The 55,692-nt window shown below is 65.8% G+C and carries 55 protein-coding genes, 1 tRNA gene and 2 pseudogenes (1 of these 58 only partly in view); 36 read left to right on the top strand and 22 right to left on the bottom strand.

Going from position 1 to position 55,692, the window contains the following annotated elements:
- Positions 1-73: 73 nt before the first annotated feature.
- Both ACNS88_RS04805 and ACNS88_RS04810 read right to left on the bottom strand, forming a co-directional pair.
- A complete protein-coding gene (locus ACNS88_RS04805; RefSeq protein ID WP_435094449.1) occupies positions 74-1,087 on the bottom strand; it encodes an aldo/keto reductase in 1,014 nt (337 codons plus the stop codon).
- Positions 1,088-1,168: 81 nt separating this feature from the next.
- Complete coding sequence (locus ACNS88_RS04810) at positions 1,169-1,711, bottom strand: CDP-2,3-bis-(O-geranylgeranyl)-sn-glycerol synthase (RefSeq protein ID WP_435094451.1); 543 nt, start codon at positions 1,709-1,711, stop codon at positions 1,169-1,171.
- A 103-nt stretch (positions 1,712-1,814) separates the two neighbouring features.
- On the opposite strand from ACNS88_RS04810, the gene ACNS88_RS04815 reads away from it, so the two are divergent.
- Both ACNS88_RS04815 and ACNS88_RS04820 read left to right on the top strand, forming a co-directional pair.
- A complete protein-coding gene (locus ACNS88_RS04815; RefSeq protein ID WP_435094453.1) occupies positions 1,815-2,654 on the top strand; it encodes a proline dehydrogenase family protein in 840 nt (279 codons plus the stop codon).
- A gap of 95 nt (positions 2,655-2,749) precedes the next feature.
- Positions 2,750-3,460 carry a DUF502 domain-containing protein gene (locus tag ACNS88_RS04820; RefSeq protein ID WP_435094455.1) on the top strand — a complete coding sequence of 237 codons (711 nt, stop codon included), beginning with the start codon at positions 2,750-2,752 and terminating at the stop codon, positions 3,458-3,460.
- 39 nt (positions 3,461-3,499) lie between these two features.
- On the opposite strand, the gene ACNS88_RS04825 is transcribed toward ACNS88_RS04820, so the two are convergent.
- The 4 genes from ACNS88_RS04825 to ACNS88_RS04840 form a co-directional block, all read right to left on the bottom strand.
- The gene (locus tag ACNS88_RS04825) at positions 3,500-4,429 is read right to left on the bottom strand and encodes a branched-chain amino acid transaminase (protein ID WP_435094457.1); all 930 of its coding nucleotides are present in this window, start codon (positions 4,427-4,429) and stop codon (positions 3,500-3,502) included.
- Between the two features lie 329 nt (positions 4,430-4,758).
- Positions 4,759-4,887, bottom strand: a complete 129-nt coding sequence (locus ACNS88_RS04830) for a hypothetical protein (RefSeq protein ID WP_435094459.1) — start codon at positions 4,885-4,887, stop codon at positions 4,759-4,761.
- Entirely contained in the window at positions 4,884-5,570 is a 687-nt protein-coding gene (gene ribB, locus ACNS88_RS04835) for a 3,4-dihydroxy-2-butanone-4-phosphate synthase (RefSeq protein ID WP_435094460.1), read from the bottom strand. The genes ACNS88_RS04830 and ribB overlap by 4 nt, the downstream gene beginning before the upstream one ends.
- On the bottom strand, positions 5,570-6,322 hold the full coding sequence (locus tag ACNS88_RS04840) for a DUF120 domain-containing protein (RefSeq protein ID WP_435094462.1): 753 nt from the start codon (positions 6,320-6,322) through the stop codon (positions 5,570-5,572). Before ACNS88_RS04840 ends, ribB begins: the two co-directional genes overlap by 1 nt.
- 265 nt (positions 6,323-6,587) lie before the next feature.
- On the opposite strand from ACNS88_RS04840, the gene ACNS88_RS04845 reads away from it, so the two are divergent.
- Positions 6,588-6,659, top strand: a tRNA-Ala gene (locus tag ACNS88_RS04845).
- 336 nt (positions 6,660-6,995) lie between these two features.
- On the opposite strand, the pseudogene ACNS88_RS04850 reads toward ACNS88_RS04845, so the two are convergent.
- Together ACNS88_RS04850 and ACNS88_RS04855 are read right to left on the bottom strand one after the other, a co-directional pair.
- Positions 6,996-7,274: pseudogene (locus ACNS88_RS04850) on the bottom strand (IS4 family transposase); the annotation flags it as partial.
- 26 nt (positions 7,275-7,300) lie between these two features.
- A complete protein-coding gene (locus ACNS88_RS04855) occupies positions 7,301-9,319 on the bottom strand; it encodes a COG1361 S-layer family protein (RefSeq protein ID WP_435094464.1) in 2,019 nt (672 codons plus the stop codon).
- A gap of 803 nt (positions 9,320-10,122) precedes the next feature.
- On the opposite strand from ACNS88_RS04855, the gene ACNS88_RS04860 reads away from it, so the two are divergent.
- Together ACNS88_RS04860 and ACNS88_RS04865 are read left to right on the top strand one after the other, a co-directional pair.
- Positions 10,123-11,247 carry a glutamate-cysteine ligase family protein gene (locus ACNS88_RS04860; protein ID WP_435094466.1) on the top strand — a complete coding sequence of 375 codons (1,125 nt, stop codon included), beginning with the start codon at positions 10,123-10,125 and terminating at the stop codon, positions 11,245-11,247.
- A gap of 454 nt (positions 11,248-11,701) precedes the next feature.
- Positions 11,702-11,953, top strand: a pseudogene (locus ACNS88_RS04865) (DUF7386 family protein).
- Between the two features lie 43 nt (positions 11,954-11,996).
- On the opposite strand, the gene ACNS88_RS04870 reads toward ACNS88_RS04865, so the two are convergent.
- The gene (locus ACNS88_RS04870; RefSeq protein ID WP_435094468.1) at positions 11,997-12,446 is read right to left on the bottom strand and encodes a type IV pilin domain-containing protein; all 450 of its coding nucleotides are present in this window, start codon (positions 12,444-12,446) and stop codon (positions 11,997-11,999) included.
- Positions 12,447-12,977: 531 nt separating this feature from the next.
- A complete protein-coding gene (locus tag ACNS88_RS04875; protein WP_435094470.1) occupies positions 12,978-13,430 on the bottom strand; it encodes a type IV pilin domain-containing protein in 453 nt (150 codons plus the stop codon).
- A 270-nt stretch (positions 13,431-13,700) separates the two neighbouring features.
- On the opposite strand from ACNS88_RS04875, the gene ACNS88_RS04880 reads away from it, so the two are divergent.
- Positions 13,701-13,829, top strand: a complete 129-nt coding sequence (locus tag ACNS88_RS04880; RefSeq protein ID WP_435094472.1) for a hypothetical protein — start codon at positions 13,701-13,703, stop codon at positions 13,827-13,829.
- 176 nt (positions 13,830-14,005) lie between these two features.
- On the opposite strand, the gene ACNS88_RS04885 is transcribed toward ACNS88_RS04880, so the two are convergent.
- Both ACNS88_RS04885 and ACNS88_RS04890 read right to left on the bottom strand, forming a co-directional pair.
- Positions 14,006-15,307, bottom strand: coding sequence for a ribonuclease catalytic domain-containing protein (locus tag ACNS88_RS04885; protein ID WP_435094474.1), 1,302 nt, complete (start codon positions 15,305-15,307; stop codon positions 14,006-14,008).
- Positions 15,308-15,381: 74 nt separating this feature from the next.
- Complete coding sequence (locus ACNS88_RS04890) at positions 15,382-15,690, bottom strand: DUF7562 family protein (protein ID WP_435094476.1); 309 nt, start codon at positions 15,688-15,690, stop codon at positions 15,382-15,384.
- A 132-nt stretch (positions 15,691-15,822) separates the two neighbouring features.
- Here ACNS88_RS04890 and ACNS88_RS04895 point away from each other — a divergent pair, with 132 nt between their 5' ends.
- Both ACNS88_RS04895 and ACNS88_RS04900 read left to right on the top strand, forming a co-directional pair.
- Positions 15,823-16,302, top strand: coding sequence for a cation:proton antiporter regulatory subunit (locus ACNS88_RS04895; RefSeq protein WP_435094478.1), 480 nt, complete (start codon positions 15,823-15,825; stop codon positions 16,300-16,302).
- A gap of 78 nt (positions 16,303-16,380) precedes the next feature.
- The gene (locus ACNS88_RS04900) at positions 16,381-17,592 is read left to right on the top strand and encodes a cation:proton antiporter (RefSeq protein ID WP_435094960.1); all 1,212 of its coding nucleotides are present in this window, start codon (positions 16,381-16,383) and stop codon (positions 17,590-17,592) included.
- A gap of 455 nt (positions 17,593-18,047) precedes the next feature.
- On the opposite strand, the gene ACNS88_RS04905 is transcribed toward ACNS88_RS04900, so the two are convergent.
- From ACNS88_RS04905 to ACNS88_RS04915, 3 genes are all read right to left on the bottom strand, one after another.
- A complete protein-coding gene (locus ACNS88_RS04905; RefSeq protein ID WP_435094480.1) occupies positions 18,048-18,494 on the bottom strand; it encodes a DUF302 domain-containing protein in 447 nt (148 codons plus the stop codon).
- Between the two features lie 87 nt (positions 18,495-18,581).
- Positions 18,582-18,878 (bottom strand): DUF5789 family protein, encoded by a 297-nt coding sequence (locus ACNS88_RS04910; RefSeq protein ID WP_435094482.1) that lies wholly within the window; start codon positions 18,876-18,878, stop codon positions 18,582-18,584.
- A gap of 265 nt (positions 18,879-19,143) precedes the next feature.
- On the bottom strand, positions 19,144-20,280 hold the full coding sequence (locus ACNS88_RS04915; RefSeq protein WP_435094484.1) for a M24 family metallopeptidase: 1,137 nt from the start codon (positions 20,278-20,280) through the stop codon (positions 19,144-19,146).
- 96 nt (positions 20,281-20,376) lie between these two features.
- Between ACNS88_RS04915 and ACNS88_RS04920 the strand changes: the two genes are divergently transcribed.
- From ACNS88_RS04920 to ACNS88_RS04930, 3 genes are all read left to right on the top strand, one after another.
- Complete coding sequence (locus ACNS88_RS04920; protein WP_435094486.1) at positions 20,377-20,520, top strand: hypothetical protein; 144 nt, start codon at positions 20,377-20,379, stop codon at positions 20,518-20,520.
- Positions 20,521-20,575: 55 nt separating this feature from the next.
- Entirely contained in the window at positions 20,576-20,803 is a 228-nt protein-coding gene (locus ACNS88_RS04925; protein ID WP_435094488.1) for a DUF7543 family protein, read from the top strand.
- 124 nt (positions 20,804-20,927) lie between these two features.
- A complete protein-coding gene (locus tag ACNS88_RS04930; protein ID WP_435094490.1) occupies positions 20,928-22,241 on the top strand; it encodes an outer membrane protein assembly factor BamB family protein in 1,314 nt (437 codons plus the stop codon).
- A 16-nt stretch (positions 22,242-22,257) separates the two neighbouring features.
- Here the strand turns inward: ACNS88_RS04930 and ACNS88_RS04935 are convergent, their stop codons facing one another.
- Positions 22,258-23,715, bottom strand: a complete 1,458-nt coding sequence (locus ACNS88_RS04935) for a TiaS agmantine-binding domain-containing protein (RefSeq protein ID WP_435094492.1) — start codon at positions 23,713-23,715, stop codon at positions 22,258-22,260.
- A 175-nt stretch (positions 23,716-23,890) separates the two neighbouring features.
- On the opposite strand from ACNS88_RS04935, the gene ACNS88_RS04940 reads away from it, so the two are divergent.
- Positions 23,891-24,862, top strand: a complete 972-nt coding sequence (locus ACNS88_RS04940; protein WP_435094494.1) for a transcriptional regulator — start codon at positions 23,891-23,893, stop codon at positions 24,860-24,862.
- A gap of 78 nt (positions 24,863-24,940) precedes the next feature.
- Here ACNS88_RS04940 and ACNS88_RS04945 read toward each other — a convergent pair whose 3' ends face one another.
- Entirely contained in the window at positions 24,941-26,425 is a 1,485-nt protein-coding gene (locus tag ACNS88_RS04945; protein WP_435094496.1) for a nucleotide-binding protein, read from the bottom strand.
- Between the two features lie 156 nt (positions 26,426-26,581).
- Between ACNS88_RS04945 and ahaH the strand changes: the two genes are divergently transcribed.
- The 8 genes from ahaH to ACNS88_RS04985 all read left to right on the top strand — a co-directional run bounded on the left by ahaH (position 26,582) and on the right by ACNS88_RS04985 (position 34,729).
- Positions 26,582-26,938 carry an ATP synthase archaeal subunit H gene (gene ahaH, locus ACNS88_RS04950; protein ID WP_435094498.1) on the top strand — a complete coding sequence of 119 codons (357 nt, stop codon included), beginning with the start codon at positions 26,582-26,584 and terminating at the stop codon, positions 26,936-26,938.
- Positions 26,939-26,942: 4 nt separating this feature from the next.
- Entirely contained in the window at positions 26,943-29,129 is a 2,187-nt protein-coding gene (locus ACNS88_RS04955) for a V-type ATP synthase subunit I (protein WP_435094961.1), read from the top strand.
- A 179-nt stretch (positions 29,130-29,308) separates the two neighbouring features.
- A complete protein-coding gene (locus ACNS88_RS04960) occupies positions 29,309-29,560 on the top strand; it encodes an ATP synthase subunit C-like protein (RefSeq protein ID WP_004049078.1) in 252 nt (83 codons plus the stop codon).
- Positions 29,561-29,581: 21 nt separating this feature from the next.
- Positions 29,582-30,160, top strand: coding sequence for a V-type ATP synthase subunit E (locus tag ACNS88_RS04965; protein ID WP_435094500.1), 579 nt, complete (start codon positions 29,582-29,584; stop codon positions 30,158-30,160).
- Positions 30,157-31,203, top strand: a complete 1,047-nt coding sequence (locus ACNS88_RS04970; protein WP_435094502.1) for a V-type ATP synthase subunit C — start codon at positions 30,157-30,159, stop codon at positions 31,201-31,203. Before ACNS88_RS04965 ends, ACNS88_RS04970 begins: the two co-directional genes overlap by 4 nt.
- Entirely contained in the window at positions 31,200-31,529 is a 330-nt protein-coding gene (locus tag ACNS88_RS04975; protein WP_435094504.1) for a V-type ATP synthase subunit F, read from the top strand. Before ACNS88_RS04970 ends, ACNS88_RS04975 begins: the two co-directional genes overlap by 4 nt.
- Before the next feature lies 1 nt (position 31,530).
- Positions 31,531-33,309 (top strand): V-type ATP synthase subunit A, encoded by a 1,779-nt coding sequence (locus ACNS88_RS04980; protein ID WP_435094506.1) that lies wholly within the window; start codon positions 31,531-31,533, stop codon positions 33,307-33,309.
- Between the two features lies 1 nt (position 33,310).
- Positions 33,311-34,729, top strand: a complete 1,419-nt coding sequence (locus tag ACNS88_RS04985) for a V-type ATP synthase subunit B (protein ID WP_435094508.1) — start codon at positions 33,311-33,313, stop codon at positions 34,727-34,729.
- A 52-nt stretch (positions 34,730-34,781) separates the two neighbouring features.
- On the opposite strand, the gene ACNS88_RS04990 is transcribed toward ACNS88_RS04985, so the two are convergent.
- The gene (locus tag ACNS88_RS04990; protein ID WP_435094510.1) at positions 34,782-35,975 is read right to left on the bottom strand and encodes a DUF7345 domain-containing protein; all 1,194 of its coding nucleotides are present in this window, start codon (positions 35,973-35,975) and stop codon (positions 34,782-34,784) included.
- Positions 35,976-36,154: 179 nt separating this feature from the next.
- On the opposite strand from ACNS88_RS04990, the gene ACNS88_RS04995 reads away from it, so the two are divergent.
- The 8 genes from ACNS88_RS04995 to ACNS88_RS05030 all read left to right on the top strand — a co-directional run bounded on the left by ACNS88_RS04995 (position 36,155) and on the right by ACNS88_RS05030 (position 44,713).
- A complete protein-coding gene (locus tag ACNS88_RS04995) occupies positions 36,155-38,224 on the top strand; it encodes a DUF7096 domain-containing protein (RefSeq protein ID WP_435094512.1) in 2,070 nt (689 codons plus the stop codon).
- Positions 38,224-38,952: a DUF7345 domain-containing protein gene (locus ACNS88_RS05000; protein ID WP_435094514.1), complete on the top strand. Its 729-nt coding sequence runs from the start codon at positions 38,224-38,226 to the stop codon at positions 38,950-38,952. The genes ACNS88_RS04995 and ACNS88_RS05000 overlap by 1 nt, the downstream gene beginning before the upstream one ends.
- Before the next feature lie 342 nt (positions 38,953-39,294).
- Positions 39,295-40,845: a PAS domain-containing protein gene (locus ACNS88_RS05005; RefSeq protein WP_435094516.1), complete on the top strand. Its 1,551-nt coding sequence runs from the start codon at positions 39,295-39,297 to the stop codon at positions 40,843-40,845.
- 126 nt (positions 40,846-40,971) lie between these two features.
- A complete protein-coding gene (locus tag ACNS88_RS05010; protein WP_435094518.1) occupies positions 40,972-41,721 on the top strand; it encodes a bacteriorhodopsin in 750 nt (249 codons plus the stop codon).
- 196 nt (positions 41,722-41,917) lie between these two features.
- Entirely contained in the window at positions 41,918-42,613 is a 696-nt protein-coding gene (locus ACNS88_RS05015; protein WP_435094520.1) for a V-type ATP synthase subunit D, read from the top strand.
- 454 nt (positions 42,614-43,067) lie between these two features.
- On the top strand, positions 43,068-43,232 hold the full coding sequence (locus tag ACNS88_RS05020; RefSeq protein WP_435094522.1) for a DUF7512 family protein: 165 nt from the start codon (positions 43,068-43,070) through the stop codon (positions 43,230-43,232).
- On the top strand, positions 43,222-44,274 hold the full coding sequence (locus tag ACNS88_RS05025) for a sulfite exporter TauE/SafE family protein (RefSeq protein ID WP_435094524.1): 1,053 nt from the start codon (positions 43,222-43,224) through the stop codon (positions 44,272-44,274). Before ACNS88_RS05020 ends, ACNS88_RS05025 begins: the two co-directional genes overlap by 11 nt.
- A 49-nt stretch (positions 44,275-44,323) precedes the next feature.
- Positions 44,324-44,713 (top strand): DUF6276 family protein, encoded by a 390-nt coding sequence (locus tag ACNS88_RS05030; RefSeq protein WP_435094526.1) that lies wholly within the window; start codon positions 44,324-44,326, stop codon positions 44,711-44,713.
- 51 nt (positions 44,714-44,764) lie between these two features.
- Here ACNS88_RS05030 and ACNS88_RS05035 read toward each other — a convergent pair whose 3' ends face one another.
- On the bottom strand, positions 44,765-45,139 hold the full coding sequence (locus tag ACNS88_RS05035) for a hypothetical protein (protein ID WP_435094528.1): 375 nt from the start codon (positions 45,137-45,139) through the stop codon (positions 44,765-44,767).
- A 117-nt stretch (positions 45,140-45,256) separates the two neighbouring features.
- Between ACNS88_RS05035 and ACNS88_RS05040 the strand changes: the two genes are divergently transcribed.
- From ACNS88_RS05040 to cysS, 4 genes are all read left to right on the top strand, one after another.
- A complete protein-coding gene (locus ACNS88_RS05040; RefSeq protein WP_435094530.1) occupies positions 45,257-46,642 on the top strand; it encodes a cryptochrome/photolyase family protein in 1,386 nt (461 codons plus the stop codon).
- A gap of 76 nt (positions 46,643-46,718) precedes the next feature.
- A complete protein-coding gene (ilvA, locus tag ACNS88_RS05045) occupies positions 46,719-47,978 on the top strand; it encodes a threonine ammonia-lyase (protein WP_435094532.1) in 1,260 nt (419 codons plus the stop codon).
- A 416-nt stretch (positions 47,979-48,394) separates the two neighbouring features.
- Entirely contained in the window at positions 48,395-48,775 is a 381-nt protein-coding gene (locus ACNS88_RS05050; RefSeq protein ID WP_435094534.1) for a MarR family transcriptional regulator, read from the top strand.
- 84 nt (positions 48,776-48,859) lie between these two features.
- Positions 48,860-50,359: a cysteine--tRNA ligase gene (gene cysS, locus ACNS88_RS05055; protein ID WP_435094535.1), complete on the top strand. Its 1,500-nt coding sequence runs from the start codon at positions 48,860-48,862 to the stop codon at positions 50,357-50,359.
- Positions 50,360-50,434: 75 nt separating this feature from the next.
- Here cysS and ACNS88_RS05060 read toward each other — a convergent pair whose 3' ends face one another.
- The 3 genes from ACNS88_RS05060 to ACNS88_RS05070 form a co-directional block, all read right to left on the bottom strand.
- Positions 50,435-50,713: a hypothetical protein gene (locus tag ACNS88_RS05060; RefSeq protein ID WP_435094537.1), complete on the bottom strand. Its 279-nt coding sequence runs from the start codon at positions 50,711-50,713 to the stop codon at positions 50,435-50,437.
- A gap of 140 nt (positions 50,714-50,853) precedes the next feature.
- The gene (gene pheA / locus ACNS88_RS05065; protein ID WP_435094539.1) at positions 50,854-51,660 is read right to left on the bottom strand and encodes a prephenate dehydratase; all 807 of its coding nucleotides are present in this window, start codon (positions 51,658-51,660) and stop codon (positions 50,854-50,856) included.
- 180 nt (positions 51,661-51,840) lie between these two features.
- Positions 51,841-52,176, bottom strand: coding sequence for a hypothetical protein (locus ACNS88_RS05070; RefSeq protein ID WP_435094540.1), 336 nt, complete (start codon positions 52,174-52,176; stop codon positions 51,841-51,843).
- 218 nt (positions 52,177-52,394) lie between these two features.
- Here ACNS88_RS05070 and ACNS88_RS05075 point away from each other — a divergent pair, with 218 nt between their 5' ends.
- The 4 genes in view from ACNS88_RS05075 to ACNS88_RS05090 are tightly spaced (each overlapping or abutting the next) and all read left to right on the top strand, a layout consistent with a single transcriptional unit that may run on beyond the window.
- Complete coding sequence (locus tag ACNS88_RS05075) at positions 52,395-53,528, top strand: ABC transporter substrate-binding protein (protein WP_435094542.1); 1,134 nt, start codon at positions 52,395-52,397, stop codon at positions 53,526-53,528.
- On the top strand, positions 53,525-54,676 hold the full coding sequence (locus tag ACNS88_RS05080; RefSeq protein WP_435094544.1) for an ABC transporter ATP-binding protein: 1,152 nt from the start codon (positions 53,525-53,527) through the stop codon (positions 54,674-54,676). Before ACNS88_RS05075 ends, ACNS88_RS05080 begins: the two co-directional genes overlap by 4 nt.
- On the top strand, positions 54,676-55,611 hold the full coding sequence (locus ACNS88_RS05085) for an ABC transporter permease (protein ID WP_435094546.1): 936 nt from the start codon (positions 54,676-54,678) through the stop codon (positions 55,609-55,611). The genes ACNS88_RS05080 and ACNS88_RS05085 overlap by 1 nt, the downstream gene beginning before the upstream one ends.
- On the top strand, positions 55,604-55,692 hold the beginning of the coding sequence (locus ACNS88_RS05090; protein WP_435094548.1) for an ABC transporter permease. It continues 799 nt past the right edge of the window; 89 of the gene's 888 nt are visible here — the first part of the coding sequence; it begins with the start codon at positions 55,604-55,606; the stop codon falls past the right edge of the window. Before ACNS88_RS05085 ends, ACNS88_RS05090 begins: the two co-directional genes overlap by 8 nt.

The raw sequence follows: 55,692 nt of genomic DNA on the forward strand, positions 1-55,692 counted from the left end.
CGCAAGTTGCCTCCGTGGGTCGGTAGCCGAACCCCCAACGGAGGAATCCTCGCGCTTTAGCGCGGGGAGGATGTCAAAGCCCGTCGTACGGACCGGGCTTCGCGGCGGTGAGCCGGTCGACCTGCTCGTCGGACAGATCGATCCGGGCGGCCGCGAGGTTCTCCGCCAGCTGGTCGGTCGTGCGCGCGCCGACGATCGGGGCGGTGACGCCGTCGCGGCCGGCGAGCCACGCGAGCGCGGTCTGGGCGGGGGTCGCGTCGACCTTGGCGGCGACGGCGTCGAGCTCGTCGTGGAGGTCGAAGTTCACCTCGGTGAGGTACGCCTCCTGGAAGCGGCTCGACTCGGCGGCCTTCGACTCCTCGGGGAGGTCCTCGTCGCGGTCGTACTTCCCGGTCAAAAAGCCCTGTCCGAGCGGGCTCCACGGGGAGACGGCTAGGTTCTGCTGGCGCGCGAACTCCAAGTAGTCGCCCTCGACCTCGCGGTCGACGAGGTTGTAGCGCGGCTGGAGGACGGAGAACGGCTCCCACCCCTCGTTCCGGGCGATCTGGTTAGCGCGGGCGACCTTCCAGGCGTTCGGGCGGAGCGTGGACGCGCCGAGGTAGTGGACCTTCCCGGACTCGACGAGCCCGTTGAGGGTCTTCATCAGCTCGCGGGCCGGCGTCTCGTCGTCCCAGCGATGGATGTAGAGGACGTCGACGTAGTCGGTGTCGAGCCGGTCTAAGAGGGCGTCGACGCGGTGGCGGACGTTCTTGCGGTTCGTCCCGCGGCTGTTCGGGTCGCCGTCGCGGATCTGCCAGTACACCTTCGAGGCGATCGTGTAGCGCTCGCGGTCGCGCTCGCCGAGCCAGTCGCCGATCCAGCGCTCGCAGTCGCCGCCGCCGTACACGTCGGCGGTGTCGATGTAGCGCCCGCCGGCGGCCTCGTAGCCGTCGAGCAGCTCGTGGGCGCGGGTCTCGTCGATCTCCACGTTGCCCGCTTCGGTCACGCGACCGAAGCGCCACGTGCCGAGCTGGAGCTCGCTCGTCCGGAGGCCGGTTCGACCGAGCGGAACCGTCTCGAGGTCGATCTCGTCGAGTTGAGGAGTCATCTGTCGATCGGTTGTGTGCGTCGGCGCAAAAAGCTACAGCAAGCGGATGTCTCGTGTGGACGAGTTACGAGAAATAGGCCCTTACCACGGCTCGTTCTTCAGCCCGAGCGCGTAGGCCCCGACGTTCGTGACGACGTGGAGGATCGGCGTCATCACGAGGACGACGACGAGGACGGAGGGCGTGAACACCGAGAGCGCCCAGTCGGTGTCGACGACGAAGACGGCGGCGAGCGCGACGACGACGAAGTCGAGCTGGTCGAGGCCCGGGAACGCCGCGCCGCGCTCGCGACCCGATCGGCGCTTGAGGAAGGAGGCGCCGATGTCGCCGCACATCGCGCCGAACGCGAGCGCGAACGCGGCCGGGAGCGCGAACGTCGGGAGGTCGACCCCGAGCGCGGCGCTCGCTGGCTCCGCGACGGCGTTGAGCGCGAGCGCGAGGACGACTCCCGCCAGGGTGCCGACCGCGGTGCCGCGCCACGTCTTGCCGTCGCCGAGCAGGCGGGCGCCCCGCCACTCCCGACCGCCGTCGATGGGGCGGCCGCCGCCGGCGATCACCGCGGCGTTGTTCGGCACGTAGGCGGGCAACATCGCCCAGAACGCGGTCGCGACGAGCGAACCGATCATACCCGACCGTCGCCCGTCGAGGGTATATAAATCCCGGATCCGGGTAGCCCCGATACCGCCCGGGGCGACAACAATCAAGTCGCTACCGCTCCGAGTAGGACGTATGATTCCTCCGATCGCGCGGCGGTTCGTCGCGGGCGAGAGCGTCCCGGAAGCCATCGAACACGCCAGAGCGCGCAACGAGGACGGCGTCGCCGTTATCCTGAACCTGCTCGGCGAACACTACGACGACTCCGCCGACGCCCGCGCCGACACCGACGCGTACCTCTCGCTGCTGTCAGACATCGCCGACAGCGGCCTCGACGCCTGCGTCTCGGTGAAACCGTCCCAGATCGGACTCGGCGTGTCCGACGACCTCTTCGAGGAGCACTACCGCGAGATCGTCGCCCGCGCTCACGAGCTGGACGCGTTCGTCTGGTGCGATATGGAGGACGCCGACACGACCGACGCGACGCTCGACGCCTTCGAGTCGATCGCGGCGGAGTACCCGTGGAGCGTCGGGCAGTGCGTCCAGTCGAATCTCAAACGGACCCGTGAGGACCTCGACCGCCTCCGCGACGTGCCCGGGAAGATCCGACTCGTGAAAGGGGCGTACGACGAGCCGGCGTCGATCGCGTATCGGGAGAAGTCGCGAGTCGACAGGGCGTACCGCGAAGACCTGCACTTCCTGTTCGAGGAGCGAGACCGAGGGGTCGCTGTCGGCAGCCACGACCCCGCGATGCTCTCGCTGGCGGACCGACTCGCTCGGGAACACGAGACCGACTACGAGGTCCAGTTGCTGATGGGCGTCCGCGACGACGCCCAGCGCGACCTCGCCGCGCAGGGGGTCCCGGTGGCCCAGTACGCCCCGTACGGGACCAAGTGGCTCTCGTACTTCTACCGGCGGATCCGCGAGCGCAGACAGAACCTGGCGTTCGCGCTGCGGGCGGTGCTCGGACAGTGACCGATTCTTACGGCTCGCACGCGAGCCGAGTGACCGTGTCCGTGCGGTCCTGTAGAAGCCCTCTTAAGGGTCGCCGTCACATACCAACTCGATAGATGTCCACGTGGAAACGCGACTTCGCCAGCGGGCTCATCGTGTTGGCGCCGCTGTTGGTCCTGCTCCTCGTCATCCAGTGGATCTACCGCTATATCGCTTCGATACCGCTGATCGAGGGGCTTCAGCCGGCAGTTATCCCCGGTCCGCTGGAGCCGATCTCCCGCGTCATCATCGCGCTCGCGGTGTTCGCGACCGTCGTCCTCGCGGTCGGCTACTTCATGCGGACGACGCTCGGTCGGCTGGCGGAGTCCGCCGTCGACGGAGCCATAAACCGGATCCCGGCGCTGCGCGTGGTGTACAACGCCTCGAAACTCGCGATCGAAACGGCCGTCTCCGGGACCGACGAGCTCCAGAGCCCGGTCTACATCGAGACGTGGCCGGGGATCCGCATGACGGCGTTCCGGACCGGCAAGAAGACCCGAGACGGGAAGATCGTCTTATTCATGCCGACGGCACCGAACATCACCACCGGCTTCGTCATCGAGGTCGAGCCGGAGCGCGTCGAGGAGACCGGCGAGACCGTCGAGGAGGGGATGACTCGCGTGCTCTCGGCCGGGTTCGCCGAGTCCGCACATCAGGTCCCGGTCGAGGAGGAGTCGCCGCCGGAGGGTACCACCGGTCGACCGGGCGGCGTCGGCGGCGTCCGCACCGACGGGACGCCGGGCGAGTCCGAGCGCCCGTCCACGGACGGGGCCGGTGAGGGCGACTGATCGGGGCGGGGAGAGCAGAGACAGTGACCGAGCCCTCGGTTACACGTAGGTGAACCAGTCGTCGTGGTCGTCTGTCCGGCGCTCCACCAGATCGAAGAAGGCGCTCTGCAGCTCCTCGGTGACCGGGCCGCGGGTGCCGGTGTCGATCTCCGTGTCGTCGACCGACCGGATCGGGGTGACCTCGGCGGCGGAGCCGGTGAAGAACAGCTCGTCGGCAGTGTACAGCTGTCCGCGGGAGATAACCGCCTCATCGTGGACCTCGTAGCCGCGCTCCTCCGCCAGTTCGATGACGGTGTCGCGAGTGATCCCTTGGAGGATCGACTGCGCGGGCCCTGTCGTGTAGATCTCGCCGTCGTTGACCATGAAGATGTTCTCGCCCGGCCCCTCGGCGACGTTCCCTTCCTTGTTTAAGACGATGGCCTCGACGTAGCCGTTCCGGCGGGCCTCCTCGCCCGCGAGCATGGAGTTGACGTAGAGGCCGGTCGTCTTCACGTTCGTCGGCACCTGCGAGGAGGCGTGTTTCCGCCACGAGGAGACCATCACGTCGACGCCCTCCTCTAAGGCCTCCTCGCCGAGGTACGCGCCCCACGGCCACGCCGCGAGGACGAGGTCGGTCGGGCAGTCCTTCGGCGAGACGCCGAGCGAGTCGTACCCGTAGTAGGCGATCGGTCGGACGTACGCGGAGTTGAGGTCCTGCCGGTCGAGGAGTTCGAGGGTCGCCTCGGTGATCTCCTCGCGGGAGTGTTCGATCTCCATGTCGTACATCTTCGCGGAGTCGAACAGCCGGTCGAGGTGTTCGTCCCACCGGAAGATCGCCGGCCCCTGCTCGGTGTCGTAACAGCGGACGCCCTCGAACACGCCGCTTCCGTAGTGGAGCGCGTGTGTCAGCACGTGTGTCGTCGCGTCCTCCCAGTCGAGGTACTCGCCGTTCTTCCAGATCGTGTCGACGTCCATCTCGTCGAATCCCATGATCGAAGGTTGCGGTGATCGGGCTTAAAAGTGTGACATGCGGAGGACGCGACTATTACGGACAAGTCACTGGCCACGTTCCAGTTGATAGCTTATAAACCATCGATCGGAGATCGGCGGTGAACATCTCCAAAGCCCCAGCCGCTCGGTTATAACCGACTGATCGAGGATCAACGGTGAACCACTCCAAAGCCCCAGCCGCGAGGACGGCGCACGCTCGCTGCGCTCCTCGGTCGTTCGCTCCGCTCACTCCCTGCGGTGCTTACGTCGCCTGCGCCGTCCTCGCGACTGCCCCTTTGAGTCCCGCCCCGACCGCACAGCACAGCACCTCACACCTCCCCAGCCTCGTCGCTGGCGCCCTCCGCTTCGCTTCGGGTGCCAGCGACTCCCTCGCACGGGCTCCTCGCGCCCTTATAAGGGCGCTCGGAGGCGTGCGCCACCGCACCGCGTTCGGTCACTTGAGCGCCTCAACGAGCGCTGCGCCCTCGACGTACGGGATTTCGCGCCGGCGGGCGTACGCCTCGGCGTCTGCGGGCGTCAGCGCGGCGCCCGTCTCGTCGTCGAGCATCTCGCAGACCACGGCGGCGGGGGCGGCGTCGACCGCCTCGGCCATCGCGAGCCCGAGTTCCGTGTGGCCGGTCCGGCCGCCGAGCCCGTCGCGAGCGCCCCGCAACACGTGAACGTGGCCGGGCGCGCGGAACTCCGATGCGAAGTCCTCAGGGGCGTACCCCCCGGGGTTGGCGTCGACGGCGGCGGCGGACGCCGCGAGTTCGACGATGGTGCGCGCGCGGTCCTCGTCGGTGATCCCGGTGAACGTCTCGCGGTGGTTCACGGGGAGGGAGAACGAGGAGCGGTCGTCGTACTCGGGGTCGTCGTTGACCGCGGGGTGGTCGAGCGCGTCCGCGAGGAACGGGAGACCGAACGCGTCCGCAACGGGGTCCGCGACAGCGACGCAGATCAGTCCGCCCGCGTCGTTTCGCATGTGGGCGACGGCGGTCTCGTCGACGGTGCCGGCCGGGTAGACGATGTCCGTCTCGCCTTCGCGGTCCGCGAAGTCGTGGACGCAGACCGGGTCGCCAGCACGGAACGCGTCGAGCGCGCGCTCGACGGCGTCAGCCTCGGCGTCGGCGTCGGCGCGCATCAGGCGACCTCCGTCTCCGTCTCCGCCTCGTTGTCGGGCGTGTCCGCTCGGCTCGTGGCCGCTACACGGACCTCGACCGCGTCGCCGTCGTCGAGGGCGAGCGCGTCGCGGAGCCGATCGGGGGCGATCAGTTCGAGCTGATCGTCGTCGTGATGGGTTCGGTCCGGGACGATCGCGTGGACCTCCTCGTAGCGATCGCCGCCGGCGACGAGCGTGACGCCGTAACACGAGGCCGCGCCGTAGGTGCGGTCCTCGCCCTCCCACGCGTCGATCGGGACCGCGTCAATGCCCGCCATCTCGCCGCGCCGGCGGACGCTCTCCTCCGAGAGGTCGACGTTGAGCGTGCCCGGGAACGGCTCGTAGCCCAGGCGTGTTCGGAACTGCTCGGCGTAGCCGGACAGGGTGATGTAGTGGCGTCCCTCGCCCATTCCGCCGGTGACCGCCCCGCAGAGCATGAGCTCCACGTCGGTCTCGAACAGGCGGCGGTAGTCGGCGTACTCGGCGCGGAGCGCCGCCTCGCCCGCGTCGGTGACGCGAACCCACTGGCCGTCGCCGACCACGTCGCGCTCGATGTACCCCGCCGATTCGAGGGTTTGGAGCCGCCGGGAGGCGGTCTGCGTCGAGGCGTCGAGCCGGTCGCCGAGATCCGCACACGGCACCTTCGTCTCGGTCAGGCCGCCGACGAGCCCGACGTGTTTCAGGGCCGCGATCGCGGCCGGGTCGGGGTCCGCCGTCGACGTCGCTTCTGCCATGTTCGTATCTGAGTCGCCCGCACGCAAAAGAGTAACGGATGTGAGATAGATCTCAGAAACGTTACTTGGGTTTGAAGTGGAGTCTGTCGATCGGAGGCCCTTGCACTTGCAAAAACTACGAGGGCCCCGATACCTAACCCCGTCGGTATCGGCGGTCATCGTTGCGAGCTGTGGTGCCATCAGACCAACGCGCGAGTGAGAACGACCCGCGTGCAGGTCGTCGAAAGGTAAGGTACAAATACGAACGGCGATTGGTTCCGGGTGCGGGCTCGTAGATCAGCGGCAGATCGCTTCCTTCGCAAGGAAGAGGCCCGGGGTTCAAATCCCCGCGAGTCCACTTCTTCACTCACTTCGTTCGTTCAGTCGTTCCCTCGCTTGGTCCCGTTCGCTCTGCTCACGGGACCCCCGCGAGTCCATAATTCTGCGCCGCGAGCAAATCGCGAGCGGCGCAACACTGCAACGAGTGGGGATTTGAACCCTGCCAGTCGCGCACAGCGAGCGATGCGAGGTGTGAGCGGAGCGAACATCTCGACGAGCGGGCACGTCTGGTTCCTTTTTAAAGCCCCCGCGAGTCCACTCCTTTCACTCCGTTCGAGTCGTTCCCTCCGTGGTCCCGTTCGCTCCGTCGCCGGCACGTTGACCGGCTACGATAGGCACGGCCATTCGTCTTCAGCTAGGCCTCACACCTGGGTTGCGTAGCGGTAGCAAGCGTTTCTTGTAAGATTGGTCGTTGCTTGTGGATCGTCTGTACGTCTTCGATCGACCGCTTCAACAGTGGCAGTAGTGAGTAGCCAGGATACTCACGGAGTTCGTGGAGAACGAGCTGGGCGTGCGACCGGAAGGTCGCCGCCCAGCGTTCCGGTGGAAACACGATCTCGTCGTCAGCTTGCTCGGTGACCAGATCCAACAGATCACAGCTCACTGACAGCGAAAGCAACGCTGCATACAATACGAAAGCCGAAGCGTCGGTGTCCTGAGTTAGCTATCTTCCTCGAACTGTGCGTCGTAGTCGTTCTGTATCTCGATCGTCGTCTCGCGGCTCACGTCACTGAAATCGTATCCGTATCGGTCGTTGGTAATCTCATCCCGCGTGTGGATATCGGCCGGGTCCGTTCCTTCGGGGAACGGCTGGCGATTGTAAATTGTCTGGACTTCTCCGGCGGTCTCTGTACTGAGGTTCGCGAAGTCGTGGCCGTGCTTCGCCTGTGCGATCTCGTCAAGGGTGAACGCCGGATCGGACGGGAGCTCACCGAACTGTGCGTCGTAGTCGTTCTGTATCTCGATCGTCGTCTCGCGGCTCACGTCGCTGAAGTCGTAGCCGTAGCGATCGTTGGTGATCTCATCTCGGGTGTGGATATCGGACGGATCCGTTCCTTCGGAGAACGGCTGGCGGTTGTAGATTGGCCGGACTTCTCCGGCGGTCTCAGTGCTAAGATTCGCGAAGTTGTGACCGTACTTCGCCTGTGCGATTTCGTCGAGAGCGAACTCCTCGCCTCCATCGCCCGCCTCGGAGTCATCGCCATCGCCCGCGTCGGAAGCTTCCTCAACGGTTAATGAGCCGTTGACGGAGTCGTCTTCCGAGGAAACTTCGTGGGTGTAGGTCCCGGGAGCGAGGTCGCCAGCCGGGACATCCTCAAAGGTGACGGTCACAGAGTCACCACCATCAAGCGCGACATCCGCTTCGGTGTCGCTGTAGACGACCTCACCAGTCGTCTCGTCGGTGACGGTCAATTCGATATCTTGATCGCCGGTCTGGTCGCCGGCGTTGTCGATGTCGGCCGAGACATCGATCGGGTCATCCCCCACTGTTACGGTCGCCTCAGCCGGATCCAGATTCGACAGAACGTACTCCGCCTCCTCGGGTGCATCATTGATAATGATCGGTCCAAAGGTGCCATCATCATCAGACCAAACCTCCATTTCATACTCACCAGCAGAGATACCAGTCGTATCGAACGTGAACGTCACCGTCTCTGAGTCACCCCCGTCAAGCGTTACAGACTTGGTACTTACATCGGTGTCATTGAAAATAAAAGTAATATTTTGGGTTGCTTCTATATCACCCGTATTTTTGATGTGGGCGGTCACCTCGAGATTCTCGCCGGCCTCAACTGGCGAGTTCCACCCGTCAAATTCGACGGCAAAGAACGCCTCGTCAGGTGCTTCGGTCAGCGTTACCGTCTCGGTATCGCGGTCATCATCAGACGCGACTTCCACGTTATAGTCACCAGCAAGAATAAAAGTCGTATCGAATGTGAACGTCACCGACTCTGAGTCACCTCCGTCAAGCGTTACAGACTCGGTACTTTCAGCGGTGCCATCAAAACTGAATGTAACATCTTGGGTGGCTTCTAGACTCCCCGTGTTTTCGATGTCGGCGGTAACGTCGAGATCCTCGCCGGCCTCAACCGGTGAGTTCGTCTCTGTGATCGCCACATCAAATTCGGGTTCCACGATTTGTATCTGACTGTCTCCGTCAATCGCCACGGATCTATCTTTAGGCGCACCCTCTCCACTGATAGTGGAAGCATTTCCACTGATAGTGAAAGTGTCACCAATTTCAGCATCTTCTGGAACAGTCACTTTATATTCCAGCGTGGCTGTATCAGTAGCTTCCCAAGTGGCGAAGAGGTCAATAGTGGAGCCGCTGAGCAGATCGATTGGATCTGGGTTAGCAGCAATGAGTACGACATCTTCGAAATTGGGATCAAATCTTTCGAAAATCGCTGGATCACCTTCTCCATCTAATTCAATCTCAACGCTAACAGTCGTCGATTCTCCGGGAGCAAGTTCGGACTGGTCTATGGTCCGCTCTGCAGTTATTATTTGATCAGCTCCGGCCGCCTGTTCTACTTGTTGGCTTTGTTGAATATCACTTTGTGCTGATATGTCAGCAGGGACAAAACCCATGCTGATGGATGCCAAAATAATTGTCACAGCTAAGCCGATCGCTGAATAACGATTCCTCGAAGTCGTGATGGATAGCTGGTCAAACATTTAATTGCTCATTGTGTGAACTTCGTGTACGCTCGAGCATCGCGGCTCATCCAGATGTATTACTAATATGTTAAAAGATATTTACCGCTTAGTTAGGATCTATTAGCTACTATTCTCTTAATTCCGGTTTTTGATTCGCCTTTAGCGAAGACTCATACCTTGGTTATGTGGCGGTAGCACGTGTCCCTTGTAAGATCGGCCGTTACTTGTGGATCTTTTGTGCACCCTCGATCAGCCGCTCCAGCAGCGGCGGTGGCAAGTAGCCGAGGAGTTCACCGAGTGCATCGAAGATGAGCTAAGCAGCGACCAGTAGTGGGTAGGGCACGTTATGAAGGTGGCATCTGATACGTGAGTATGTCCGGAGATCGCGGCGAGGTCTCGACTGCGATGAGCGACGTCCACGCGACTACGCCCGCGCTCACGGCGACGACGATCGGGCTCGCCGCTGCCCGGTGTGCGATTCGTGGATTCGGGGCTACAGGGGTTCGGCCGCCGGGCTCGACGTGTCGGTTCCCGACCCGGGGAGCAGTCCAGCGTGCTCCCTAAACGGCCGGACAGCGGGTGCGTTCACGAGTTACTTCTCGCTTAATCGTGGAACCGCACGCGGCAGGACGGTCTCACGAATCGCGTGGGACGGTCAGAGTGCGTATTGTGCACAGCGCCAAACGAGTCGTCAGTCCCGGATATTACCCCGAGTATGCCGATTTGCCACCGCCTACAAGTTGATCGTAGCCGAAACTTTCGGTCGGATACGAGTGTTATAACGAACAGACCGCTCTGCGTAGGGTTTCGGACGGCCAACCATGGAAGAACATACGTCCAACGGATCCGATACGACGCTCACGGAGAAATCCGGAGGACTGCGACGTGGTGTCGAGGTCGAATACTGGGTGGTAGACGAGGAGGGTCGGCTGGCCAACGCGAAACCGCTCGCGGACGGAGCGGAGGGGATCGACCGGGAGTTCATCAAACCGATACTGGAGATCAAAACCAGCCCGTGTGAGTCGACCGATCAGACGCGGGACGAACTCTGCGACAGAATCGCGGGCGTCCTTGACCGTGCCGAAGCCATCGACTTGCGAGTCGTACCGCTTGCGACGCCGATCTGTCCGGAGGAGATTCGGGACGTTCCGAGCGACCGGACGCGGATTCAGGAGGAAATCATCGGCGACAGCTTCGAGTATACCCGCCACTGTGCGGGAACGCACATTCATATCCAGCAGTCACTCGAACGAGAGATAGACCAGCTCAACACCCTCACTGCGCTGGACCCGGCGCTGGCGCTGGTCAACTCGTCGCCGTACTTCGAGGGACAGCCGCTCGCATCAGGCGCCCGGTCGGAGCTGTACCGGTCGATGGCGTACGACGGCGTGCCGAATCAGGGCAATCTGTGGCCGTACTGCGACAGCCTCGACGACTGGGAACGACGGCTCGAGAGCGGATACGACGCGTTCGAAACGGCGGCCAACGCGGTGGGAATCTCCCAAGAGCGCTTGGAGGCGAGTTTCGAGCCCGAGACGTCGCTGTGGACCCCCGTTCAGATACGGAGCGCCTTCGAAACCGTCGAGTGGCGCGCCCCCGATACGGCGCTCCCGAGCCAAGTGATCAACCTGGCGGACGACGTGACATCAATTCTCGAACACCTCGAAAACACCGAGGTTCGGATCGAGGGGACTGAGGGGAGAGTGACGGCCGATACGATCGTGTTACCCGAGTTCGACGCGCTCACGGAGTACGTCCAGGCCGCGATCCGTGACGGGATTCAGTCACCGAAAGTCAGGGGCTACCTCGAACGGATGGGCTTCGACGTGGATTCCTATCGACCGATATCACACGAGATAGAAGGAAAAGAGGAGGTTTCGACCGAAGAAGCCCGACGGATCCGGCTCGAGTACGCCGACCGACTCGAGGACGACGTTCGAACGTGAACCGCCTCGAAGGTAAGCGACCCTGCCAGTCGCGCAGAGCGAACGGTGTGAGCGAGCACGCCTGGCTCTGGTTCAAAATCACTGCGCATCTGTCACACCACCGGATCGAGGAGCCGAATCCCGACCTTCCACTACCGATCGGAGATAGTCGAATATCGTCACTACGCAAGCTCGTGGACTGGGACGGAACGCCGTGTGCGACATCTGATAAGGGCGAAATCAGGATAGATGGGGTTATCGACGCGAAACGGTGGGGTCCGACGCGATTTGTTAACGATCGGCGATCAATGTACTTCAGTCGGCGCGATTGACGCGCGAGTACATAGAGATCAGATGGGCCGCAGGAGACAGTCGAAGCGATCGTGATCGGCTGGTCAGTATCACTTCAACACAGACTGGTTCAGTCATGTCAGAACGACAGGATCACGATCCCGGTATATACGACGTGACATAAATGAGGCGTCAAACCGGTCTCAAAGTTATTGACGAACGCGAGCGGCAGCTTCAAAAAGGCGAGCGAGATTGTGGCGAGCGGTCCCGAGGATGATCCGCCGATGAGCGTAGTCATTGACGCTGCGCTTGTACATCTCATTCAGTCAGAGACGAATGTTCGTGAGGCTCGCGACGAATTAGATCCAGCGACAACCAGCGGTTCAACACAGATGTGGTTGGATTACACTATCGGACTCAGATGCGGAGTAAGTGACATCAAGACGATAATACCGCAAAAGAAAAATCAGTTACCTGTTTTAGCTGGTCGAAATTGTTTCTTCGTAGATTGTGTTTCCACTCGGATCGTGGACCAGACTGATTTCGATAGCAGCGTTGCTACTGTAATCTGTGCCAGTTAGGTCGGTGAATGAGAACGTAGTTCCAGACTGCCACGGATCAGTGGTTGAAACCGCTGTGTCTGTCACAGATCCGACTCTGGTACCATCTACGGTCACTGTGAGGTCGCCCGGGTCAATATCTTGGCCGCCAGTCTTTGCAATGTCGAATGAGACCCCGTCAGCGGATCCTGACGCATTATCCGCACTGAATGATGCTTGCGGCGCGGTGTCGTTTAATTGATCCCCGAGTCCGAGTACGAACGTCCCGATGACAGCCGCTAGGATGACGGTAATTGCGACCATCAGGATAACGCCGATGACTGGACTCACTGCCCTGTCTTCCGCGTTGGATTGATTACTTGGTTTCATGATTTGAACCCAGCGGCCTCCGACGAAACGGCCACCCGTTTCAGTCGGTTAGCTGGTTATTATATGGTAGGTATGCTCTGCATAAGTAGTTACTGCCATAAGTATCAGGTGCGAAAATTAGATGCACAAGTCAATTTCAGTTGACGTGTGCGAAATACTCGCGCAACCCACAGCCGAGGCTTTCGCCCGGACCAACAGCGATCGCGTGTATCCGGATTCTCGACTACTGTCGCGTTCGCGAGTACGCCGCCAAAAACTCGAATCCTGGATGAATCGGTAACGGGTAGAAGCTCGACATCTCCACAGAACGAGTCTGTGTGTGGCTCAAAGAGACCGTCTCTGATTCGGTTCGGGCGATCAACACGGCGATCGATCAGATGGTTTGATCCGAATCACGAAGCCGAGACCACCACTACGCTCGTCCAGCCGCTTGCACACCTGTTTCATCGGACGTAAATAGAAAATCGTTGGCGGCAACAATCTGCGTCCGAGAACTAGAGAAACGTACAGCTAAAGAATGGATATGGGTTTCTAGCTGACTGTTGCCGTCTCCTCGAAGATTACGTTTCCGCTGGGGTCGTGAATGAGTCTGATTTCGACGGTATTACCAGTGTCGTACCCGCTACCAATCTGTTTCACAACTGCTGTGGTTCCACTTTGCCACGTATCTGTAACAGTAGAATTACTCTTGATGGTTCCACTTCTGGTGCCGTCAATGGAAACTGTGATCTGACTGGGATCTAAGTCTTGACCGCCCGTTTTTGTGATACTGACATTCACATCGTCAGTAGCGGTACTGTTCATTGACACATCATCTACCGTGAAACTCGCCTGCGGCGCAGTATCGTTGAGTTGGTCCCCGAGTCCGAGCACGAACGTCCCGATGACGGCGGCCAGAATGACGGTGATCGCGACCATCAGGATGACCCCGATAACGGGACTCACCGCCCGGTCGTCTGTGTCGGATTGGTTGCTTGGTTTCATGATTGAACCCAGCGGTCCACCGAGGAGCGCGATCAGGGATACGATACGTAATCGCCGGCGCCGAGAATCCCCTGCACACGTTCCGATCGGTTGCTGGTTGTATATAAGGAGGTAGACCCCGCATATGTACTTACTGGCACGAATATCAACCCCGAAAATTAGACGGAGAGCCTCTAATCGTTCAATTGACACGACATGTCTTCTCGAGAGCGGAGCGACACCGTCCCACGACCCAGACCGCTTATATACTCTGAGTCAGTGTGACGACGTATGGGCATCTCTGAGGTCCTCGAGGGCAAACACCTCTCGCACCGCCAAATGGGAGCCATCATGGTCGGGTGGATCCTGTTCGTCTCGATCGTCGCCGTCGGGCTGCTGTTGTTCACGGCGTCGTTGTAGGGCGGATCGACGGCCGATCCCGCGAGCGCGAGCGCCCTCGAAATCGACGGAAGATACCGTTCCGAGAGAAGGCGAGCGGCGCAAACGGTGACGGGGAAGCGAGAGAGGGGAAGCGGGAGAGGGAAGCGAGAAACGAGAAGCGAAACCGACGCGCAGAGAGTGAACCCCGCCGCGTGTCAGGCCGTGTGCTTCGCTTCCTCGGGATCCTCGACAATCTCGACGCCGCGGTTGTTGACCGCGTGGGGATCGAGGCCGACCTCCTGGAGGAACTGCTTGTAGAGCCGCTCCGCGGTCTCGCCGTCCTTCTGCTTGTCGCTGGCGTGGTCACAGAGCTCGAGGATGTTCTCCGGCACGTCGTTCTCGTGGACGATCCAGTGGTTGATCGTGTCCGAGAGCCGCCGGATGGGGGAGGTGAAGTGGCCGTAGATGTCGAAGTTGAGCGCGTGGTGGCCGCCGAACGGGTCATTCATGTACTTCGCACGGGGCATCACCTTCAGCACGGCCCGCTGGATCTTGTTGAGCTGGCGCCCGGGCGACTCTTCGAGGGCGGCGTTGACGGCTTTCCGCGGGTCGTCGCCCCACGCGTCGCCGGGGATGGAGACGGAGTCGAGCTCCTGGATCTCCTTTAAGGCCTGGTTCCACTGGTCGGGAGTCGGCTGCGGGTGGACGCGGTACATCGCCTCGACGCCGCGGTCCCACATCAGCGTGTGCGTGACCGCCTTGTTCGCCTTTAGCATCGACTCCTCGATGATGGTGTGCGCGCGGTCACGCCGAGGGTTCAATACGAGCGACCCGTCCTCCTTGCGCTGCTCGTGCATCCGGTCGGCGAGTTCGAACGCGAGCTCGTTCTCCTCGCCGAGTGGCAAGGAGGGGTCTTCGAGCCGGTTCTCACACTCCTTGTAGGTGAGCCGCTCGTCGGAGTTGATGACCGATTTGTAGATGTCGATGTTCTCGAACGAGAGCGTCTCGTCGTCGATCTCCATCTCGACGGTGTGCGCGAGCCGGTCCTCGTTCGGGACGAGTGAGCAGACGGTCTCGGCGAGCACCGGCGGGAGCATATGGATCGTGTAATCGGGCAGATAGACGGTGTTGGCCCGCTGGACCGCTTCCTCCCACATCGCGGTGTCCGGGGTGACGTAGTGGGTCACGTCGGCGATGTGGACCCACAGCCGGTAGGCGCCCTCCTCGCGCTCGATGGAGATGGCGTCGTCGAAGTCCTGCGCGTCGATGGGATCGGTGGTCCACGTCGTCAGCTCGCGGAGGTCTTTTCGCTCGTCGATCTCGTCTTCGATCTCGGCGTACACGTCCTCGGTTCGAGTCTCGGCCTCGCGGAGGACCTCGTTGGGGAACTCGTCGCGAATCTCGAACTCCTCGAACAGCTCCGTCCGCTTCTCGGTGAGGCTGTCGGCCAGCTCCGGTGTAATCGTCACGGGACCCTGATCCTCCGCGGATCCCGGTTTCGGCTCGTCGTCTGACATACGGTGACTAACGCGGGTCCGTTAGAAAGGCCTGTCGGGGCGGAGGGGAGAGACGGCGACAGCGACCGGCCGGGTTATCGATCGCGTTCGGAGCGCTCGGGCGATTCGCCGGCGTCGGCGACGGCGTCGGCGTAGCGGTCGAGGAACTCCTCGCGGGAGAGCCCGTCCGACTCGAACGAGGTGATGAGCGATTCGAGCCCGTCGCGCGGCTGGTGACAGATCTCGTCGTCGCAGTCGGTACAGAGGTACTCGAACTCCTTGTCGCGCCGGTTCCAGCGGTTTCCCTCCTTGTCGTACTCGCGCGCGTCTTCGCGCAACACGGAGTCGCCACACGCGATGCAGATTACCGTCCGCCGGTCCCGGTTTTTCCGGGAGCGCCACATACCTCTCACCTCGGACCCGGCATACTTAGCGTTTGGTGCGCGGCAGACGCTCGTCAGACGGGCCATCGCTCTCGGATCGACCAGCTCGGACCGAACTACAGGACTAATACGGTGGCCTCATTGTTCCCGGGTATGACGATCAGTGAATCCGACCTCCCGGGCGTCGGGAAGAAGTTCGAGATCGAACTCGACGACGGCGAGATGGTCGTCGTCATCCACAACACGGGGAAACGCGAGGTGTTCCGTCGGCCCGACCCGAACGCCGACTCCGAGAGAGTGTTCGAGTTCAGCGACGACCTCGCTCGGACGATCGGGTCGATCATCGAGGGCGCGTACTTCCAGCCGGTCGAGCCCGACACGCAGGAGACGACGCTGCCGGGCGGGATCCTCCTCGAGTGGTACGAGCTTCCCCCGGGCTCCCCCCTCGTCGGAGAGACGCTGGAGAGCGCCGACATCGGGAACCGAACGGGGCTCGCCGTCGTCGCGATCCAGCGCGACGATGGTGTCATCGACAGCCCCGACGCATCCACTACCCTCCGCGAGGGCGACACGCTGATCGGGGTCGGAACGCCGGAGAACTGCGAGGCGTTCGAGGAGATTCTCACCGGATGACCGGCGGATTCGGTGTGTGTCCTCCGACCGACAGCGAGGTGAGCGTCGGTGGCTGACGCCCTCCTCGAACTGGGGGTCATGTTCGCGACGATCGCGGGCGTCGGCGCGCTCGCGAACCGGCTCGGCCAGTCGGTGATCCCCTTCTACATTCTCGCCGGAATGGGACTCAGCGAGTTCGTGCTCGGACGGTTCTCGCTGCCCGTACTCGGGACCGCGTATGTCCCCGAGTCGGAGTTCATCGCGATCGGCGCGGAACTCGGGATCGTCTTCCTCCTGTTTTTCCTTGGATTGGAGTTCAACCTCGATCGGCTGCTCGCCCGACGGCGCCAGATCGGGACCGCCGGGACGATCGATCTGGCGAACTTCGGGGTCGGGTTCGTCCTCGGCTGGGTCGTCTTCGGTGCGTTCCTCCCGGCGTTTCTGATCGCCGGCATCGTGTACATCTCCTCGTCGGCGGTGATCACGAAGTCGCTCATCGACCTCGGCTGGATCGCCAACGACGAGGCGGAGCCGATGCTCGGCACGCTCGTCTACGAGGACCTGTTCATCGCGGTGTACCTCGCGGTCGCGTCCGCGATCGCGCTCGGCGGCGGCGACATTGGGGCCGCAGCCGTCGACATCGGGATCGCGATCGGGTTCATCCTCGGCCTCTTGGCGCTCGTCCAGTTCGGGACGCCCGCGTTCGACCGGCTCGTCGAGACGGACAACCGGGAGTTCATCGCGCTCCGGTCGATCGCGGCCGTGGTGCTGATCGCGGGCGGGGCGCTCGCGCTCGGCGTCAGCGAGGCGGTCGCGGCCTTCTTCGTCGGGATGGCATTCGCATCGACGGAGTACAACCACCAGATCGAGGCGCTGCTCGAACCCGTCCGCGACACGTTCGCCGCGGTGTTCTTCTTCTGGATCGGACTCGTCACCGACCCGCTGCTGTTCCGCGGCGTGGCAGCGCTGATCGCGCTCGCGGTGGTCGTGACGACGCCGACGAAGCTCGTCACCGGCTTCCTCGCCGGGCGCGCGTTCGATCTGAACGCCCGCCGGTCGACCCGCGTCGCGCTCGGGATGACGACCCGCGGGGAGTTCTCGCTGATCATCGCGACGATCGCGGTGACCGCGGGTCAGGCCGGCGCGTTCGACCCGGCGCTCGCGGCGAGGATCAACGCGTTCGCGGTCGGCTACGTGCTTGTGATGGCGATCCTCGGAACGACGCTGATGCAGTACTCGGAGCCGTTCGAATCGTTCGCGACCTCGTGGCTGGATCGAGACGTGGGTGATAGCGGGACTGATCGCTTATAAACCGTCTATGGCGGATCGGCAAGGAATACCCACAAAGCCCCAGTCGTCGGCGGCTTGCCGCCGGCTGCCAGAGGCGCGAAGCGCCTTGCTGCCGCTCTTTTATAAGTAGGTGACAGCGGATCGGCGGTGAACACCGCCAAAGCCCCAGCCGGTGAGGCGGACGCACGCTCGTTGCGCTCCTCAGTCACTCGTTACACTCGCTCCTTGCGGTGCTTACGTCGCCTGCGCCCGCCTCACCGGCTGCCCCTTTGAGTCCCACCCACCCGCACAGCACCGCAACCTCACACCTCCCCAGCCTCGTCGGTCGCCCTCCGCGTCGCTCCGGGCGACCGACTCCCTCGCGCGTGCGACTCGCGCCCGTTGGGCGCTCGCCGGCACGCGCCACCGCGGTAGTTTTTTATAAGCTCCTACCGCCGCTAGCGGATTTATTTATAAACCTCGCCGACGGCGGTCACTTACGCTTCCAGTTCCGCGAACACGCCGTCGACCATCTCGCCGGTGTCGGCGATGATCGCGTCCATCTCTTCGTCGTCGGTCGGGAGCCCGAGAAGTCGGGCGGTCTTCATGATCGAGATGTGGTAGACGACCTGCTCGTTCGGCGATTCCTGACGGATGACCATGTTACAGGGGAATAAGGCGCCGAGCCGGCCGTCGGTCGCGTCGAGCGCGCGGTCAGCCACGGCGGGGTTGCAGGCCCCGAGGACGTAGTAAGGGTCGCGGCCCGCGTCGACCTTCTCGTTGAGCATCTCGGACGGGGAGAACTCGACGGGGATCCCGAAGCCCGCGTCCAGACACACCTCGCGGACGCGTTCGATCGCCGACTCGTGGTCGGTTTCGAGCGTCGTCTGCGTCTCGCCGTACTCCTCGGGGTCGAGTTCGTGCGGATCGAACGGGATCGACATACGACGAATTCGCGTCGGTGGGACAAAAAGGCCGCGACGGGAGAGAAACGAAGCGAATGAGGACAGACTCGAACCGGTCGGAACGGGCTACTCGGTCGCGACCGGGCCGCGCCCGACGACCTCCTCGACCTCGGTCACGAACTCGCTCCGGCTCTCGAACAGGGGAACCTCGGAGTCCGCGAGCACGTCGTCGAGGTCGCGGGCACCGTCCGGCGTCCGGATCGTCGCGTCGCCCTCCTGGGCGCGCAGGTCGCTGCGCTTCGCGGGCCACGTGAGTCGGGACGCGACGCGAGCGACCGGCTCGCCCGCCACGTCCGGCCCCTCGCCCAGTTCGACGGCCGGCTCCTCCGGCTCCTCCGCTTCGGCCTCGTCGGTGTCGCTCATACCCCGCGCTTTCGCTCCGTCGACACTAATGGTTTCGATGCGAATCGGCACGGGGGCGGCGCGAGACCGGCGCGAGCCCCCGACGGAAGTGGTCGCCCGAATCGATTCGGCGTGACGATTATGTGGATTCACGCCAAGTTATGATTGGGATCACACACGACTCCCGCGACCACGTGCCGAACGACGGCGCGACCGGTTCCCCCGTTCCTGCCGTGTTCGGCGCATCTCACCGCCACCGTCTCTGTACAGCCCCTCGATCATCCCCTCACCGCCAGCCGCGATCGGTGTCGTTCAGCCGTTCGCACCCGGCTCCGGTGACGACGACGAGGTCCTCGATCCGGCAGCCGAACCGACCGTCGAGGTAGATCCCCGGCTCCACCGAGAAGACCATCCCAGGCTCCAGCGCCCGGTCGTTGCCGGCCACGACGTACGGCTCCTCGTGGACGTCGAGCCCCACACCGTGGCCAGTGCGATGGAAGAACGCGTCGCCGTACCCGGCGTCCTCGATGACCTCGCGGGCGGCCCGGTCGACCGCCTCGGCGGCGACACCCGGTTCGACCGCCTCAACCGCCGCGGCCTGCGCCTCGCGGACGACCTCGTGGACGCGCTGGTACTCGGCCGGCGGCTCGCCGTCGAAGACGAGCGTCCGCGTCTGGTCCGAGGGGTACCCGTCGACCCGCGTGCCGAAGTCGAGCACGACCGGCTCGCCGGAGCGGATCTGGCGATCGCCACAGCCGTGGTGCGGCTTCGCCCCGTTCGGCCCCGACCCGACGATCGTCTCGAAGGAGACGCCCTCACCGCCGTGGGCGGCCAGCCGGTCGGCGATCCAGTCGGCGAGATCGCGTTCGGTCATTCCGACGGCGTCAGCGCCGAGAGCACGGAGGTCCCAGACCGTCTCGTCGGCGGCCATGGCGGCCGCGCGCATCGCGTCCAGTTCGGCCTCGTCCTTTCGCACCCGCAGGTCGGCGAGCGCCTCGCTCGCGAGGCCCCACTCGGTGCCGGGCGCGGCGGCCCGGAGGTCCTGCGTGAACGTCGCCCACATCGTGTCGTCGACGAGGATGCGCCCCCCGCGGAGCCCGAGGTCGCCGAGCAGGTCCCGGACGGCGGCGGTCGGGTCGTCGCCGTCGACCCACGTTCGCACCGCGTCGACGGTGGTCTCCTCCCGGACCTGCGTCTCGTAGAGGGCGGGGACGAGGAGGGTCGGCTCGGCTGGGGCGGCCTCGTCTGTGGGATGGTCACCGGCCGGCACGGCGAGCAGGAGGTGTCGCTCGCCCGGTTCCTCGTCGAAGCCGGTGAGATACTGGAGGTTCCGGCTGGGGAAGCAGACGAGCCCGTCGGCCCCGACCTCCCGGAGCCGCGCCGCCGCGCGCTCGCGTCGTTCCGCGTGGACGTCTTCGGTCACGGTCGCACTCTGACCGGCGGTCGTTTATAAGTAGGGGCCCGTTGAGCGGACGGCAAGCGCCGCATAACGATATGGGAAGCACTCGCACGAGGTGGTATGAGCATTCAGACGGAGTCGACGTTCGACTGTCCCGAGTGCGACGTGACCGCCCCCTCGGCGTCAGTGCCGTACGACACTCTCGGCTACGCGGTCTGTCCGGTCTGTTCGCACACGACGGCACCGTCGAGCGGCGACGCTTGATCGGTCCGGCGGCGCGAACCGCGTCGTTTTAGCCGTCCCGCCCACCCTCTCCGGTATGCCCTGGTCAGTGGGACGCGAAGACGACGTAATCTCCGAGTGGGAGCGCTCCGACGGCTACGCGACGGTCCGGATCCGCGAGCGCGGCGACGGCGGGTTCGTCGCCCGCCTCGACGTGATGGAACAGGCCGACGACGAGTCGGCCTACGAGCGCGAGCGGTTCGGAGACCGCGAGACCGCACTCGACCGCGCGGCGGCGTGGCGCGAAGAGCGCGATATCGACTGATCCGCGACGCTGGCCGGCTCAAACCCGTATCGGTCGGAGCCGATGCCTCGCGTCGTGGTCCGGCGTCTCGCGGGGGTCCCGCCGACGAGGGTGGCTTTTTACTCTCGGTGGGGAATGAACCGTTATGACCGAACGAACGCGTCGCGACTGGCTCCGCGCCCTCGGCGCCGCGAGCACCGCGGGCGCAGCGGGGCTCTCCGGATGCTCCGCCTTCGACTCAGGGGATCCGTCAGCAGACGGCACGCCGGGGAACGGGGGTTCAGACGACGGGAGCGACCGGCCGATTGAAGGGACCGAGGACGGGCTGGCGACGCAGTTCCGACAGGGACTCCGGAACACCGGCTACGTCGACGCGACGATACCCGAGGCCGTCGAGACCGCGTGGGAAGTGCCGGCCAACCGCGGCGACCACTCGGCTTCGAAGGGGAGCCCGATCGAGGCGCCGAACGGGGCGATCGTGCTCGCCGACGACACCGGTCGGGTGCAGTCGATCGCGCCGGACGGGTCGATAAACTGGGCGACCTCGATCAGCGACGACGACCGCGGCAGCCACGGCACCCCGGCGATCGCGGACGGGAGCCTGTACGTCGGCACCTACGACGGCGTGGTCTCGTCGGTGGCGCTCGACGACGGCGAGATCCTCTGGCAGACCGACGCCGGCGACGCGGCCGCCGCCAGCCCGACCTACTTCGACGGGAAGCTCTACGTCGCCATCGAGCACGCGACCCCGAGCGGGAGCGTCGTCAAGATGGACGCGGAGAGCGGCGAGATCGAGTGGCGGGACGGGCGGCCGACCAACCATCCGCACTCGACGGTCGCGATCGACCGCGAGCACGGGCGCCTCATCTTCGGCTCCAACGACGGCCACTGCTACGCGTGGTCGTTCCCGGAGCTGGAACGCGAGTGGGCCTACGACACCGGCGGCGACGTGAAGCTCCCGCTCGCGATCAGCGAGGGAATCGCGGTCGTCCCCTCGTGGGCGGGGACCGTCACGGGGCTCGACGTCGAGGACGGCTCCGTGGTGTGGGAGTTCGAGACCGACGGCGGCGAGACGTCGAAGGGCGGTCCCGACCCGTCGGAGACGGGCGGCGTCATGTGCGCGCCTGCGGTCCACGACGGGGAGGTGTACGTCGGGAGCCACGACAGCAACGCCTACGCGATCGACCTCCGGACCGGCGAGAAGCTGTGGTCGACCGCGACGGGCGGCTGGATCACCGGGAGCGCGGTCGCCACGAACGATCACGTGCTCGTCGGCTCCTACGACGCGACGCTGTATGCGCTCGACCGCGACGACGGCTCGGTCACCTGGACCGCCGAGGGCCGCGGCGACGTGACCAGCGCGCCGTTCGTGACCGACGACGGGATTTACTACGCGGAGCGTGCCCCGCAGGACTCCGACGAGGCGGGGATGTGCTACAAGCTGGTCGCGAGCGAGTAGTGGCGAGTGGCGAGGCTCACCGCTCCGGGTGAATCGGCCCGTCGAACCCCCCACGGATCAACGGCTTCGCGACGTGTCGGCGCGCGCTCGGCGGAACCTCGTACCACCCGGGCTCCAGCTCTCGATCGATCGGCTCCTCGACTTTCCCGGGCGCGTCGGTACCGCAGTCGCGACAGCGGTACCCCTGGCCCCGTCCCGCCGAGGACATCGACCGCCCGCAGTCCGAGCAGGTCGGTACGGCGGGCTCCGTCTCAATGAGGTCGCGCACGGCGAACTTCTCCAGTTTCAGCGTCTCCGTCGCCGGATTGCTGTCGGCTCCGGCGTCTCCGCTGTCGCCCTCGGTGTCTCCGCTGTCGACTTTGGCGTCCCGGACCTCGTGCTCGCCGCAGACCGTCACCCGGTCGCCGGGACGGAGGGCGCGCACGTGGTCGCGGAACCGGCCGGTCGGTTTGAACGCGAGACACCGGAGGCGGGAGTCGTCTCGCCCGTCTGCGGGCGCCGCCACGTCGACGTGGACGTGTCCGCCGCGTTTCGTCTCCGGTTCGCTCGCGACGACGCCGGCGACGCGGTAGCCCGCGCCGTCGCGGAGGTCGCCGATCGCACCGGACGCGAGGTGCGCGTCGGTCCCCTGATTCGTCAGGAACGTCGCCGTGCGCTCGACCGGTTCGGAGGTGATCGTCTCGGCGACCTCGCGACACGCGTCGCCGTCGTCGCCGCGGATCCCGTGGAGGATCGGGCCGGGGGCGTTCGGGACGCAGACCGCCTTGCCGGTTTCGCGGTCGACCGTGTCCCAGACGGTTGGATAGCCGCGGTCGGCGGCCGCAAAGACGCTCTCGATGTCGATATCGCGAGGCGTGCCGCAGCGGTCGAGCTCGCGGTAGGTGATACGCTCGACGGTCCAGTCGTCGAACGCGGCTGGGGCGCCGACCGCCGCGAGCGCGCCGATCCGGCCGCGTCCCGCCACGGCCTCTGTGTCCGTTTCGCCGCCGGACCCGAACGCCGCGTGGCGGAAGCCGTGCTCGTCGGCGAGGTCAAGCGCCTCGTCGAGGGAGAGGCGGTGTCGGAGCGCGCGGCGGGCAAAGTCGGCCACGTCCGCCGGGATCGGCGCAGCGCTCGTGGATGGGGGGTCGGTCGGGCTCGGACCGGAGGCGACGCCGACTGCGCCGACGTCGTCCACGTCGATGTCGGCGACGACGACGCCGGGCGAGGTCCGGGGGTCGTCGGCCGCCGCGAACTCCTCGACGGTCTCCGCGGCGAGGTCGAACGCCGCCTCGGTGTCGACGCCGGAGACGTGGAGCGCGACCGCGGCGTTGCCCCGCGTCTTGTGTTTCACCGCGGGGTTGAGTCGAACGAGAAGGCGGCGGCGAACGCGGCCGCCGGCCGCGTCGAGCCGCTCTGCCAGTCGCGCGCCGACGTACGTCGTGCACATCCCGCGCTCGCGGGAGTCGGTGTCGTCGACGGCGACGATGGGCATACGCGCCCTTTCGCGCTCCCGAACAAACCGGTTTCGGGGCGCGGACGGAGGCGGCGCCCGTCACGACGTATATAACTGCATCGGCACCGCAATCGGGGAAATCGCAGGCGGGCGGGGGTTTCGAGCGTCTGCGACTGACACAACGCATATATGCGGTGAGCCGCTATCATCGGGCATGTCCCGGACTGCGCTGATCGAGAACGTCACCGCGATGCTGGAGGACGCGGGCTTCCTCGTGAGCGACCGGTGTGCGGTCCGGCCCAAGAGCTTCGACGTGGCGGCCCGGCGCGGCGAGGACCTCGTCCTCCTGAAGATTCTCGGGAACGTCGATGCCCTCGACGCGGAGACCGGCGCGGAGATGCGCCGACTGGGCGAGTACCTGCACGCGACGCCGATGGTGATCGGGGTCCGGACCCGCGACGAGGAGCTGAAGCCGGGTGTGGTCTACTTCCGGCATGGCGTTCCGGTTATCAACCCCGACACGGGATACGACCTGTTCGTCGAGGGGATGCCGCCGCTCATCTACGCGGCCCCCGGCGGGCTCTACGTGAGCCTCAACGGCGACCTCCTCGCCGACGAGCGCGAGGAGCGCGGCTGGTCGCTCGGCCGGCTCGCAACCGAACTCGGCGTCTCCCGGCGTACCGTCTCGAAGTACGAGGACGGGATGAACGCCTCTATCGAGGTGGCGATCCAGCTGGAAGAGCTGTTCAACGAGCCGTTCTCCAGCCCGGTCGACGTGCTCGACGGGGCCGGCGAGGTCCGCGACGCCGATCCCACGCCCTCGGCGCCCGAGTCCGACCCCGACGACGCACACGTCCTCCACGTCCTCACGAACGCGGGGTTCACGGTCCACCCGACCGCTCGGGCGCCTTTTAAGGCCGTCTCCGAGGACGAGGGGAGTTCCGTCCCACGGGTACTCACCGGCCACTCGACGTTTACCCCGGCCGCGGAGAAGCGTGCGCGAATCATGTCCTCGATCGGCGAAGTGGCACAGACCCGCTCCGTCTACTTCACAGAGGACAACGAGAAGCGCGAGTCGGTCGACGGCACCGCCCTCGTCTCCTGTGAGGAGCTCGCCGACATCTCCGACCCCGAGGATATCCGCGAGCTCATTCGCGACCGGGCAAAGGCGCCGTCGGAAGCGTAACTGGGCCTCGTCCGCACGTTCGTGTCGACCGCGTCGACGTTCTCTCCTACACCGCCGCCGTAGAGGGCGCAGCGACCGCTACCGGCCGAGGAGTCGGCTGAAGAAGCCGCCTTTGTCCTCGTCGTCCTCATCGTCTTCATCGCCTTCATCGTCGCCTTCCTCCTCTGAGAGGGCGGTGTTCATAGTCCCCGTGTCGTCGTCACGGAACGGGACGCTGCCGGCGAGTTCGTCGTCCGGATCGGACTCCGTCCGCTCGCTCGGCGTCGGTTCCGGTTCCGACGCGGGTTCCGATTCGGACGGGTCGTCCGGTGACGGCTCCACAGGACTCTCAGCGTCTGCCACCTCGTCCCCGGCGGTTGGGTCGTCCCCGGCGGTCGGGTCGTCCCCGGCGGTCGGGTCGTCCTCGTCGTCGAACTGCTCCGAGCCGAGGTCATCTTCGATCATCGCTTCGAGGTCGTCGCCGTCGACGTGGTCCTCGCCGACCGTCTCCGTCTCACCGTCGACGGGGCCGGCGTCGGCGTCGACCTCGGTGTCGGCTGCGCTCTCCGAGTCTTCGCCCGCCGCGTCGTTCTCAGCGGAGTTCGCGGGTTCAGCCTCCCCGATGTCCTGGACGGGCGACTCCGCGGCGACAATGATATCCTCCTCGTCGGCCGGCTCGCTGAGGCCGGCCCGCTCGGAGTCAGCGACAATGATGTCCCCCTCGTTCCGCGCGTCCGCCTCGTCGTCCGATTCGTCGGTCTCGTCCGGTTGTTCGGTGCCCCCTTCGGAGCCGTCTTCCGCCTCCCCGTCGCTCGTCTCTCCGTCGTCAGCCGCGGCTGTGTCGCTCCCGACTGCGAGCCCGGAACCGTCGATCGCCGCGCCGGTCAGCGCCCGTGTCAGATCGCGGTACGCACGGGTCGCCGGCGCGTCCGGGGCGAAGACCGGAAGCGGTTTGGCCGACTCCGCCGCGCGCACCACCGCGTCGTCTTCCGGGATCCGTCCGATCACCGGCGTGTCGAGCAGCTCTTCGACCGCGTCGATCGGGCCGTCGTCCGCGGCGGTCGCGGGATCGAGGCGGGTGATCGCGGCACCCGCGACAGAGCCGCCGAGCCGCTCGGTCAGCTGTCGGGTCTTCTCCGTGTCACCGAGGGCGCTCCGCTCCGCCGTGGAGACGAGGAGCGTCTCGTCCGCGAGCCCGAGCGGGAGCGTGGAGTCGTGGGAGAGCCCTGCGCCGGCGTCGACGAACACGTAGTCAGCGTCGTCAAAGGCGTCGACGACCGCCCGGAGCTCAGAGGGGTCGGCCGCCGCGTACGCGTCGAGGTCCGCCGCACCCGGGACGACGCGGAGACCGGCCGGACCGGCGTGAACCGCGTCGGTGGGGTCGGCCGCCCCCGCGAGGACGTCGTGTAGGGTGATCCCGCCGGGGGCCACGCCCACGGCCGCCGCGAGGTTCGCCATGCCGAGGTCGGCGTCGATCGCGACGACATCGGCGCCCGAATCGGCCAAGAGCGTCGCGACCGCCGCGGTCGTGGTGGTCTTTCCGACCCCACCTTTCGCCGACGCGACCGCATACACCGTTGCCATACGGTGAGGGTCCGGGGACTAGTACTTAAATGTAGGCGGCGACAGGGCGACCGCGACGGCGTTTCGCCGCAATCGCTCACCCGAATCAGCGGAACTGCCCGCGTACTTTCGCAAACACCTTATACGTCGCTTCTAGAGTTTCAGGCGATTAGTAGCATGGCGAGACCAGAGGTGCTCAACTCGATCAAGCAGGCCGAACGGGATGCGGACGAGATCATCGCGGAGGCGGAATCGGACGCCGACGAGCGCCTCGCCGAGGCTCGACAACGTGCGGAGGAAATCCGCGCGGAGGCCGAGGAAGAGGCGAACTCCGAGGCTGACGACCGGCTGGCGGCGGCCCGCGAAGAGGTCGAGGAACGCCGTGAGGAGATCCTCGACTCGGGTCGTGCCGACCGCGACGAGCTCGAACGCGAGGCCCGCGACCGCGTGGACTCGGCCGTCGACTACGCCGTCGAACGGTTCGAAGAAGCGGTGAACCAACAGGCCGAGGAGGCGGTGGATGCTCAGGCCTGAGCGGATGAGCAAGGTGTCGGTGACGGGCTCGAAGCGCGTCATCGACGACGTGATCGAGGCGACGTACGAGCACCACTCCCTGCACGTCACCGACTACGACGAGCGCTACGAGGGCTTCGCGCCCGGCGAGTCGCTCGACGGCGCGGAGACCGTCAACGAGAAGCTCGTCACCGTACGCTCGCTCGAAAGCATCCTCGACGTCGAGGACGGCGAGGCCGACGGGGGGCGCGCGCTCGACGACGAGGAACTCGAAACAGAGCTGTTCGACGTGCGCGACCGCGTCAACGAGCTCAACGACCAGCGCGACGATCTCATCGGGGAGATCCGCGACCGACAAGAGGAGATCGACCGAATGGAGCCGTTCGCGGATCTTGGCATCGAGCTCGACCTGCTGGGCGGCTACGACTCGCTCGAAGTCGTCGTCGGCGAGGCGAAGCCGGACGCGGTCGAGGCGGCGCTCGCCGACGCGGACGGGATCGACGCGTTCCAGGTGTTCGCCGGGAGCGGCGTCATCGCGATCTTCGGACGCCCCGCCGACGGGGCCGACGAGGGCGTCCTACAGGACTCGCTCGTCGGCGTCGACATCGCGCTGCTCGAAGTGCCGGACGCGGAGGCGAGCCCGAGCGAATACGTCGCGGGGCTGGAACGCGAACGCGAGGAGCTCCGGGCCGATCTTGAAGCTATCGAGACCGAGCTCGCGGCGGTGAAAGAGGAGGCGGCCAGCTTCCTGCTGCGCGCCGAAGAGCAGCTCACAATCGAGGCAGAGAAGAAGCAAGCGCCGCTCTCCTTCGCGACCACCGAGAACGCGTTTATCGCCGAGGGGTGGGTTCCGACCGAGACGTTCCCCAACCTGGAGGCGGCCATCGCCGACGCGGTCGGCGACCACGCCGAAGTCGAGGAGCTCGAGCGCGCGTCGTTCACGCCCGACGGCGACCACCACACGGAGGCGGTCGCGGACGGCGGCGCCGCGGACGACACCGATCGCGAGGCGGCCACGGACGGCGGTCACGCGGGCCACGGCAGCGACGACCCGCCGGTCGTCCAGAGCAACGGAAACGCGGCCGGTCCCTTCGAAGTGCTCGTGCAGGGCTTCGGGCGGCCGAAGTACTCGGAGTTCGATCCGACGCTCTTAGTCTTCCTCACGTTCCCGCTCATGTTCGGCTTCATGATCGGCGACATAGGATACGGCGTGTTGTACGCCGCCATCGGCTACTTCCTGTACAGCAACTACGAGGGGACGTTCCGCGAGCTCGGCGCCGTCGCGCTGTGGGCCGGCGGCTTCACGATCCTGTTCGGGGTCTACTTCGGGCTCGACGTGTTCGGCTACCACGCCTACCAGCTGCTGCCGGGTGAGGTTCACTGGCCCGTCGGCGGGAAGGGCCTCTCGCCGGCCGACATCGACTGGGCGCTGTCGTTCCTCGTCGCCAGCGTGCTGTTCGGACTCGTCCACCTGAACGTGGGGCACATCCTCTCGTTCGTGAGCAACTACCAGCAGCACGACCTGAAACACGCGATGTACGAGGGCGGCTCGTGGCTGCTGATCCTCAACGGCGCGTGGATCTGGATCTTCAGCCAGCAGCTCCCCGGTCCGAAGCCGGACTTCCTGTTCGAGTCGTTCTCGATCCTCACGTTCGGGGCGGTATCGTTCGCCGGCTTCCCGGTCGCGGTCGGGTACGCCGCCATCGTGGCCATCGTGCTCGGAATCGTCCTGCTCGCGATCGGTGAGCCGCCGGAGCTCGCCGAGGTGCTCGCACCGATTGTCAACGTCATCTCGTACGCCCGGATCATGGCCGTCCTGCTCGCGAAGGGCGGGATGGCACTCGCCGTGAATCTGCTGGCGTTCGGGGCGTACATCGACGAGGGGGGCGACGGGAGCTTCCACTTCATCTTCTCCGCCGACTACCTCGAATACGTCCAGAACCACCCCGGTGACTACGAGCTCGTCTTTGCCGGGATCACGACCGCGTTCGACCCGGCCTCGATCGGCGCGGTCGGCGTCCTGGCGCTCGTCGGCGGGATCGTCGTCGCGATCGTCGGACACATCGTCGTCCTCGCGCTCGGGGTCACCTCTGCCGGCATTCAGGCGGTGCGTCTCGAGTACGTGGAGTTCTTCGGGAACTTCTATCACGGCGGCGGCGACAGCTACCTGCCGTTCGGCTACGACCGTCAGTACACCGCCGAGGACGACTGACGGTCGCGGTCCGCTCCGGGACTAACCTCGCGGACAGCACACATAATCAAAGATCAGCGTCGTGAGACGTATTTCTCTCCCGTGTCAGGGGCGCGCTATTCGGTCGTTTTGGGAAGCTTTATGACCACTGTGGCGGCAACTAGCAACTGTTCGGAGACGAGCAACCGCAACTACTACCAATGCTTGAAGCTACCAACGAACTCGGGAACGTCGCACTGCAGGCCGGTGGAACGCTGACTGACGCCAACGCCGCGGCAGCACTCGCTGTCGGGCTGGCAGCGCTCGGCGCGGGCTATGCCGAGCGGGGGATCGGTTCCGCGGCCGTCGGCGCGATGGCCGAGGACGACGATCTGTTCGTCAACGGGCTCATTCTGACGGTCCTCCCTGAGACAATCGTCATTCTCGCACTCGTCGTCGTCTTCATCGTCTGAGCGGCACTCCCTTTCACACCAATGAGTTTGGACACTGTCGTTGAGGACGTTCGAGACGAAGCACACGCGCGTGCAGACGAGATCCGTGAGGCGGCGGAGTCCGAGGCGGACGAGATCGTCGCCGAGGCGGAGGCCGACGCCGAGCGCATCCGCGAAGAGCGGCTCGCCGAGGTCGATCGACAGATCGATCAGGAACGCGAGCAGACGCTCTCCTCGGCCAAGCTCGAGGCCAAACAGGAGCGGCTCGGCGCCCGTCGCGACGTCTTAGAAGACGTCTACGACGATGTCGAAGCCACCATCGACGGGCTTGACGGCGACCGGCGCCGCGAGCTGACCGAGACCTTACTCGACGCGGCTCTCGCGGAGTTCGACGACGACGCGGACGTCGCCGTCTACACCCGCGCCGAGGACGTCGAGCTCGTCGAGGAGCTCGTCGATGGCCGCAACGCCGAGGTCGACGGCGAAGTCGACTGCTTCGGCGGCGTCGTCGCGGAGAGCGACACCTCTCGCGTTCGCGTGAACAACACGTTCGACTCGATCCTGGAGTCCGTCTGGGACGACGAGTTGAAGAACATCTCGGAGCAGCTGTTCGACCAATGAGCGCCGCCGGGAGCTCGAACCCAGAGTACGTCGTCGCGCGGGTTCGTGCCCGCCGCGGCAGCCTCTACGGCGACGAGGAGTACCGGAAGCTGACCCGGATGGGCCCGGCGGAGATCGCTCGGTTCATGGAGGAATCGAGCTACGGCGCGGATATCAACGCCCTTGGCAGTCGCCACGGCGGCGTGGACCTGATCGAGTACGCGTTGAACCGGAATCTGGCCGGACAGTTCGACGACATCCTCGACTGGAGCGAGGGGTCACTGTACGACCTCATCGCCCGATATCTCCGCAAGTTCGACGCCTGGAACGTGAAGACGGTCATCCGCGGCGTCTACACGGACGCGGACCAGTCGGCCATCGAAGTCGACCTGATTCGCGCCGGCGAGTTCGACGACCGACTGATCCGGCGGCTGCTCGAGGCCGACTCCATCGACGCGGTCGTCGAGGTGCTCGAAGACACCATCTACGGGGACCCGCTGCGGGAGGCGTACACGGAGTACGAGGAGACGGATACACTCGTGCCGCTGGAGAACGCCGTCGACCGCGCGTTCTACGATCGGCTCCTGTCGGGACTCGGGAACGACGAGCCGACCCGTCAGTACGAGGCGTTCCTCAGGGCGGAGGTCGACTTCCGGAACGCAACGAACGCCCTCCGGCTCGCCCGGTCGGGCGCGGATATCGACCCGGCGGCGTACTTCATCGAGGGCGGCGAGCTGTTCACCCGCGGGTCGCTCGCGCGGCTCGCGCGGAACCTCGACGAGCTCGTGGAGTACATCGGTGACAGCCAGTACGGCGAGGAGCTGGGGCCTGCACTCCGCGAGCTCGAGGAGGCGGACAGCCTCATCGCGTTCGAGCACGCGACCGACGCCGCCCTGCTGGCGTACGGCGACCGGCTCGGCACGGTCCACCCGGTGTCGATCACACCGATCATCTCCTACATCCTCGCGAAGGAGCGCGAGGTGGAGAACATCCGGGCGATCGCCCGCGGCAAGGAGGCCGGTCTGTCGGCCGACGAGATCGAATCGGAGCTGGTGATAACATGAGCCAGGAGATCGCCGTCGTCGGGAGCCCGGAGTTCACGACTGGATTCCGGCTCGCCGGCGTGCGGAAGTTCGAGAACGTACCGGACGACGAGAAGGACGAGCGGCTCGACGACGCCGTCGAACGGACCCTCGACGACGAGGGAACCGGCATCATCGTGATGCACACCGACGACCTCGACCACCTCTCGCGGGGGACCCGCGAGGCGGTGGAGGGGAGCATCGAGCCCGTGCTCGTGACGCTCGGCGGGTCCGGCGCCGGCAGCGGCGGGCTGCGCGACCAGATCAAACGAGCCATCGGGATCGACCTGATGGAGGAGGACGACTAATATGAGTAAAGCAGAATCCACGGAGACCACCCCAACCGAAGACGGTGTTATCCAAAGCGTGAGCGGTCCGGTCGTGAGCGCCCGCGACCTCGACGCCCGCATGAACGACGTCGTCTACGTCGGCGACGAAGGCCTCATGGGGGAAGTGATCGAGATCGAAGGCGACATCACGACCATTCAGGTGTACGAGGAAACCTCCGGGGTCAGCCCCGGCGAACCCGTCGAGAACACGGGCGAGCCGCTGTCGGTCGACCTTGGTCCGGGCATGCTGGACTCCATCTACGATGGCGTCCAGCGTCCCCTGGACGTGCTGGAGGGCAAGATGGGCAGTCCGTACCTCGACCGCGGGGTCGACGCGCCCGGCATCGACCTCGAGCAGGAGTGGGAGTTTGAACCCACGGTCGAGGTCGGCGACGAGGTCGGCCGCGGCGATATTGTCGGCGTCGTCGAGGAGACGGTCACCATCGACCACAAGGTGATGGTACCGCCGGACGCCCTCGAGGAGGACGAGACCACCGAGGTCACCGCCATCGAGGCGGGCTCGTTCGACGTCACCGAGACGGTGGCCGAGCTCGCCAACGGGACGGACGTCTCGATGCACCAGGAGTGGCCCGTCCGCGAGGCGCGGCCCTCTGAGAACAAGAAGACCCCCCGGACGCCGCTGGTGTCCGGTCAGCGCATCCTCGACGGACTGTTCCCCATCGCGAAGGGCGGGACGGCCGCGATCCCGGGCCCGTTCGGCTCCGGGAAGACGGTCACCCAGCACCAGCTCGCGAAGTACGCCGACGCGGACATCATCATCTACGTTGGCTGCGGCGAGCGCGGCAACGAGATGACCGAGGTCATCGAGGACTTCCCAGAGCTCGAGGACCCGGCCAACGGCAACCCGCTGATGGCCCGGACCTCGCTCATCGCGAACACCTCGAATATGCCCGTCGCGGCGCGTGAGTCCTGTATCTACACGGGGATCACGATCGCGGAGTTCTACCGCGACATGGGGTACGACGTGGCGCTGATGGCCGACTCCACCTCGCGGTGGGCGGAAGCCATGCGCGAGATCTCCTCCCGGCTGGAGGAGATGCCCGGCGAGGAGGGGTACCCCGCGTACCTCGCCGCCCGGCTCGCGCAGTTCTACGAGCGCGCCGGCTACTTCGAGAACGTCAACGGGACGGAGGGGTCCGTCTCGGCGATCGGCGCGGTGTCGCCGCCCGGCGGCGACTTCTCCGAGCCGGTCACCCAGAACACGCTTCGTATCGTGAAGACGTTCTGGGCGCTCGACGCGGACCTGGCGGAGCGCCGCCACTTCCCGTCGATCAACTGGAACGAGTCGTACTCGCTGTACAAAGATCAGCTCGACCCCTGGTTCGAAGACGAGGTCGCCGACGACTGGGCGACGAAGCGTCAGTGGGCGGTCGACGTACTCGACGAGGAGACCGAGCTGCAGGAGATCGTCCAGCTCGTCGGGAAGGACGCGCTGCCCGACGACCAGCAGCTCACCCTCGAGATCGCCCGGTACCTGCGCGAGGCGTACCTCCAGCAGAACGCGTTCCACCCGGTGGACACGTTCTGTCCGCCGGAGAAGACGTACCTCATGCTGACGACGATCGAGACGTTCAGCGACGAGGCGTTCGACGCCCTCGAAGCGGGCGTCCCCGTCGAGGAACTCGTCGACACCGAGGCCGCTCCCCAGATCAACCGGATCGGCGTCCAGGAGGAGTACGAGGAGTACATCGAGGAGCTCAAAGCGGAGATCACCGAAGAAATCCGGAGCCTCTACTAACATGAAAGAGTATCAGACTATCACCGAGATCAGCGGCCCCCTCGTGTACGCCGAGGTCGACGAGGCGATCGGCTACGACGAGATCGTCGAGATCGAGACGGCACAGGGGGAGACGCTGCGCGGACAAGTACTCGAATCCTCGGAGGGCGTCGTCGCCATCCAGGTGTTCGAGGGCACCTCCGGTATCGACCAGAACGCGTCCGTCCGCTTCCTGGGCGAGACGATGAAGATGCCCGTCACCGAGGACCTCCTCGGCCGGGTCCTCGACGGCTCCGGCCGCCCGATCGACGACGGCCCGGAGATCGTCCCCGACGAGCGACAGGATATCGTCGGCGCGGCGATCAACCCGTACTCCCGGGAGTATCCGGAGGAGTTCATCGAGACGGGCGTCTCCGCCATCGACGGAATGAACACGCTCGTTCGCGGCCAGAAGCTCCCGATCTTCTCCAGCTCTGGCCAGCCGCACAGCGAGCTGGCGATGCAGATCGCCCGGCAGGCCAGCGTGCCCGAAGAGGAGGAGAGCGGCGAGGACAGCTCCGAGTTCGCCGTCATCTTCGGCGCGATGGGGATCACGGCCGAGGAGGCCAACGAGTTCATGGAGGACTTCGAGCGTACCGGTGCACTGGAGCGCTCCGTCGTCTTCATGAACCTCGCGGACGACCCCGCCGTCGAGCGGACGGTCACCCCGCGGATGGTGCTCACGACGGCCGAGTACCTCGCCTTCGAGAAGGATTACCACGTCCTCGTCATCCTGACGGATATGACCAACTACTGCGAGGCGCTCCGCGAGATCGGGGCGGCCCGCGAGGAGGTCCCGGGTCGACGCGGGTACCCGGGGTACATGTACACCGACCTGGCGCAGCTGTACGAGCGCGCCGGGCGGATTCAGGGCCGTGACGGCTCGGTGACGCAGATCCCGATCCTCACGATGCCGGGCGACGACGACACGCACCCGATCCCGGACCTGACCGGGTACATCACGGAGGGGCAGATCTACGTCGACCCAGACCTGAACAGTCAGGGGCTCGAGCCCCCGATCAACGTGCTCCCCAGCCTGTCGCGGCTGATGGACGACGGGATCGGCGAGGGGCTCACCCGCGAGGACCACGCCGACGTGAAAGACCAGATGTTCGCGGCGTACGCGGAGGGCGAAGACCTGCGCGACCTCGTGAACATCGTCGGTCGCGAGGCGCTTTCGGAGCTCGACAACAAGTACCTCGACTTCGCGGACGCCTTCGAGTCGGAGTTCGTTGACCAGGGCTTCGACCAGAACCGCGACATCGAGGAGACGCTAGAGATCGGCTGGGACCTGCTCTCGATGCTCCCGAAGGACGCCCTCAACCGGGTCGACGAGGAGTTCATCGAGGAGTACTACCGCGAGGACGACTCCGAGCGCGAAGTCGTCGAAGCGGCCGACTGACGCGTTCCTTCTTTCCACTCTTTCGCCCTCGAACAGCGGCTGCGCCGGATGCTCACTCTCCGTCGCCGTCGTTCTCGACCAGATCGATTACGTTCTCCCGACCGATCCGAAGCTTCTCGACCTCGTCGTCGTCGGCCATTCGCGAGAGCACGCGCGACGTCTTCGATTTCGACCAGCCGAGCGCGTCGACCACGTCGGACTGTTTCATCCGTCCGCCCTCCTCACGGAGCGCGCGCTCGACGCGGTCTTCGTCCGTGAGCAGCGTCGGGTCCGGGTCGCTTGAGTCAGCCGATTCCTCAGACGCGAGCGCTCGCTCCTCGGTGGGCGCCGGCGTTCTGTCGCCGGATCCCTCCGATACGGTAGCGACCTGCTCGTCCTCGGCGCTCTGCTTCGCGGCGACACCGCCCTGTCTCGAGGGGCTCGCTGCGGGAGAATCGCTGTCGTCGCCGAGCGCGAGACGACCGGTCCGGACGGCGAACGCGACGACAAATACACCGGCGAGGAGGAGGCCGACGAGTGCGACGGCGGAGATCGGGGCGTCGGCTCCACTGCTGTCTCTGCCCGCGTTACCGCCCTCGTCGCCGACACCCGTCGCGGGCGCGGCGCGGACGCTCGGCCGGCCGTCGGCGAAGTCTTCACGCCCCCGCCACTCGACGACGCCGTCGTCGATCTGATCCGGGGTCGGCGAGGCGTCGGCGATCGCGTAGCCGTCGGGGGCCGAGATCGCCAGCGCGTCGTCGTCGCCGATGAAGAAGCCGCCGTCGAACACGTCGCCGACGACGACCGCGTCGCCGTCGACGGCCGCGAAGCCGGTCCACGTGAAACGGAAACTGACGACGCCCCACCGACGCGGCACCTCCTGTATCGACGTGTCGGCCTCGAAGTCGATTGCGCGCATCTCGCGGTCCGCCGAGTCGTTGGCGGCCGCGACGACGCCGGTCATCCGGTCGGCGAACGGGTCGAGGTAGCGACTCGTGTTCGCTCGGAACTGCGCTTGAAACCGCTCGTACTCGGTGACCGCCGACTCGTTTTCGAGCCGCGTCCGGAGGGTGATCTCCCACGTCCCCGAGCCGTCGGCGGCGAGGTCGATCCGCGTGATCGTGTTGTCCGGCTCCGGCTGGTCGTCGGTCTGTGGAACCCCCGTCGTCTGTGCGCCAGCGGGCGCGGCAAACGCGACGGCGGCGACACAGCAGGCGGCGACGAGGAGGGCGGCGATCGATCGGACCGTCCGATCGCGTCGTCTCATTAAATCGGGGTTGTTCGGCTCGCGGGTTAAACCTACAGATCGTCGTGTGACGCCAATCGCGAAATCCGTTGCAACTCGGTGCAACGGTCGCTCGCGCGGTGCAATCCGGCGAAACAGAGCGCAACGAGCCGCCACGGTCGACCCGGTATATGTGGTGGGCGCTCGTCAGACCATCCGTGATGAAAGGGACACAACTATTGACCGTTCTCGTGGCGCTGGGGCTCGTTCTGGGCTCCGTGCCGGGCGGGGCGCTCGCGAGCGCCACCGGCGCCGAGGACGCGACGGCTATCGACGCACCCGACGCGCCGATCGAGGGTATCGACGACTCGGCCGCCACGGCACAGACGGACGACGGAAACACCAGCGAGGACGGGCCCGCTGGCGACGACGAGAACGCCAGCGAAGATGACGGAAACACCTCGCGGGCGACCGTCGGCCAGCAGCTCGCGACGGTGATCGCTGTCACCGACGACGAGGTCTCGAGCGACGTCGAGTCGTCGTCGCTCGACGCGGCGCTCGAGGGCGCCAATGAGTCCGAGCGCGCGGCGGTCCTCGCGGACCGCGCCGCTGCGCTCCGTGACCGCGCCGACGAGATCGTCACGGACGGGCGCGAGGCGCGCGTCGCCTACGAGGACGGCGAGATCACTCGCGGCGAGTTCGCACAGCGGCTCGCGGTGCTCGCCGGCCAGGCCCGCACGGTCGATCGGGGCTTCGAGCGAGCCGACGAACACGCGGACGAGGTCTCCGCGCTCGAACTTCGCGCGGCGGGCTACGACCGGCGCGCCAACGCGGAGGCGCGCCAGCGACTCACTCGCGTGACGGGTACCGGAGCGAGCGCGCTGCTCGCGCAGTACACCGGTGAGAACGCCGGTGAGTTCTCCCTCGAAGTCGACGGCGGCGTCTCCATCGAGGTCAAAAGCGACGACGGCGAGCGCTCGCGTGAGTTCGAGCGCGATCAGCCCGGTAACGGCACCTTCGAGGTGAGCCAGAGCGACGCGCTCGCGGCCGCCACGGAGCAGCTGTCGACCGACGACGGCGAGTGGACGCTTCGGTCCGCCGACCGCGACGGGGACGACGGCTACTACGAGTTCGAGTTCGCCTTCTTCGGTCCGGAGACGACCGGCGAAGCCGAGGTGAGCGTCGACGGCCAGACCGGCGAGGTGTTCGAGTTCGAAGAGGAACTCGAACCGCGCGAGGCCGACAACGACGGCGACGATGCCGACGAGGAGACACCCCTATCGGTCTCGATCGTCAACGGGACGGCAGAGCCGGGTGCGACGGTGACGCTCCGTGTGACCGCCGCCAGCGAACCCGTCGAGGGCGCGACCGTCGAACTGGACGACCAAGGCGCCGGGACGACCGACGCGGACGGACAGATCACGGTGACGCTGCCCGACGACGACGAGGTCGATATCGAGGTCGACGACGGCGACCGCGAGGGCGAGCTGGAGTTCACGCTCCGGTCGGACTCCGGGGAGGACGAGGCGGACGCGGAGATCCGCGATAGGCTCTCCGTGGACGGAACCGTCGAGAACGGAACGGTCACCGTCTCGGTCACCTACGACGGCGAGGGTCTCGACGGCGTCTCCGTCTACGTCGACGGCGACCGGGTCGGAACGACCGGCGCGGACGGGAGCCTCTCGTTCGACGCGCCCAGCGTCGAGGACGAACTGGGAGTGACGCTCGTGAAGGGCGCGTTCGAGGCCGAACTCGAGTTCGAGGTCGCCGCGGACGGGACGCTCGTGCTCGGAGACGTCGATATCGACGAGCGTGACGCGGACGATCGCGACGGCGACGAGGACGACCGCGACGAAGGTGAACACGACGAGGACGACCGAGACGAGGATGACCGAGACGAAGGTGAACGCGACGAGGATGACCGAGATAGCGATCGCGATGCGGACGAGCTCTCGGTCGCCGTCGTCTCTGGCGAGCCCACACCCGGCGCGACGGTGACAATCGAAGTGACCGACGCCGACGGTGACGCCGTCGAGGGTGCGACCGTCGAGGTCGAAGGCGAGGTTAGCGGAACGACCGACGCGAACGGGCAGATCGCAGTGACGCTCCCGACTGATACCGATGAGGTCGGGATCGACGTCGAAGACGATGACCGCGAGGGGGAACTCGATCTCGAGTTCGACACAGGTGATGACACAGACGACGCAGAGGCTAGCGATGCTGACGAGGACGGTGACGACGCTGACGGCGACAGTGACGACGCTGACGACGACACGGAGGACGACGAGTGATGCGGTCCCGTAGCCGCGTCGTCGCCACAGTTGCGGCCGTCGCGGCGTTCGCGTTGGTCGGCGTGCTCCTCGCACCGGGGGCCGCCGCGCTCGACGGTCCGGGGGCGGAGCCCGCGGCCGAAGAGGGTTCGGCGTTCGTCGTCGCGCTCGAACCCGACGGCGACGCGACGGTCTCGCTCGTGTTGACCTACGACCTCGCTGACGCCGACGACGAGGCCGCGTTCGAGGACCTGCGCGAGCGTCCGGAGAACGTCACCGCCAGATTCGACGACCGCATCGCCCGGATCGCCGATCGGACGGCGACGCAGGTCGACCGCGAGATGTCCGTCTCCGACGTTCGCACCGAGATCGAGTCCGGAGACGGCACCGGAGTCGTCCGTCTCTCGGCGACGTGGACGAACCTCGCCGTAGTCGACGGTGATCGGCTCGTCGTGAGCGAGCCGTTCGCCAGCGAGTTCCGACCTGACCGCCCGTTCGTCCTCGTCGCTCCTGACGGGTACGCCCTCGCTGACACGACGGTCGAGGCAGACGCGACGACCGCCTCCGACGGCAGCGACGCGTCGACTGCTGAGTGGGCCGCTGGCACGGATCTATCTGGGTTCTCGGCCGCGTTCGCTCCGAGCGACGCCGCCGGCGTCACCGACGGCTCGCTGCCGACGCCGCTGGTCCCGACGCTGGCGCTGCTCGTCGCCGGACTGCTCGGCTACGCCGGCTGGCGACGGGCGTAGCGGGAGCGAACTGCACCGAGCCACACCGACCTGCACCGAACAATCGCCACGGGTCCCACCGGGTCGCGACCCCGCCGTCGCCCCCACCGGGCCCGAAAGAGCGATCGCCATCCCGAATCCGGCCGTCGGGAGCGCTCGCTCGTCGCTGTCAGAGGCACGCGACCCTCCACACCCTCCTGTTCGGTGGACCATGGACGTTTTGTTCGTTCGGCACCAGGACTTCGTATGACACGACCGGGGTTCGCGAGGCTCGATCCGAGGTCTGAGCGGTCGATACGCGCGTCTGGTTCAGCGACGTCGGCGAGTACTGACGCCGTCGACGAGGCGCTGAAGACCCGCACCATGGACCAGGCGCCGGTCGGGATCACTATCGCGGACGCGACGAAGTCGGACATGCCGCTGATATACGTGAACGCGGCGTTCGAGCGGATGACCGGGTACTCGCCTTCGTACGCGGTCGGTCGTAACTGCCGGTTCCTTCAGGGTGAGGCGACCCAAGAGAATCCGGTGGATCAGATGCGCACCGCCATAGAGAACGGCGAGCCCACGACGGTCGAGATCCGCAACTACCGGCGGAGCGGCGAGCTGTTCTGGAACGAGGTGACGCTCGCACCGCTGCGAGACGAGTCGGGTGAGGTCGTGTACTACGTCGGCTTTCAACAGGATGTCACCCGCCGCAAGCAGGCCGAGCAGGCCGCTGCACACCGGACTGAACGGGTCGAATACGAGCGGACTGCACAGACCCGTCTCCTGGAGCGATTGGACGGCGTCGTCGCCGACGTCACCGAAGCCGTGGCGCTGGCATCGTCACGAGAGGAGCTTCGACGGAACGTCGTCCAGAGCATCGCAGACACGTACACCGGCGCGTGGATCGGGACGTACGACCCGGCGAACGAGACGGTCGAACCGCAAGCGGTAGCGGGGGACGTCGGACCGGACGGCGGAGCGACCACCGTGGAGACCGCGACCGATAGCGCTCAATCGGCGAACCCCGTCGTCGCGGCGGCGATCGACGATCGAGAGGTGCATATCGAACCGATCGATGCAGACAAGTCGACAGAGGCGGCCGCGGTCGCCGGCGTGCCGCTCTACTTCGGCGAGGCGACCTACGGGGTCATCGCCGTCTACGCGCAGACCGAGGAGTTCCAGCGGCACGAACGCGACGTGCTGACGGCGCTCGGCCGGACCGTTGCGATCAGCATCAACGCGCTTGAGAGCCAGCGGACGCTCCGGGGGGACGGCGTCGTCGAGTTCGAGCTGGTGCTCGGCGATCATCCGCTGGGGTCGTTCGCCGAGGCGCTGTCCTGTTCGCTCCGGCATACCGGCACCGTTGGCGACCGCGACGAGCAGTCGTTGCTGTTCGAACTCGACGGTGCGACGGACATCGACACCGAGGACGTCTCCGCGGTCGCCGAGACGGCGGGCGTCACGGTCCACGCGATGTTCGCCGCGGACACAGACGTACCGGTGGTCGAACTGTCCGTCGACGCGACACCGCTGGAGGACTTGCTCAGAGAGTACAGCGGCGAACTGTCCAACTGGGCGGTCGAGAAGGGCGCCGCGATCGCGACGATCGAGGTGGGTCGAGAGGCCTTAGCACGCTCGCTCGCGGCCGACGCCATGGAGAAGCTACCGAGTACGGACCTCCGCAGCTATCGCCGGCGGGAACAGACGCACCGGACTCAGCGCGGGTTCGTTGCCGATATCGAGTCGCAACTGACGGAGCGGCAACGCGCCGCGCTGATCCGCGCGCACACGAGCGGGTACTTCGAGTGGCCACACGGGACGAGCGGAGACGAAATCGCCGAGTCGATGGGAGTCACCCGATCGACGTTCCACCAGCACCTGCGAGCGGCACAGCGGAAGATCGTCGCAGCGATCCTCGAACGCTAGTCGGTACCGGTCGACGGCGGCCCGTTCCCTTCGAAGAGCGGTTCGCGTGTGACCGACTCGCGTCGCGCATCCACACTAGTTGGGTACGTCGTTTAGTATTAACCTTCCATTATAGATAACTGCGTCATGATGGCACAACCCGGCAGCGAAGGGATCTGGCTCTGGATAGGGACGTTAGGTATGCTTCTTGGGATGCTGTATTTCATCGCTAGGGGGTGGGGAGAGACCGATAGGCGGCGTCAGGAGTTCTACATCGTGACGATCTTCATCACCGCCATCGCGTTCGTCAACTACCTCGCGATGGCGCTCGGGTTCGGGCTTACCACGGTAACGATCGCCGGCGAAGAGATTCCGATCTACTGGGCACGGTACACCGATTGGCTGTTCACGACGCCGCTTCTGCTCCTCGACCTCGGTCTGCTCGTTGGAGCGAACCGGAACGAGCTCGCCTCGCTGGTCGGGCTCGACGTGCTGATGATCGGTACCGGAGCGATCGCGACGCTGTCGACGAGCGCGGCCGTGCTCTCCACGGACGGAACGCGGCTGGTCTGGTGGGGCGTCTCCACTGGCTTCCTGCTCGTCCTCCTGTACATGCTGTACGGCTCACTCGACGACAAGGCGTCTCAGCTGTCCGGTTCCGCCGCGTCGACGTTTAGCACCCTCCGGACGCTAGTCGTGGTCATATGGCTGGTCTACCCGGTCTGGTGGATCCTCGGGACCGAAGGGCTCCGGATCCTCTCGCTCAACATCGAGACGGCGGGATTCATGGTGCTCGATCTGACCGCAAAGGTCGGATTCGGGTTCATCCTGCTGTCGAGCCGTGAAGTCCTCGACGCCGCTGGCTCAGCGGTGAGCGAGGCTGGAACCGCAGACTGACTCGGGCAATCGAACGCGGTCGACGGGTCTCAAAAATCGACCCGCGTAGCTGCTCCCCGCTTCCATCGGAGCCCTCCCGGTTGCGTACTCTCTTTTTTCGTGTCGAAGGGTGACAAACCCGAGAGCGACGACCGCCGAAATCCGTCGGCGAACAATAAAAGATTAACAGGCTCGGTTCGTTACACTCTTCCAATAGATGGCCAAGGACGTCAAACCGACACGCAAGAACCTGATGGCGATCGAGGACCGCATCGAGCTCTCCGAGCGCGGTCACGACACGCTCGAGCAGAAGCGTGACGGCCTCATCATGGAGTTCATGGATATCCTCGATCAGGCGCAGGACGTCCGCTCAGACGTGTCCGAGACCTACGAGACGGCCCAGCGCAAGATCGACATGGCTCGCGCGATGGAAGGCGACGTCGCCGTCCGTGGCGCGGCCGCGGCGCTGAAAGAGCATCCCGAGATCACGACCCAGTCGAAGAACATCATGGGCGTCGTAGTCCCGCAGATCGAGTCCTCGAAGGTGAGAAAGAGCCTCGACGAGCGAGGGTACGGGCTGCTCGGCTCCTCCGCACGGATCGACGAGGCCGCGGACGCGTACGAGGCGCTGTTGGAGAAGGTCATTCTCGCCGCCGAGGTGGAGACGGCGATGAAGAAGATGCTCACGGAGATCGAGACCACGAAGCGCCGGGTGAACGCCCTCGAGTTCACGCTCCTCCCGACCCTGTACGAGAATCAGGAGTATATCGAGCAGAAGCTCGAAGAGCAGGAGCGTGAGGAGATCTTCCGTATGAAGAAGATCAAAGCCAAAAAAGAGGAGGAAGAGGCAGAAGAGGAGGCAGCCGCCGAGGCCGAGGCCGCAGCGGTCGAAGACCCCGAACCAGCCGACTGAGGCGGTCGTTGCATTCCGTACCGTGCAGTCGCTCCGTAGTGCTGTCCGGTCGCTTTTCGTCTCCGGTTCTCCGTTATCGCCGCGTCGCACGTTCAGCGCGTGAACTGTCGCTGTCGGATCGGAAGTCGCCGAGACGGACGGCAGTAATAATGTGTAAAAAGTCCATTGCTACTGAGTAGTAACGTGTTCCAATCGGCAGTCGATACTGGTGAAGCAGTGACACACGAGAGGTTGTTCGCGTTTGCAGGCCGCGCTTTCAGCGCGATTCACAACGCCACAACCGGGCCATCTGTCGAAAACCATCTCATAAGTTATCCATGGTCGGCGAGGGGTTACAGAGATATAGAATTGTATATTTTATACACAACTGTTTTACCCGTGAGCGGGATACGGTATAGTGAGCAGAAATGTGCGAAACACAAACAGCCATTTTCGGTAATCGGAGGAGAGAGTGATGTCTGGACTCGAAATCCCCACGTGGGACCCGGAGACGGCGATGTTAATCGGGGCGATCCTACTGGAGGCGGTCCTGCTTTACGTCGGATACGGGGGGCTTGAGCGGCTCGTCGGCCCACGCCTCATGAAGTTGCTCGTCGGAGGGACAACCGATGCTCAGTAGCCTTACGGGAATCCTCGACAGCTCGCCGGAGATGCTGGCGCTTTTCGTCGGGTTCGGGCTGGTCGTCGGCCTGCTCTTCGGCTTCTTCGGCATGGGTGGCTCCTTTCTCGTGACACCCGCGCTGTTGATGTTGGGGTACCCGGCCTCCGTCGCAGTCGGCAGTGGGATGGCGTTCGTCTTCGGGACAGCAGTGATTGCGACGCTGAAGCACCACGATCTCGGACAGGTCGATTACAAGCTCGGGGCGATCATGATCGCGGGGACGACCGTCGGGATCGAGGTCGGCCGGGCAAGCGTGTTCTACTTGGAGGCGCTCGGGCTCGCCGGCGGGATCATCAGCGTGGTCTACGTGTTCCTGCTCGGCGGAATCGGACTGATGATCACACGGGAGGCACTGGCGAACGACGACGGCGGCGGCATCGATCACGACGCCGCCACCGACAAGGACCTGAGTGAGTACGAAATCCCCAACATCGCCAAGCGGATTCAGGAGACCGTCCGGATTCCGCCGATGGTCACGCTCCGCGGTGACATCCGCGTCTCGCTGTGGGTGATCACCGCCGTCTCCTTCACGACGGGGATACTCTCTGGATTCCTCGGCGTCGGCGGCGGGTTCATCAGGATGCCAGCGATGATCTACGCGATCGGCGTCCCCACTCCGGTCGCCGTCGGAACCGACCTCTTCGAGATCGTGTTCTCCGGTGGAATCGGCAGCTACCTGTACGGGCAGAGCGGCGGCGTGGATCTCGGTATCGTCGCCCCGCTTCTGTTCGGGAGCGCGCTCGGCGCCCGCATCGGCTCGGCGGCGACCGCGGTCGTCGACGCGGACAACATCAAGGTGTACTTCGGCGGTATGTTACTCGCCGGCTCCGTCGCGGTCGGCATCGGCGAAATCGGGTCGTACCTCGGGAACGAGAGGTTAGAGCTGGTGGGACTCGTCCTCGTTATCGGCGCTGCGGTCGTCGTGGCCGCGGCGATCGTCTTCACCACGCTTCGGTCGCTCCGTGCGACTCGAGGCCGCGGGTCCCCCGCGGCGGACTGATTCCCGGTCGGCGACCACATTCATACACCTCGCGGTCGTCGTGTCGAACATGCCCTGTCCTCGCTGTGACGCCGAGGTCGTCGCGTTCGCGGTTCCGGCCGCGGTTCGGGACCACGCCCCGGCGGCGGAGACCGCGATCTGCACCCGCTGTCTCCGGACGTTCCCGGCCGTCGAAGCCGACGCGGTCGGAGCGGTCGAGGACGAACCCGATCTCTCGGCGGTCGACCCCGCATTCCCCGGCGGCGAGGCGGGCGTCGCGCTCGCGCTCGCCTGCGGTCACCTCGAGTCGCTCGCGCTCAACCGGGCGTCGATCGAGGCGCTCGTCGAGTACGCGGAGCGATCTGGAGCGGACGCCTTCGCCTTCTTCGAGCGACTCGACGCCCCCGACGCCGCGTTCGACCTCGAACGACGGCGGTCGGCGCTGCTCGACATGGTGTAACGGCGGTCTCGCAGTCTCACGGTCCCACGGTCTCCATCCCGCCTCGCCGCCTCAGGCGTCGTCGTCGATATCGATCCCGTCGGGGTCGTTCCACTCGTCCGTCGCGTCGTTGTCGTCATCGCCGTCGGCCGCCTCGGTCCCGGCCGGACCGAGCCCCTTCTCCCCGCGCCGCCGCTCGTGAACGGCGAGCCCGGCCGTGCGCGCGTCGCTTCCCTGCGCGTAGGGGTCCTCGGACGGGTTGTAGTCGAGTTCGCCGCGCTCGAACACGTACGCGAAGAAGCCGAACAGCGGGACGAAAAAGCAGATGAGCGCCCACTTCCGCCGGTTCATCCCGTGGTTCGGCGCGTCGAGGTAGGCGTATGCAGCGAAGCCGGCGAGCCACGAGAGCGGGACGCCGACGAGGATGACGGCGACGAGCGGTTGCATACTCACGCTTCGGGCTCTTCGGCTTAAACGCACGGGTGGGTTTCGGGACGGGTGTGCGCCGGGCTTCGTCGGCGTCCCGGCCGAAGGACACTATCCCGTCAAGCACGTACCGATCGCATGCAGCTATTCTGGCACCGGCGCGACCCACGCACTCGGGACAACGCTGGACTCGCGGCGGCCGCACGGGCGGGGACCGTCGTCCCCGTCTTCGTCTACGACGCCGACCTGTTCGAGACGATGGGCACGCGCCAGCGGGCCTTCCTCCTCCGACACGTCAAGCGACTGGAGGCGCGCTACCGGGAGCTCGACAGCGACCTCGTCGTCCGCGCGGGCGACCCCGACGAGGTCCTCGTCGATCTCGCCGATGAGCACGGCGCCGAGACCGTGTGTTACAACGAGTACTACCGACCGGCCCGCCGAAACCGGCAGCGGGCCGTCGAGGACGCCTTGGCGGGCGTCGGGGTCGACACGGACGCGCGGACCGACACCGTGTTAGTCGATCCGGGTCGGCTCGAAGAGCGCTACGCGAACCACAGCCAGTTTCACAACGACTGGGAAGCCGTTCCGAAGCGGGGTCCGTATCCGGAGCCCGAACCGGAGGCGTTCGCGGCCGTGCGCGACGGCAAGACGGTCCCGGAACCGGACGCTGACATCGACCTCCCGGCGACGGGATACGAGGGCGCCCGCGAGCGGTTCGACGAGTTCCTCGACTACGGTATCGCGTCGTACAGCGACACCCGCGACGACCTCGAGCGGGCCGTCGAGGCGCCGACGCACGCGGTCTCCCGCATGTCGCCGTACCTCGCGACCGGCGCGATCGGGATCCGAGAGGTGTGGGCCGGCGCGAGCGACGTCTACGACGCCGTGACCGGCGGCGAGCGCCGCAACGTCGACAAGTATCGGGACGAGCTGTCGTGGCGCGAGCAGATGTACCACCTGCTCTACTACAACCCGGACCTGGCCGTCTCGAACTACAAGTCGTTCCCGAACGAGATCGCGTGGCGCGACGACGACGACGACTTCGCGGCGTGGACGCGCGGCGAGACCGGCTACCCGCTCGTCGACGCCGGGATGCGCCAGCTGAACGCGGAGGGGTACATCCACAACCGTCCGCGGCAGGTCGTCGCGAGCTTCCTCGCGAAACACCTCCTGATCGACTGGCGGCGCGGGGCGCGGTACTTCACCAAACAGCTCATCGATCACGACTACGCCTCGAACCACGGCGCGTGGCAGTGGACCGCCTCCACCGGCACCGACTCGGTGGACGTGCGCATCTTCGACCCGGTGAGTCAGATGAGCAAGTACGACGACGGCGCGCACTTCGTGAAAGCGTACGTCCCCGAACTGCGAGACGTGCCCGCGGGCAAGGTCGTCGACTGGCCGACGCTCTCTCACGGCGAGCGCGAGGAACTGGCGCCCGACTATCCGCACCCGATCGTCGACCGGAACGACGGGTACGAGCGCGCTCAGCGCGTCTTTGAGGAGGCGCTCGGGAAGCGGTGAAACCTCTCTGTTCGCTCTGACCTCTCTGACTCCGTGTTCCGAGTCCTTTTCACGTGCTGCGGTGAACACAGTCGTCATGTCCTCCGTCAGTATCACTGATATCGAGGCCGCCGCGGCCCGCCTCGAACCGGCGGCGATCGTCCAGCGGACGCCGGTCGAGCGGAGTCGGTCGCTGAGCGAGCGCTGCGGTGCCGACGTTCACCTCAAGATGGAACACCTCCAGCGCACGGGGTCGTTCAAGACGCGCGGCGCGTACAACGCGATCTCGCTGGCTGTCGAGGACAGAGTCGACTCGGCGAAGCCGCCCGTCGACCGCGTGGTCGCGGCGAGCGCGGGTAACCACGCGCAGGGAGTCGCGCTGGCGGCGGCCGGCGCGGGGATCGACGCGACGATCGTGATGCCGGAGTCGGCGCCGGCGGCGAAGATCGAGGCGACCCGCGGCTACGGGGCCGAGGTCGTGCTCCGCGGGAGCGCGTTCCCAGAGGCGATGGCGCACGCGCAGACGCTGATCGACGAGCCGGGGGTTCACTTCGTCCACGCGTTCGACGACCCGGACGTGGTCGCCGGACAGGGGACGCTCGGGCTGGAGCTGCTCGACCAGCTCCCAACCGTCGACACCGTGCTCGTCCCGGTCGGGGGCGGCGGGCTCGCGGGCGGGGTCGCGACCGCGATCAAGGCGCGATCGCCGGAGACGCGAGTCGTGGGCGTTCAGACCGACGGCGCCTCGACGCTGTCGGAGAGCCTCGCGGCCGGCGAGCGGATTACGCGCGAGGAGCCCGATACCATCGCAGACGGGATCGCGACCGGCGGGATGAGCGAGCTCACCTTCGGGCTCTTACAAGCGCACCTCGACGAGGTGGTCGTTATCAGCGACGACGACGTGGCGGCCGCCATTCTCCTGATCTTGGAGCGCGCCAAGCAGATGATCGAGGGCGCAGGCGCGACCGCGGCGGCCGCCCTTTTAAACGACGACGCTCTCGATGAGCTCGATCTGGCCGGCGAGACGGTGGTCCCGCTGCTCTGTGGCGGCAACATCGACGTGACGACGCTGAAGGAGGTGGTGACTCACGCGTTGGTCGAACGCGATCAGCTGATCGAGTTATCCGTCCGGATCGACGACACGCCCGGAACGATGGGGGAGATCGCCACCCTGATCGGCGCGGAGCGCGCGAACATCCGGACGGTACGCCACGAGCGCAGTCGGCCGGACCTGCCGGTGGGCGACGCCGACCTCGTGTTCGAAGTAGAGACGAACGGCCCGGCCCACGTCGACCGGGTCCTGAAGGCGGTGCGCGAGGCGGGGTACGAGGTGGAGTGGACGACGCAGGAGGCGTAATGGGTTGTGACAACCATTTATAAGTGAACGCGGCGGTGCGGTGGCGCGTGCCGACGAGCGCCTCAGGGCGCGAGTCGCACGCGCGAGGGACGCCGCGAGCGACGTGGGCGACCGTAGGAGCCCCAAGCAAGCGGCGAGGCTGGGGAGGCGTGAGGTGCGGTTGCGGGTGGGTGGGATTCAAAGGGGCAGCCGCGCTCGGCGAAACCCAGCGACGTAAGCACCGCAAGGAGTGAGCATCGCGAGCGACTGAGGAGCGCGCGAGCTGTGGGAGCAGAGCGCGGCTGGGGCTTTGGAGGTGTTCGCCGTACTGCCATCGAACATTCATAACTGATCTAACCACTCGAGTCACAGATCACTATTCGCGGAAATAATGTTCTGTAGAAAAAATTATCAAGGAAAAGCAAAGTATCAAAAATATGGGTAACAGTTCCAAGACGGATCTACAGCGAGACATCCTCCTCACGTGGTGGGAAAATCCGAACGCAACAAACCAGAAAATTGCGGACGCGTGTGATTGTTCTGCGTCGTACGTCAGTCAAATCAAGAATCGATTCGACGATTACAACGAGTTTGAGGCGATGATGGACAGACAGGACGCCGAGTTAGAGCAGATGTTCGGGGAGGGTATCTTCGGAAACGGGGAGACGACACCGGCGGCAGTGAAGCCGGAGGGACCGGGGATCGCAGAGCAATGGGACGAGATTCCGAACAACGTCCCGGGGCTATTGATCAAGATCATGATTGTGATGGTACTTGGGTACGCGACGGTCCAAGTTGGGATGACGCTCTTTCTCTGAATTTAAAAGCGCAAAATCGGATGACGGATGGCCCCTCTGTGCGATCCGACGGTTTAAAACGCTCACCGTAGCAACGACCCGCTAATGAGTCTCGTCGTAACCGACACCCTGGCAGACGAGCGCGTCGAGTTCACGGCCGACGGCGACGTCACGCTGTACGTCTGCGGCCTGACGGTGTCGGACGACCCCCACCTCGGACACGCCCGCCTGTGGTTCCACGCCGACGTCCTCCACCGGTGGCTCGATCACGTCGGCTACGACGTGCGCCACGTCGAGAACGTCACCGACGTCAACGAGAAGATCACGGCCCGGATCGGCGAGCGCGACGGGTGGACCGACGAGCGCGACGTGGCCGAGACGTTCACGGAATCCACCTTCGACGCGATGCGGGGCCTGAATCTCTTGCGCGCCGAGGTGTACCCCCGCGTCACCGAGCACGTCCCGGAGATCCGCGAGCTCGTCGAGACGCTGATCGAGAAGGGCTATGCCTACGAGTCGAACGGCTCCGTCTACTTCGACGTGACCGCGTTCGACGACTACGGGAAGCTCTCGAACCAGGACCCCGACGCGCTCGAAGCGCAGGGCGAACCCGACGAGCGGTCCGAGAAGCGCAACCCGACGGACTTCGCGCTGTGGAAGGCCGACGGCGTGAGCGAGACCGCCGCGCGCGAGCACGCGAAACACGACCACGGCGCCGAGACGCCCGCGGGCGAGACGTGGGAGTCGCCGTGGAGCGAGGGGCGCCCCGGCTGGCACGTCGAGTGTTCGGCGATGTCGACGACGCACCTCGGCGACACCCTCGACATCCACATGGGCGGGCGCGACCTGGTCTTCCCGCACCACGAAAACGAGATCGCGCAGTCGGAGGCCGCCACCGGCGAGACGTTCGCGCGCCACTGGCTCCACGTCGGCCTGCTCGCGATGGAGGGCGAGAAGATGTCCTCCTCGATCGGGAACTTCTGGACCGTCCCGGACGCCCTCGAAAAGCTCGGCGTCAACGTGATCCGGACCTTCTACGCCGGCGCCGCCTACCGCTCCGAGCAGGCGCTCACCGAGGAGACGATCGCCGAGGCCGAGGAGCGCTGGGACCGGCTCTCGCGCACCTACGATCGCGCCGTCGAGGCGCTCGACTCCACCGCGGCCCGCGCGAAGGCCGCGGACGACGACCTCCGCGAGGCCGTCGAGACCGCCCGCGACGAGTTCGCGGCCGCGATGAACGACGACCTCAACCTCCGAGAGGCGACCGCGGCGCTGCTCGATCTCACCGACGCGGTGAATCGACACGTGGACGCGGTCGAGGACGGGAGAGGCGACGCCGCGTCCGCTTACGACTACCGCGCCCTCCGCGACGCCGTCGAGACGTTCGACGATCTCGCCGGCGACGTGTTGGGCCTCCAGTTCGAGTCGACGACCGACGGCGACGTGGACCTGGCCGGCGAGCTGGTCGAGCTGGTGCTGGATGTCAGGGAAGCCGAGCGAGAAGCCGGCAACTACGAGCGCGCCGACGACCTCCGGGACGCGCTCCGCGACGTGGGCGTCGAGATCGAAGACGGACCGGACGGGGCGACCTACCGATTCGAGTAGGACGTCGATTCGCGGGTCACCAACGTGGTCGCTGGCGCGATGACGACCGGTCCCCCACTGCGACCCGGAAGACCATTACCTCGCCGACAAAACCAATCCGGTCCCGAGGACGATGAGTCCGATCGGAAGGAGGACCGCCGGGAGCGGGATACTGCACTCGTTCGTGCCGTCGGGTGTGTACAGCAGGTCCGATCCCTCGACGCCGATGAGGCTGACACCCTGCTGCTGTGCCTCCGGGACGCCGACGTCGGTACAGCCACCGAACAGCATTCCGGGGAAGGTCGCCAGTTCCGCGAGAACGATGCTGATACCGACAACGAGGACGACGCTGCCGAGGAGGGCGATTCGCCTCATACCCGATAGACAATACCGGGGATGCTGTTAATTATTTGGCCGATTCGCGACGAACTGACGGAGAACAGTCAACAAGCCACAGCCGCCGCCGACCTCACCGCATCGTCCCGTCTAGGTATCGCGGGTACCTCGACGAAGCCTTACTCCAACACATGCTCGGTGTCGTACGACCCGAGCACGCGCACCCACCCCTTGTCGGCGATCGTTTCGATGTCCTCGACCGCCTTCGCCATGTGCTCCTCGTAGAGCCCGGCGTCGACGTCGAAGTGGAACAGGTAATCGCCGAGTCGCTCGCCGCTCGGACGCGATTCGATCCGCGAGAGGTTGAGGTTGCGGTCGGCGAACGCCTCGAGCAGTTCCAAGAGGAGGCCGGGGTAGTTCGCGTTCGGGTAGACGATCAAAGTCGTCTTCCCGCCGGCGTCGGACCGATCGGATTCGGGCCCCACGACGAGGAAGCGGGTCGCGTTGGAGGTGCGGTCCTGGATGTCCTCGGCGAGGATTTCGAGGTCGTCGCCGGCGTTGTCCGGGTGTCCGATCCCGGCGACGCGGGCGTCCTCGCGGGCGCGCTCGACCCCGCGGGCGGTGGAGGCGACCGCTTCGAGGCTCACCGACGGGTAGTTGGCCTCCAGCCAGTTGCGACACTGCGCGAGCGCCTGCGAGTGGCTGGCGACGACGTCGAACTCCGGCCCCTGCGCGAGGAGGGCGTGCCGGATCGGGGTGACGACCTCGCGGGTGACCGCCACGTCGTGGTCGGCTAGGGCGTCGAGACTCTCCGTGACCGAGCCCTCGATACTGTTCTCGATGGGGACGACTCCGCGCTCGAACTCGCCGGTCGCGACGGCGTCGACGATGGCGGTGACCGACTCGCGGAACGACACCTCGGCGGCGACGGCCCGCGCCGCACGGTGCGAGTACGTGCCGGCGGGACCGAGCGTGACAGCGTTCATCGCCCCTACCTATCCGACCGCGTTAGAAAAGCGTGCGGGGTCGCACGGATATTGGCTGGAGCGGCGGGCCGGGGAGGGTCGTCGAGCCCGTAGATCTCCGGCGCCGTTCTCCGGCGCAAGGGGAGCGATCGCGGGAGCCGAAGCGACTTTGCAGTCACAGGAGTTGAAAGGTCTCGGGAGTCACGGAAGTCGAAGCGCCCCGACGTACCGGTGCCAGCCGTCGACCGTATCGGCGTACTCGTACGCGTCGGGCGGCTCGATCCCCCACTCGCGGAGCCGCTCGTCGACGCCGTCCACGTACGTCGCGAGGAACGACCCGCGGTCCCGGAGCGTCGGCGGCGTCCGCGCGTGTTCCGTCTCGAACCGACAGCGCGCCGTGCGACCGTCGTCCGGCGGCGCGATCCGAAGCCGGAGGTCAGAGCGGAGCCGCACCCTGACCGGCGGCGGGTCACCGCGAAGGTGGCCCTCGCCGAACGCGTCGAGCGCCGCGAGGGCGTCGTCGGGGACGTGGTTCACGTTCGACAGTGGACCCGCAGGCACCTCACTCGTTCGGCGGAGTCCGCGTCCGCGGCGTTCCACTCGCCGCGGGGCATTCCTGCATGCCAGCATTGTGACGAGTCCGCACTCGATACGAGGAGAAAACGAGGGGAAATTCGATAGCCCATTCTAGCGGGACAGGGCACAATAAGCGCTGAAACACGGTGTTTTTACCCGCGGACCACTTGTGAATGGTAATGCCAGATGAAGGTGTGAATCGATCCAGACATGTTTCCCGTCGTGAGTTTGTCACCGCCGGTGGAGCGGTCGGTGTTGCCGGGTTGGCCGGCTGCGCCGGCGGCGGCGATTCGACACCCGACGGAGCGACCACCGGGGGGATGGAGTCGGACGCTCCGTTCCGCAACAAGACGTTGCGGCTCTCAACGTGGAGCGGGGCGAACGCGACCGTGTTCGAAGAAGAGATCAAGCCGGTCTACGAGGAACGGACGGGCGGCACGCTGGAGATTATTCCGGGGTGGTCGCAGATCCTCGCGAAGATTCGCTCCGCGCCCGCAGACAACCCGCCGTACGACCTCACCGTCGTGGGCGATCGGCAGCACTACATCGGCCTCCAATCGGACCTGTGGGAGCCGGTGGACTACGGTAACTTGGAGAACGGCGACGTGATCAAGCCGGAGCTCCAGCGCGAGGACCCGATCTCCGTGCCGCTCGCGTACGGCGTGATGTGTTACGCCTACGACAACGCGGCCGTCGACTGGCAGCCCGACACGTGGGCCGACCTGACGAGCGAGGCCGAGGACGTGGCGCTGCCGGGCAGCTACTGGACGAACTCGATGCAGATGGCGGCTATCGTCTCCGACGCGCAGCCGTTCGACGACGAGCTGTATTCCACCGAGGGTCACGACGCGATATTCGAGACGCTGAAGAGCATCGACACCGCGAAGTTCTACACCGGGGCCCAAGACATGTGGACGGCTATCGACCAGGGCGTGGCGACGGTGGGCCAGTACTTCTTCGCGTACTCGCTAAAGAAGTCGCAGACGACTGAGTCGACGGACATCGGGCTTCACGTCCCCGATCAGACGACCGGCTACATCGACGACTACCACGTCGTCCGCGGGACCGACCGGAAGGCGATGGCGGAGGACTTCCTCGATTTTATGCTGTCGACAGAGATGCAGTCCACCTTCGCTGAGTCGTTCAACATGGGAGTGGTCAACCCCGACGCGGAGTACCCGGAGGCGACGCGCGAGAACGTCCCGCTGTCGAACGAGGCCCTGAAGGACGTCTCGTTCCTCGAGTGGGCGGACGTCTCGGAGTACGCGAGCGAACTCAACGAGCAGTTCAAGGAACTGAAAGCCAGCGTATGACGACTCCGGTGTTAGAACTCGACGGTGTCACGAAGCGGTTCGGTTCGATGACCGCCGTCGATGACGTGTCACTGTCGGTCGCCGAGGGAGAGCTCGTCTGCTTGCTCGGCCCCTCCGGATGCGGGAAGTCGACGACGCTGCGGAGCGTCGCCGGCTTCGAGACCCCTGACGACGGCGCCGTCCGGATCGAGGGGCGCGACGTGACGGCCACCCCGCCAAACGAACGACCGTGTACGATGGTGTTTCAGAACTGGGCGTTGTTCCCGAACAAGACGGTCCGAGAGAACGTCGCGTTCGGGCTCAAAATGGCCGGCGCGGGTGAGCACGAGCGGCGCGAGCGCGCCGCCGACCTGCTCTCGCTCGTCGAGATGAGCGATCAGGCGGACGCTCGCCCCGGAGAGCTGTCGGGCGGACAGAAACAACGGGTAGCGCTGGCGCGGTCGCTGGCGCCTGACCCCGACCTGCTTCTGCTCGACGAGCCGCTGTCGAACCTCGACCGCAAGCTTCGTGAGGCGATGCAGCTGGAGATAAAGGAGATCCAAGCGACTCTCGGCACGACAATGGTGTACGTCACCCACGACCAAGACGAGGCGTTCACGCTGGCCGACCGCATCGGCGTGATGAACGACGGGCGGTTGGTCCAGACCGGGCCGCCGTCGGACGTGTACACCGACCCGGACGACCGGTTCGTCGAGTCGTTCCTCGGCACGACAAACTTCGTCGAGTGCACCGTTGCGCGCGCCGAGACGCCGCAGCGGAAACCGTCGGCGGACGGCGGCCTCGCCGACGATCGGGTGCCGCTGGAGACGCCGCTCGGATCGTCGCTGGCCGCGCCGGCGAGCGATGACCTCGAACCCGGCGACCGCGTGACCGCCTCGCTTCGACCGGAGCGGCTGTCCGTCAGCGTGGACGCCGACGCCGGCGCGAGCGCCGCCGACAGCCCGGGCGCCTTCGCAGCGCGGGCGGCCGTCGAGAACGTGCTTCACCGCGGATCGACCGTCAGGTACGAGCTCACGGTCGGCGACGTAACCTTGTTCACCGAGCGACGGATGGCCGACCGACTGGATATCGAACCCGGCGACGCGGTGACGGTCTGGTGCGGGAGCCACGACGTGTCGTACTTCGGCCCCGCGGGGGCACGCGTCTGATGAGCCTCGGCGACGCGACCGCCACCGACGGCGGCGTCCGAACCGCACTCCGACGCGCGACCGCCGCCGTCGGCGGGCGCTCGGCCGGGCTGGTCGCACCGCTGTTACTGTTCGACCTCCTGGTATTCGTGGTGCCGTTCGGTTATCTCGTGCGGATCAGCCTCACCGAACAGGCGACGGCTCAGGCGTTCGTCCGGGGGACGTGGTCGCTCGACGGGTATCGGTTTATCGCAGAGTCGGCGACGATCCGTCGGGAGTTCGTGTTCACCCTCGGGTTCGCCGTCGTCGTAACGGCGTTGGCTGTCGGGATCGGCTTAGTGTACGCATACGCGATGTGGCGGGCGGAGGGACCGCTACGGGTGGCTCTCGTCGCCGGCGTGTTGGTGTCGATGTTCACCGCCATCGTCGTAAAGTTGTTCGCGGCCGTCCTCGTGTTTTCGCCGAACGGCGTGATCAACGCCGCGCTCGTCGGCAGCGGGGTGATCGCGGCGCCGCTCATGCTCGTCAACAACGTCCCTGGCGCGGTGCTCGCACAGCTGTACATCGTCGTCCCGTACGCGGTGCTCGCGACCTTTTCGGTGCTCGCGACGGTCGACGAGTCGCTCGTCGAGGCGGCTCGGGACCTGGGCGCGTCGCGACCGCGAGCGTTCCTTGCGGTCGTGTTACCCCACACCGTTCCGGGGCTGCTCGTCGCTGGCGTGATCGCGTTCACGTGGAGCGTCGGGTCGTACGCCGCGCCGTTGCTGCTCGGGTCCGGCTCCGAGCGAACGGTCGGTATCGAGGTCGCGGACCTGCTCTTACAGGAGTTCGACTGGTCGGCGGCCGCCGCGCTGGCAGTCGTCGTGACGGCGACCGTGATCGCCGCGCTGACGCTGGCGTACCTGCTCATGCGTCGCCAGGGCGGCGCGAGCGCGGAGGTGGCCGCGGATGGCTGAATCCGGTGCCGACGCGAGTGCGGAAGACGCCGCCCCGGCGCCGGCGATCGGTGCCGCGTCGGCTCGACCGCTCGCGGCTCG

Source organism: Halorubrum shenae, assembly GCF_051194165.1.
Taxonomy (GTDB): Archaea; Halobacteriota; Halobacteria; order Halobacteriales; family Haloferacaceae; genus Halorubrum.

Bases quoted from the DNA above. Each gene is read 5' to 3' on its own strand.
- ACNS88_RS04805 (WP_435094449.1), bottom strand. From the start codon at position 1,087: ATGACTCCTCAACTCGACGAGATCGACCTCGAGACGGTTCCGCTCGGT.
- ACNS88_RS04810 (WP_435094451.1), bottom strand. From the start codon at position 1,711: ATGATCGGTTCGCTCGTCGCGACCGCGTTCTGGGCGATGTTGCCCGCC.
- ACNS88_RS04815 (WP_435094453.1), top strand. From the start codon at position 1,815: ATGATTCCTCCGATCGCGCGGCGGTTCGTCGCGGGCGAGAGCGTCCCG.
- ACNS88_RS04820 (WP_435094455.1), top strand. From the start codon at position 2,750: ATGTCCACGTGGAAACGCGACTTCGCCAGCGGGCTCATCGTGTTGGCG.
- ACNS88_RS04825 (WP_435094457.1), bottom strand. From the start codon at position 4,429: ATGGGATTCGACGAGATGGACGTCGACACGATCTGGAAGAACGGCGAG.
- ribB (WP_435094460.1), bottom strand. From the start codon at position 5,570: ATGCGCGCCGACGCCGACGCCGAGGCTGACGCCGTCGAGCGCGCGCTC.
- ACNS88_RS04840 (WP_435094462.1), bottom strand. From the start codon at position 6,322: ATGGCAGAAGCGACGTCGACGGCGGACCCCGACCCGGCCGCGATCGCG.
- ACNS88_RS04855 (WP_435094464.1), bottom strand. From the start codon at position 9,319: ATGTTTGACCAGCTATCCATCACGACTTCGAGGAATCGTTATTCAGCG.
- ACNS88_RS04860 (WP_435094466.1), top strand. From the start codon at position 10,123: ATGGAAGAACATACGTCCAACGGATCCGATACGACGCTCACGGAGAAA.
- ACNS88_RS04870 (WP_435094468.1), bottom strand. From the start codon at position 12,446: ATGAAACCAAGTAATCAATCCAACGCGGAAGACAGGGCAGTGAGTCCA.
- ACNS88_RS04875 (WP_435094470.1), bottom strand. From the start codon at position 13,430: ATGAAACCAAGCAACCAATCCGACACAGACGACCGGGCGGTGAGTCCC.
- ACNS88_RS04880 (WP_435094472.1), top strand. From the start codon at position 13,701: ATGGGCATCTCTGAGGTCCTCGAGGGCAAACACCTCTCGCACCGCCAA.
- ACNS88_RS04885 (WP_435094474.1), bottom strand. From the start codon at position 15,307: ATGTCAGACGACGAGCCGAAACCGGGATCCGCGGAGGATCAGGGTCCC.
- ACNS88_RS04890 (WP_435094476.1), bottom strand. From the start codon at position 15,690: ATGTGGCGCTCCCGGAAAAACCGGGACCGGCGGACGGTAATCTGCATC.
- ACNS88_RS04895 (WP_435094478.1), top strand. From the start codon at position 15,823: ATGACGATCAGTGAATCCGACCTCCCGGGCGTCGGGAAGAAGTTCGAG.
- ACNS88_RS04900 (WP_435094960.1), top strand. From the start codon at position 16,381: ATGTTCGCGACGATCGCGGGCGTCGGCGCGCTCGCGAACCGGCTCGGC.
- ACNS88_RS04905 (WP_435094480.1), bottom strand. From the start codon at position 18,494: ATGTCGATCCCGTTCGATCCGCACGAACTCGACCCCGAGGAGTACGGC.
- ACNS88_RS04910 (WP_435094482.1), bottom strand. From the start codon at position 18,878: ATGAGCGACACCGACGAGGCCGAAGCGGAGGAGCCGGAGGAGCCGGCC.
- ACNS88_RS04920 (WP_435094486.1), top strand. From the start codon at position 20,377: ATGAGCATTCAGACGGAGTCGACGTTCGACTGTCCCGAGTGCGACGTG.
- ACNS88_RS04925 (WP_435094488.1), top strand. From the start codon at position 20,576: ATGCCCTGGTCAGTGGGACGCGAAGACGACGTAATCTCCGAGTGGGAG.
- ACNS88_RS04930 (WP_435094490.1), top strand. From the start codon at position 20,928: ATGACCGAACGAACGCGTCGCGACTGGCTCCGCGCCCTCGGCGCCGCG.
- ACNS88_RS04935 (WP_435094492.1), bottom strand. From the start codon at position 23,715: ATGCCCATCGTCGCCGTCGACGACACCGACTCCCGCGAGCGCGGGATG.
- ACNS88_RS04940 (WP_435094494.1), top strand. From the start codon at position 23,891: ATGTCCCGGACTGCGCTGATCGAGAACGTCACCGCGATGCTGGAGGAC.
- ACNS88_RS04945 (WP_435094496.1), bottom strand. From the start codon at position 26,425: ATGGCAACGGTGTATGCGGTCGCGTCGGCGAAAGGTGGGGTCGGAAAG.
- ahaH (WP_435094498.1), top strand. From the start codon at position 26,582: ATGGCGAGACCAGAGGTGCTCAACTCGATCAAGCAGGCCGAACGGGAT.
- ACNS88_RS04955 (WP_435094961.1), top strand. From the start codon at position 26,943: ATGAGCAAGGTGTCGGTGACGGGCTCGAAGCGCGTCATCGACGACGTG.
- ACNS88_RS04960 (WP_004049078.1), top strand. From the start codon at position 29,309: ATGCTTGAAGCTACCAACGAACTCGGGAACGTCGCACTGCAGGCCGGT.
- ACNS88_RS04965 (WP_435094500.1), top strand. From the start codon at position 29,582: ATGAGTTTGGACACTGTCGTTGAGGACGTTCGAGACGAAGCACACGCG.
- ACNS88_RS04970 (WP_435094502.1), top strand. From the start codon at position 30,157: ATGAGCGCCGCCGGGAGCTCGAACCCAGAGTACGTCGTCGCGCGGGTT.
- ACNS88_RS04975 (WP_435094504.1), top strand. From the start codon at position 31,200: ATGAGCCAGGAGATCGCCGTCGTCGGGAGCCCGGAGTTCACGACTGGA.
- ACNS88_RS04980 (WP_435094506.1), top strand. From the start codon at position 31,531: ATGAGTAAAGCAGAATCCACGGAGACCACCCCAACCGAAGACGGTGTT.
- ACNS88_RS04985 (WP_435094508.1), top strand. From the start codon at position 33,311: ATGAAAGAGTATCAGACTATCACCGAGATCAGCGGCCCCCTCGTGTAC.
- ACNS88_RS04990 (WP_435094510.1), bottom strand. From the start codon at position 35,975: ATGAGACGACGCGATCGGACGGTCCGATCGATCGCCGCCCTCCTCGTC.
- ACNS88_RS04995 (WP_435094512.1), top strand. From the start codon at position 36,155: ATGAAAGGGACACAACTATTGACCGTTCTCGTGGCGCTGGGGCTCGTT.
- ACNS88_RS05000 (WP_435094514.1), top strand. From the start codon at position 38,224: ATGCGGTCCCGTAGCCGCGTCGTCGCCACAGTTGCGGCCGTCGCGGCG.
- ACNS88_RS05005 (WP_435094516.1), top strand. From the start codon at position 39,295: ATGGACCAGGCGCCGGTCGGGATCACTATCGCGGACGCGACGAAGTCG.
- ACNS88_RS05010 (WP_435094518.1), top strand. From the start codon at position 40,972: ATGATGGCACAACCCGGCAGCGAAGGGATCTGGCTCTGGATAGGGACG.
- ACNS88_RS05015 (WP_435094520.1), top strand. From the start codon at position 41,918: ATGGCCAAGGACGTCAAACCGACACGCAAGAACCTGATGGCGATCGAG.
- ACNS88_RS05020 (WP_435094522.1), top strand. From the start codon at position 43,068: ATGTCTGGACTCGAAATCCCCACGTGGGACCCGGAGACGGCGATGTTA.
- ACNS88_RS05025 (WP_435094524.1), top strand. From the start codon at position 43,222: ATGCTCAGTAGCCTTACGGGAATCCTCGACAGCTCGCCGGAGATGCTG.
- ACNS88_RS05030 (WP_435094526.1), top strand. From the start codon at position 44,324: ATGCCCTGTCCTCGCTGTGACGCCGAGGTCGTCGCGTTCGCGGTTCCG.
- ACNS88_RS05035 (WP_435094528.1), bottom strand. From the start codon at position 45,139: ATGCAACCGCTCGTCGCCGTCATCCTCGTCGGCGTCCCGCTCTCGTGG.
- ACNS88_RS05040 (WP_435094530.1), top strand. From the start codon at position 45,257: ATGCAGCTATTCTGGCACCGGCGCGACCCACGCACTCGGGACAACGCT.
- ilvA (WP_435094532.1), top strand. From the start codon at position 46,719: ATGTCCTCCGTCAGTATCACTGATATCGAGGCCGCCGCGGCCCGCCTC.
- ACNS88_RS05050 (WP_435094534.1), top strand. From the start codon at position 48,395: ATGGGTAACAGTTCCAAGACGGATCTACAGCGAGACATCCTCCTCACG.
- cysS (WP_435094535.1), top strand. From the start codon at position 48,860: ATGAGTCTCGTCGTAACCGACACCCTGGCAGACGAGCGCGTCGAGTTC.
- ACNS88_RS05060 (WP_435094537.1), bottom strand. From the start codon at position 50,713: ATGAGGCGAATCGCCCTCCTCGGCAGCGTCGTCCTCGTTGTCGGTATC.
- pheA (WP_435094539.1), bottom strand. From the start codon at position 51,660: ATGAACGCTGTCACGCTCGGTCCCGCCGGCACGTACTCGCACCGTGCG.
- ACNS88_RS05075 (WP_435094542.1), top strand. From the start codon at position 52,395: ATGCCAGATGAAGGTGTGAATCGATCCAGACATGTTTCCCGTCGTGAG.
- ACNS88_RS05080 (WP_435094544.1), top strand. From the start codon at position 53,525: ATGACGACTCCGGTGTTAGAACTCGACGGTGTCACGAAGCGGTTCGGT.
- ACNS88_RS05085 (WP_435094546.1), top strand. From the start codon at position 54,676: ATGAGCCTCGGCGACGCGACCGCCACCGACGGCGGCGTCCGAACCGCA.